Source organism: Undibacterium sp. Di27W, from assembly GCF_049340345.1.
Lineage (GTDB): Bacteria > Pseudomonadota > Gammaproteobacteria > Burkholderiales > Burkholderiaceae_D > Undibacterium.
This window is the reverse complement of the sequence record NZ_JBMPOS010000001.1, coordinates 519,042-576,712: the sequence shown is the minus strand read 5'-3', so window position 1 is coordinate 576,712 and position 57,671 is coordinate 519,042. Positions and strand designations below refer to the sequence as shown.

The 57,671-nt window shown below is 49.8% G+C and carries 51 protein-coding genes, 3 tRNA genes and 1 riboswitch (1 of these 55 only partly in view); of the genes, 26 read left to right on the top strand and 28 right to left on the bottom strand.

Annotated elements, in window-relative coordinates; translation table 11 throughout:
- The 5 genes from infB to scpB form a co-directional block, all read right to left on the bottom strand.
- Window positions 1-997: the beginning of a translation initiation factor IF-2 gene (gene infB, locus ACO0LF_RS02595; RefSeq protein ID WP_423011611.1), read on the bottom strand. It extends 1,892 nt beyond the left edge of the window; only the first 997 of its 2,889 coding nucleotides appear in the window; the start codon lies at window positions 995-997; its stop codon lies beyond the left edge, outside the window.
- 47 nt (window positions 998-1,044) lie between these two features.
- The gene (gene nusA, locus ACO0LF_RS02590; RefSeq protein WP_423011609.1) at window positions 1,045-2,604 is read right to left on the bottom strand and encodes a transcription termination factor NusA; all 1,560 of its coding nucleotides are present in this window, start codon (window positions 2,602-2,604) and stop codon (window positions 1,045-1,047) included.
- Window positions 2,601-3,086 (bottom strand): ribosome maturation factor RimP, encoded by a 486-nt coding sequence (rimP, locus tag ACO0LF_RS02585; RefSeq protein WP_422953239.1) that lies wholly within the window; start codon window positions 3,084-3,086, stop codon window positions 2,601-2,603. Before rimP ends, nusA begins: the two co-directional genes overlap by 4 nt.
- Window positions 3,087-3,382: 296 nt before the next feature.
- Window positions 3,383-5,347, bottom strand: coding sequence for a pseudouridine synthase (locus tag ACO0LF_RS02580; protein ID WP_423012437.1), 1,965 nt, complete (start codon window positions 5,345-5,347; stop codon window positions 3,383-3,385).
- Entirely contained in the window at window positions 5,337-6,422 is a 1,086-nt protein-coding gene (gene scpB, locus ACO0LF_RS02575) for an SMC-Scp complex subunit ScpB (RefSeq protein ID WP_423011607.1), read from the bottom strand. The genes ACO0LF_RS02580 and scpB overlap by 11 nt, the downstream gene beginning before the upstream one ends.
- Window positions 6,423-7,001: 579 nt before the next feature.
- On the opposite strand from scpB, the gene ACO0LF_RS02570 reads away from it, so the two are divergent.
- Window positions 7,002-7,436: a hypothetical protein gene (locus tag ACO0LF_RS02570; RefSeq protein ID WP_423011605.1), complete on the top strand. Its 435-nt coding sequence runs from the start codon at window positions 7,002-7,004 to the stop codon at window positions 7,434-7,436.
- Here ACO0LF_RS02570 and ACO0LF_RS02565 read toward each other — a convergent pair.
- Window positions 7,433-7,822, bottom strand: coding sequence for a VOC family protein (locus tag ACO0LF_RS02565; protein WP_423011603.1), 390 nt, complete (start codon window positions 7,820-7,822; stop codon window positions 7,433-7,435). The two genes, ACO0LF_RS02570 and ACO0LF_RS02565, sit on opposite strands and share 4 nt — an antisense overlap.
- Before the next feature lie 334 nt (window positions 7,823-8,156).
- On the opposite strand from ACO0LF_RS02565, the gene ACO0LF_RS02560 reads away from it, so the two are divergent.
- A complete protein-coding gene (locus tag ACO0LF_RS02560; RefSeq protein ID WP_423011601.1) occupies window positions 8,157-9,818 on the top strand; it encodes a methyl-accepting chemotaxis protein in 1,662 nt (553 codons plus the stop codon).
- 76 nt (window positions 9,819-9,894) lie between these two features.
- Here ACO0LF_RS02560 and ACO0LF_RS02555 read toward each other — a convergent pair whose 3' ends face one another.
- From ACO0LF_RS02555 to ACO0LF_RS02545, 3 genes are all read right to left on the bottom strand, one after another.
- The gene (locus tag ACO0LF_RS02555) at window positions 9,895-11,139 is read right to left on the bottom strand and encodes an acyltransferase family protein (protein ID WP_423011599.1); all 1,245 of its coding nucleotides are present in this window, start codon (window positions 11,137-11,139) and stop codon (window positions 9,895-9,897) included.
- A 136-nt stretch (window positions 11,140-11,275) separates the two neighbouring features.
- Complete coding sequence (gene aac(6'), locus ACO0LF_RS02550) at window positions 11,276-11,731, bottom strand: aminoglycoside 6'-N-acetyltransferase (RefSeq protein ID WP_423012435.1); 456 nt, start codon at window positions 11,729-11,731, stop codon at window positions 11,276-11,278.
- A gap of 251 nt (window positions 11,732-11,982) precedes the next feature.
- Window positions 11,983-12,059: transfer RNA gene (locus ACO0LF_RS02545), tRNA-Met, on the bottom strand.
- A gap of 127 nt (window positions 12,060-12,186) precedes the next feature.
- Here ACO0LF_RS02545 and ACO0LF_RS02540 point away from each other — a divergent pair.
- Window positions 12,187-12,756 carry an NUDIX hydrolase gene (locus ACO0LF_RS02540; RefSeq protein WP_423011597.1) on the top strand — a complete coding sequence of 190 codons (570 nt, stop codon included), beginning with the start codon at window positions 12,187-12,189 and terminating at the stop codon, window positions 12,754-12,756.
- Window positions 12,757-13,178: 422 nt separating this feature from the next.
- Window positions 13,179-13,550 (top strand): DMP19 family protein, encoded by a 372-nt coding sequence (locus ACO0LF_RS02535; protein WP_423011595.1) that lies wholly within the window; start codon window positions 13,179-13,181, stop codon window positions 13,548-13,550.
- A gap of 8 nt (window positions 13,551-13,558) precedes the next feature.
- On the opposite strand, the gene ACO0LF_RS02530 is transcribed toward ACO0LF_RS02535, so the two are convergent.
- Window positions 13,559-14,761: an ammonium transporter gene (locus tag ACO0LF_RS02530; protein WP_423011593.1), complete on the bottom strand. Its 1,203-nt coding sequence runs from the start codon at window positions 14,759-14,761 to the stop codon at window positions 13,559-13,561.
- A gap of 187 nt (window positions 14,762-14,948) precedes the next feature.
- On the opposite strand from ACO0LF_RS02530, the gene aat reads away from it, so the two are divergent.
- Genes aat through ACO0LF_RS02510 form a run of 4 tightly spaced genes read left to right on the top strand, consistent with a single transcriptional unit; the run spans window position 14,949 to window position 18,554 of the window.
- Window positions 14,949-15,665, top strand: a complete 717-nt coding sequence (aat, locus tag ACO0LF_RS02525; RefSeq protein ID WP_423011591.1) for a leucyl/phenylalanyl-tRNA--protein transferase — start codon at window positions 14,949-14,951, stop codon at window positions 15,663-15,665.
- Window positions 15,662-16,393, top strand: coding sequence for an arginyltransferase (locus ACO0LF_RS02520; RefSeq protein WP_423011589.1), 732 nt, complete (start codon window positions 15,662-15,664; stop codon window positions 16,391-16,393). The genes aat and ACO0LF_RS02520 overlap by 4 nt, the downstream gene beginning before the upstream one ends.
- Window positions 16,394-16,451: 58 nt before the next feature.
- Window positions 16,452-17,498: a quinone-dependent dihydroorotate dehydrogenase gene (locus ACO0LF_RS02515; protein ID WP_423011587.1), complete on the top strand. Its 1,047-nt coding sequence runs from the start codon at window positions 16,452-16,454 to the stop codon at window positions 17,496-17,498.
- A 12-nt stretch (window positions 17,499-17,510) separates the two neighbouring features.
- Window positions 17,511-18,554, top strand: a complete 1,044-nt coding sequence (locus ACO0LF_RS02510) for an aldo/keto reductase (protein ID WP_423011585.1) — start codon at window positions 17,511-17,513, stop codon at window positions 18,552-18,554.
- A gap of 71 nt (window positions 18,555-18,625) precedes the next feature.
- On the opposite strand, the gene ACO0LF_RS02505 is transcribed toward ACO0LF_RS02510, so the two are convergent.
- The gene (locus ACO0LF_RS02505) at window positions 18,626-19,582 is read right to left on the bottom strand and encodes a peptidylprolyl isomerase (RefSeq protein ID WP_423011583.1); all 957 of its coding nucleotides are present in this window, start codon (window positions 19,580-19,582) and stop codon (window positions 18,626-18,628) included.
- Window positions 19,583-19,817: 235 nt separating this feature from the next.
- Here ACO0LF_RS02505 and yiaA point away from each other — a divergent pair, with 235 nt between their 5' ends.
- The gene (gene yiaA, locus ACO0LF_RS02500; RefSeq protein ID WP_423011581.1) at window positions 19,818-20,258 is read left to right on the top strand and encodes an inner membrane protein YiaA; all 441 of its coding nucleotides are present in this window, start codon (window positions 19,818-19,820) and stop codon (window positions 20,256-20,258) included.
- Between the two features lie 31 nt (window positions 20,259-20,289).
- On the top strand, window positions 20,290-20,724 hold the full coding sequence (locus tag ACO0LF_RS02495; protein WP_423011579.1) for a hypothetical protein: 435 nt from the start codon (window positions 20,290-20,292) through the stop codon (window positions 20,722-20,724).
- Between the two features lie 70 nt (window positions 20,725-20,794).
- On the opposite strand, the gene ACO0LF_RS02490 is transcribed toward ACO0LF_RS02495, so the two are convergent.
- The 3 genes from ACO0LF_RS02490 to ribB all read right to left on the bottom strand — a co-directional run bounded on the left by ACO0LF_RS02490 (window position 20,795) and on the right by ribB (window position 22,950).
- Window positions 20,795-21,718 carry a methyltransferase domain-containing protein gene (locus ACO0LF_RS02490; RefSeq protein ID WP_423011577.1) on the bottom strand — a complete coding sequence of 308 codons (924 nt, stop codon included), beginning with the start codon at window positions 21,716-21,718 and terminating at the stop codon, window positions 20,795-20,797.
- 316 nt (window positions 21,719-22,034) lie between these two features.
- Window positions 22,035-22,235: a hypothetical protein gene (locus ACO0LF_RS02485; RefSeq protein ID WP_423011576.1), complete on the bottom strand. Its 201-nt coding sequence runs from the start codon at window positions 22,233-22,235 to the stop codon at window positions 22,035-22,037.
- A 31-nt stretch (window positions 22,236-22,266) separates the two neighbouring features.
- A complete protein-coding gene (gene ribB / locus ACO0LF_RS02480) occupies window positions 22,267-22,950 on the bottom strand; it encodes a 3,4-dihydroxy-2-butanone-4-phosphate synthase (protein ID WP_423011574.1) in 684 nt (227 codons plus the stop codon).
- A gap of 108 nt (window positions 22,951-23,058) precedes the next feature.
- Window positions 23,059-23,249: riboswitch (FMN riboswitch) on the bottom strand.
- Between the two features lie 458 nt (window positions 23,250-23,707).
- Between ribB and ACO0LF_RS02475 the strand changes: the two genes are divergently transcribed.
- Genes ACO0LF_RS02475 through cobA form a run of 7 tightly spaced genes read left to right on the top strand, consistent with a single transcriptional unit; the run spans window position 23,708 to window position 30,476 of the window.
- Window positions 23,708-24,481, top strand: coding sequence for a sulfite exporter TauE/SafE family protein (locus ACO0LF_RS02475; RefSeq protein WP_423011572.1), 774 nt, complete (start codon window positions 23,708-23,710; stop codon window positions 24,479-24,481).
- Between the two features lie 49 nt (window positions 24,482-24,530).
- Window positions 24,531-26,237, top strand: a complete 1,707-nt coding sequence (locus ACO0LF_RS02470; protein WP_423011570.1) for a nitrite/sulfite reductase — start codon at window positions 24,531-24,533, stop codon at window positions 26,235-26,237.
- A gap of 17 nt (window positions 26,238-26,254) precedes the next feature.
- Window positions 26,255-26,776: a DUF934 domain-containing protein gene (locus tag ACO0LF_RS02465; RefSeq protein ID WP_423011568.1), complete on the top strand. Its 522-nt coding sequence runs from the start codon at window positions 26,255-26,257 to the stop codon at window positions 26,774-26,776.
- Window positions 26,773-27,486, top strand: a complete 714-nt coding sequence (locus ACO0LF_RS02460; protein WP_423011566.1) for a phosphoadenylyl-sulfate reductase — start codon at window positions 26,773-26,775, stop codon at window positions 27,484-27,486. Before ACO0LF_RS02465 ends, ACO0LF_RS02460 begins: the two co-directional genes overlap by 4 nt.
- A gap of 12 nt (window positions 27,487-27,498) precedes the next feature.
- Complete coding sequence (cysD, locus tag ACO0LF_RS02455; RefSeq protein ID WP_423011564.1) at window positions 27,499-28,434, top strand: sulfate adenylyltransferase subunit CysD; 936 nt, start codon at window positions 27,499-27,501, stop codon at window positions 28,432-28,434.
- Window positions 28,434-29,750 carry a sulfate adenylyltransferase subunit 1 gene (locus tag ACO0LF_RS02450; protein ID WP_423011562.1) on the top strand — a complete coding sequence of 439 codons (1,317 nt, stop codon included), beginning with the start codon at window positions 28,434-28,436 and terminating at the stop codon, window positions 29,748-29,750. The genes cysD and ACO0LF_RS02450 overlap by 1 nt, the downstream gene beginning before the upstream one ends.
- Window positions 29,751-29,753: 3 nt before the next feature.
- The gene (gene cobA / locus ACO0LF_RS02445) at window positions 29,754-30,476 is read left to right on the top strand and encodes a uroporphyrinogen-III C-methyltransferase (protein ID WP_423011560.1); all 723 of its coding nucleotides are present in this window, start codon (window positions 29,754-29,756) and stop codon (window positions 30,474-30,476) included.
- Window positions 30,477-30,495: 19 nt separating this feature from the next.
- On the opposite strand, the gene ACO0LF_RS02440 is transcribed toward cobA, so the two are convergent.
- The 4 genes from ACO0LF_RS02440 to lptF form a co-directional block, all read right to left on the bottom strand.
- A complete protein-coding gene (locus ACO0LF_RS02440) occupies window positions 30,496-31,260 on the bottom strand; it encodes a substrate-binding periplasmic protein (RefSeq protein WP_423011558.1) in 765 nt (254 codons plus the stop codon).
- A gap of 77 nt (window positions 31,261-31,337) precedes the next feature.
- Complete coding sequence (locus tag ACO0LF_RS02435; protein WP_423011556.1) at window positions 31,338-31,709, bottom strand: sirohydrochlorin chelatase; 372 nt, start codon at window positions 31,707-31,709, stop codon at window positions 31,338-31,340.
- Window positions 31,709-32,842, bottom strand: a complete 1,134-nt coding sequence (gene lptG / locus ACO0LF_RS02430; protein WP_423011554.1) for an LPS export ABC transporter permease LptG — start codon at window positions 32,840-32,842, stop codon at window positions 31,709-31,711. Before lptG ends, ACO0LF_RS02435 begins: the two co-directional genes overlap by 1 nt.
- The gene (gene lptF, locus ACO0LF_RS02425; RefSeq protein WP_423011552.1) at window positions 32,839-33,972 is read right to left on the bottom strand and encodes an LPS export ABC transporter permease LptF; all 1,134 of its coding nucleotides are present in this window, start codon (window positions 33,970-33,972) and stop codon (window positions 32,839-32,841) included. Before lptF ends, lptG begins: the two co-directional genes overlap by 4 nt.
- Before the next feature lie 50 nt (window positions 33,973-34,022).
- Between lptF and ACO0LF_RS02420 the strand changes: the two genes are divergently transcribed.
- Window positions 34,023-35,531, top strand: coding sequence for a leucyl aminopeptidase (locus ACO0LF_RS02420; RefSeq protein ID WP_423011550.1), 1,509 nt, complete (start codon window positions 34,023-34,025; stop codon window positions 35,529-35,531).
- 74 nt (window positions 35,532-35,605) lie between these two features.
- Here the strand turns inward: ACO0LF_RS02420 and ACO0LF_RS02415 are convergent, their stop codons facing one another.
- Complete coding sequence (locus tag ACO0LF_RS02415; protein ID WP_423011548.1) at window positions 35,606-36,466, bottom strand: hypothetical protein; 861 nt, start codon at window positions 36,464-36,466, stop codon at window positions 35,606-35,608.
- Window positions 36,467-36,724: 258 nt separating this feature from the next.
- Between ACO0LF_RS02415 and xth the strand changes: the two genes are divergently transcribed.
- Window positions 36,725-37,495 carry an exodeoxyribonuclease III gene (gene xth, locus ACO0LF_RS02410; RefSeq protein ID WP_423011546.1) on the top strand — a complete coding sequence of 257 codons (771 nt, stop codon included), beginning with the start codon at window positions 36,725-36,727 and terminating at the stop codon, window positions 37,493-37,495.
- Between the two features lie 23 nt (window positions 37,496-37,518).
- Here xth and ACO0LF_RS02405 read toward each other — a convergent pair whose 3' ends face one another.
- A complete protein-coding gene (locus ACO0LF_RS02405; RefSeq protein ID WP_423011544.1) occupies window positions 37,519-39,399 on the bottom strand; it encodes a methyl-accepting chemotaxis protein in 1,881 nt (626 codons plus the stop codon).
- Window positions 39,400-39,751: 352 nt separating this feature from the next.
- Here ACO0LF_RS02405 and ACO0LF_RS02400 point away from each other — a divergent pair, with 352 nt between their 5' ends.
- Window positions 39,752-40,264, top strand: coding sequence for a GNAT family N-acetyltransferase (locus tag ACO0LF_RS02400; protein ID WP_423011542.1), 513 nt, complete (start codon window positions 39,752-39,754; stop codon window positions 40,262-40,264).
- A 28-nt stretch (window positions 40,265-40,292) separates the two neighbouring features.
- On the opposite strand, the gene ACO0LF_RS02395 is transcribed toward ACO0LF_RS02400, so the two are convergent.
- Together ACO0LF_RS02395 and ACO0LF_RS02390 are read right to left on the bottom strand one after the other, a co-directional pair.
- The gene (locus ACO0LF_RS02395) at window positions 40,293-40,763 is read right to left on the bottom strand and encodes a DUF1854 domain-containing protein (protein ID WP_423011540.1); all 471 of its coding nucleotides are present in this window, start codon (window positions 40,761-40,763) and stop codon (window positions 40,293-40,295) included.
- Window positions 40,764-40,769: 6 nt separating this feature from the next.
- Complete coding sequence (locus ACO0LF_RS02390; protein WP_423011538.1) at window positions 40,770-43,025, bottom strand: ABC transporter ATP-binding protein; 2,256 nt, start codon at window positions 43,023-43,025, stop codon at window positions 40,770-40,772.
- Between the two features lie 398 nt (window positions 43,026-43,423).
- On the opposite strand from ACO0LF_RS02390, the gene cphA (ACO0LF_RS02385) reads away from it, so the two are divergent.
- Window positions 43,424-45,601 (top strand): cyanophycin synthetase, encoded by a 2,178-nt coding sequence (gene cphA / locus ACO0LF_RS02385; protein WP_423011536.1) that lies wholly within the window; start codon window positions 43,424-43,426, stop codon window positions 45,599-45,601.
- 188 nt (window positions 45,602-45,789) lie between these two features.
- A complete protein-coding gene (gene cphA / locus ACO0LF_RS02380) occupies window positions 45,790-48,360 on the top strand; it encodes a cyanophycin synthetase (protein ID WP_423011534.1) in 2,571 nt (856 codons plus the stop codon).
- An 85-nt stretch (window positions 48,361-48,445) separates the two neighbouring features.
- Here the strand turns inward: cphA (ACO0LF_RS02380) and ACO0LF_RS02375 are convergent, their stop codons facing one another.
- From ACO0LF_RS02375 to ACO0LF_RS02355, 5 genes are all read right to left on the bottom strand, one after another.
- Window positions 48,446-49,222 carry an SDR family NAD(P)-dependent oxidoreductase gene (locus ACO0LF_RS02375; RefSeq protein ID WP_423011532.1) on the bottom strand — a complete coding sequence of 259 codons (777 nt, stop codon included), beginning with the start codon at window positions 49,220-49,222 and terminating at the stop codon, window positions 48,446-48,448.
- 63 nt (window positions 49,223-49,285) lie between these two features.
- A complete protein-coding gene (locus tag ACO0LF_RS02370; protein ID WP_423011530.1) occupies window positions 49,286-49,843 on the bottom strand; it encodes a TetR/AcrR family transcriptional regulator in 558 nt (185 codons plus the stop codon).
- A 34-nt stretch (window positions 49,844-49,877) separates the two neighbouring features.
- On the bottom strand, window positions 49,878-50,546 hold the full coding sequence (locus ACO0LF_RS02365) for a cupin domain-containing protein (protein WP_423011528.1): 669 nt from the start codon (window positions 50,544-50,546) through the stop codon (window positions 49,878-49,880).
- A 144-nt stretch (window positions 50,547-50,690) separates the two neighbouring features.
- Complete coding sequence (locus tag ACO0LF_RS02360; protein ID WP_423011526.1) at window positions 50,691-51,035, bottom strand: ribbon-helix-helix domain-containing protein; 345 nt, start codon at window positions 51,033-51,035, stop codon at window positions 50,691-50,693.
- 84 nt (window positions 51,036-51,119) lie between these two features.
- Window positions 51,120-51,701 carry a DJ-1/PfpI family protein gene (locus ACO0LF_RS02355; protein ID WP_423011524.1) on the bottom strand — a complete coding sequence of 194 codons (582 nt, stop codon included), beginning with the start codon at window positions 51,699-51,701 and terminating at the stop codon, window positions 51,120-51,122.
- Between the two features lie 240 nt (window positions 51,702-51,941).
- Here ACO0LF_RS02355 and ACO0LF_RS02350 point away from each other — a divergent pair, with 240 nt between their 5' ends.
- Complete coding sequence (locus ACO0LF_RS02350) at window positions 51,942-53,255, top strand: diguanylate cyclase (RefSeq protein WP_423011522.1); 1,314 nt, start codon at window positions 51,942-51,944, stop codon at window positions 53,253-53,255.
- A gap of 605 nt (window positions 53,256-53,860) precedes the next feature.
- Here the strand turns inward: ACO0LF_RS02350 and uvrB are convergent.
- Window positions 53,861-55,951, bottom strand: coding sequence for an excinuclease ABC subunit UvrB (gene uvrB / locus ACO0LF_RS02345; RefSeq protein WP_423011520.1), 2,091 nt, complete (start codon window positions 55,949-55,951; stop codon window positions 53,861-53,863).
- Between the two features lie 98 nt (window positions 55,952-56,049).
- Between uvrB and ACO0LF_RS02340 the strand changes: the two genes are divergently transcribed.
- From ACO0LF_RS02340 to ACO0LF_RS02330, 3 genes are all read left to right on the top strand, one after another.
- Window positions 56,050-57,264 carry an aromatic amino acid transaminase gene (locus ACO0LF_RS02340; protein ID WP_423011518.1) on the top strand — a complete coding sequence of 405 codons (1,215 nt, stop codon included), beginning with the start codon at window positions 56,050-56,052 and terminating at the stop codon, window positions 57,262-57,264.
- Window positions 57,265-57,323: 59 nt separating this feature from the next.
- Window positions 57,324-57,399, top strand: a tRNA-Asn gene (locus ACO0LF_RS02335).
- 105 nt (window positions 57,400-57,504) lie between these two features.
- A tRNA-Asn gene (locus ACO0LF_RS02330) sits at window positions 57,505-57,580 on the top strand.
- The last annotated feature ends 91 nt before the right edge of the window (window positions 57,581-57,671 follow it).

The window sequence follows — 57,671 nt, the reverse complement described above, 5'->3', positions numbered from 1 at the left end:
TGGCTGCGTCTTCTTGCCATGTTGAGGACACATTGGCAGATTTGATCGCCTTCTTGTCGCCAACAGCTGGCTTTTTCTCGTCTTTTTTCTCTACAGCTGCGCCAGGCTTTTTCTCAGCTACTTTTTTATCAGCAGGCTTGTGCAAAGTACCTTCAGCAACTTTAGGTGCCACCACCGGAGCTGGCTCAGGTGCTTTAGCCGGGCGACGTGCCGCGTTCATCATTTCTTTGATTTGCGCAACTTCATCAGCTACAGCTTTTCTGGCTTTTTCAGTAGCAGCAGCACGGTCAGCGGCTTCTTTTGCATCCGTTGCAGCTTTTTTCTTCGCATCTTCTGCGTCGATACGTTTTTTATCTTCGTCAGCAGCAACTTGCACAGGTTTGACCTCTGCAGGTTTTACATCAGGAGATTTGGCGTTGGCAGCACTTGCCGCTTTGGCAGCAACAGCGGCTTGCTCAGCCTTGACGCGCTCAGCTTCTGCTTTGGCAGCTTCTGCCAATTCAGCTTCACGCATGGCTTGCGCCTGAGCTTCTTTTTCAGCTTCCAGCTTGGCCAGACGCTCTTGCTTCTCAAGCAATTCAGCTTCCTGACGGGCGATCAACTCGGCTTCGCGATGCGCTTCTTCATCGAGACGTGCCTGCTCAGCCGCATCTACTACTGGCGCTGCTGCCTGCGTTTCATCTGCAGGAGCATCATCACGTTTGACGAAAGTGCGTTTTTTACGAACTTCTACCTGAATGGTACGAGACTTCCCAGTCGCATCGGCTTGCTTGATCTCGGTCGTTTCCTTACGAGTCAAGGTAATTTTTTTCTTTTCGGTGTCCGCAGAGACGCCGTGGGAACGACGCAGATGTTCCAACAACTTATCTTTGTCTTCCTTCGTCAGCGAATCTGACGTTGAGCTCTTACTGACGCCCGCTGCACGTAATTGCGTGAGCAGCAAATCTGCTGACATCGTTAGCTCGGTGGCAAATTGGGCTACATTGTTACTCGCCATTCAGTCCTCTTTTTCTATGTGCGCGTTATGAGATTGAAACCCGTGAATTACTTAGCTTCTACGAGTTTCCAGGCTTTGGCTAACAGCGCCTTGGCCTGATCATCATATTTAGCGTCGATGAGTTTCATCTCATCATCGGTCACATCTTCAAATGCATCTTTAATTAATTGACGTGCGCGGTCGGCAGACAATGCCAAAATCGCGCCAAACTCGTCATAAGCCAATCCAGCGAAAGTCGCCAGGGTCTTGATACCAGCCAAACCCAGCTTACCTGCCGTCACGCGGGTCATACCTTCGAGATTGACTAATTCATCTTCCATACCTTCGAGGCCTTCTTCAGAAGCAATTGCCTCTGTCAACAAAGCATCACGAGCGCGGTTACGCAACTCATTGACGGTATCTTCGTCGAAAGCTTCGATTTCCAGCATTTCGCTGATAGGTACGTAAGCGATTTCTTCCAGACTGGAGAAACCTTCGTCCACCAGGATGTCAGCGACTTCCTGGTCAACGTCGAGTTTTTCCATGAACAGGCTGCGGATGCCGGCAGTTTCTTGCTCAGCTTTATTCGCAGACTCTTCCGCAGTCATGATATTGATTTGCCAGCCGGTCAACTCAGCAGCCAGGCGAACGTTTTGTCCGCTGCGGCCGATAGCGATTGCCAGGTTTTCTTCATCAACTACTACGTCCATGCCGTGTTTTTCTTCATCCACCATGATGGATGAAACATTAGCTGGTGCCAGTGCGCCGATCACGAATTGCGCCGGATCTTCAGACCACAAGACGATATCAACACGTTCGCCACCCAGCTCGCCAGTTACAGCCTGTACGCGCGAACCGCGCATACCAACGCAAGTGCCGATAGGATCAATACGCTTGTCGGCAGTAAACACAGCAATTTTTGCACGTACACCAGGGTCACGCGCTGCAGACTTGATGACCAATGAACCTTGTTCGATTTCCGGCACTTCCAGCTCGAACAATTTCATGATGAATTCTGGCGCAGTACGCGACAGGATAACTTGCGGGCCACGGGCATTGCGATCTATGCGCAGGATGTAGGCACGGACACGGTCACCAACACGCAGATTTTCTTTAGGAATCATCTGGTCACGTGGCAAACGCGCTTCAATCTTGCCTGACTCAACCACGGCTTCGCCGCGCTCCATACGCTTGATGGTACCTGTTACCAGGGAATCACCACGCTCCAGGAAATCAGCCAGGATTTGTTCACGTTCCGCATCACGGATACGCTGCAAGACAACTTGCTTGGTATCCTGTGCAAAACGGCGGCCGAAATCGACCGATTCAATTTCTTCTTCGATGTAATCATCGACCTGAATTTCAGGGTCGTCTTCTACTGCTTCAAAATGCAGAATTTCCTGATCTGGCAATTGCAGACCTGCTTCGTCCGGCACCACGTGCCAGCGGCGGAAAGACCTGAATTCACCAGTATCACGATCGATTTCTACGCGAATATCGACTTCACCGGGAAAACGTTTTTTTGTCGCTTGCGCCAAAGCATGCTCCAGCGATCCGAAAACAACCTCTTCATCGACGTTCTTTTCACGCGCCAGCACATCCACCAATAACAACAAATCACGACTCATGCTTTGCGACTCCTAAAATCCACTTGCGGCACGAGACGTGCCTTATCCACATCGGCGAGCGTAAACTCCAGCATGGCCGACCCATCTTTTACTTCAAATTCCAGCTTCAGATTTTCGCCTTCAGGCTCGTGCAAGACGCCTTCGAAAGTTTTGCGATTTGGCGTGCCCGGCATGGGCATACGCAATTTCACATTGGCTTTCTCGCCAGCAAAACGCACATAGTCAGCGATTTTTTTGAGTGGCCTGTCAAGACCAGGAGAAGAAGTCTCCAGGCGACTGTAATTGACGTTTTCCACCGTCAGCACATGCGATAACTGGTGACTGACTTTTTCGCAGTCTTCCACCGTAATATTGCCGCGCTCCAGATCTTCCGGCAAATAATCAATATAAACCCTGAACAAGCCGCGTTCGGCCTGCTCAAAGTCCACCAGATCATATCCGGTACCGTTGACGGTCTTTTCTATCAAATCCAACAAAGCCAAACTTATTCTCCGAAAAACACACTGACAATTTGCAAACCGGGCAAAACCCGCCACAAGCCTTAGGATTCGGACTATTGAGCGCCGCACCGCAGCTATCCCAACACGATATCAATCGCTAAAACCAAAAAAAAATGGGCAACTGCCCATCTTTTTTGTAGCGCCCCGATTTAAATTCAAATAAAGGCTAAATCTGCTAACTACAAGATTATAAACGATAAATTACCTCGTCGCAATGGAAAACGAGGTAATTTCAACACGTCCAGCTACCACAAAACGCTTAAAACGACCGAAAAACATTATGCGCCACGTGAGCGTCTGCGCGCTGCAATTCCCTGACCTATGGCCTGACCGCTACCGCGGGATGTAGGGCCACGACGCTGCCCCGCATCCGGGAAACCCAGCGCAGTTTGCAGCGGATCTGGCTGGCGGCTACGTTTTTTGCCGTTAGCGTTGTTGGCATTGTTGCCAGCACCGCTACCTTGCCCATTACCCGCTCCATTACGCGGATTACCTGCATTACCGCCTGTTTTGTTGCCATATGCATTATTGCCGTTGGCATTACCACTACGACCCGCACCATATTCAGCGCGCTCACTACGCCCACTGGACATAGGAAAACCGACTTGCTTCTGGCTAAATGGACCAGTACCAAAACCAGGCGCTTTATTGCCAAATGGTTTACCGCCCTTGGTTGGCGTGGCAGGCTTGTCACCACCAGCTTTTTCCAGGCCGCTCAATTTCAACAAGGCACGAACTGCATCTTCTTCCAACTCTTCCCAGCGACCGCGCTTGAGATTGGCAGGCAGGGTCATGGCGCCGTAACGGGTACGTATCAGACGCGACACCGTCAGACCAACAGCCTCGAACATACGACGCACTTCACGGTTGCGACCCTCACCAATGATGACGCGATACCATTTATTGACACCTTCACCACCACCATCAGTGATTTTAGAGAATTGCGCCATGCCATCTTCCAGCTCAACACCTGCCAGCAAACGCTGACGCATACCCTCTTCCAGCTCACCCAGGGTACGCACGGCGTATTCACGCTCAATACCATAACGTGGATGCATCAGACGGTTTGCGAGATCACCAGAGGTGGTGAACAGCAACAAACCCTCAGTGTTATAATCCAGACGCCCTACTGCCAGCCATTTACCAACTTTCATGGTTGGCAAGCTTTCAAATACGGATGCGCGACCTTCAGGATCATTGGTGCTGACGATTTCGCCAGCAGGTTTATGATAAATCAATACGCGCGGCGGTTTTTTACTGACTTTGCGCATGATGGGCTTGCCATTGATACGCACCTGGTCAGTCGGCAGAATTCTTTGACCTATATGGGCTGGCTCACCATTCACGGAAACACGACCAGCAACAATCAGCTCTTCCATGTCACGGCGCGAACCCAGACCAGCTTCGGCCAATACTTTATGCAATTTAGGCGCATCGTCATCCGCAGTCAGATCACGGCGCACTGGTTTGCCACGGCCTTTGCCTTTAGCATCATCAGCGACACCCGAGTCAAATGCATCGGAAGTAACGAAGGAAAACACGTCATCGGCATTGTTGCCAGTGCCAGGGCGGCCACCACGAGTTTGCTGCTGTGGGCGCTTGGATTTATTAGCACTTGCCTGACCTGCATTTTGACGCGGGCCACGATCATTGCGGTCACCACGCTCAATACGTTCGCCGCGTTCACCACGATCCGGACGCTCTGCCCTATCGGTACGCTCAGCACGGTCAGCGCGGACTGGACGTTCAGTTTTTTCACCGCGCTCTGTTTTTTCGCCACGCTCTGCGCGATCAGCCCTGGGTGCACGCTCTGTGCGGGGTGGGCGTTCGCTACGTTCGCCACGCTCAATTTTTTCCATCTGCACAACTGGCTCAACTGCTACAGGCACCTCTTGCGCGACAACCACTTGATCCATAGCAACGTCTACAGCCTTGGCCTTGCTGCGGCTGGCGCGTGGCGCTGTACCAGGCTCCTTAGGAGTGCGCGGCGCGCGCGGGGCACGTGCTTTTTTTACTGGTGCATCTGCAGCATCAGTCGCTGATGCTGTCACTGCTACAGTTACCTCTGTAGCCCCTGCTGATTGCTCTGCATTCTCTGGCTTGGACTTGGATCGGCTTACGCTACTACGCGGGCTACGCACAGCGCGCTTTGCCGGCTTTGCGTCATCACCACCAGCAGGGCCATTATCATTTGCGCCCGCACCACCATCTGCTTGGTCAGCATTCACATCTTCAGGATTCATTGGATTCATTCTTCAGTTCTATTGGAGGCAACTGACTCGCTGCAGCGCCCGGTACACTATCCGGCGCTGCGCTATCAGCCGCCTGATCACTCAATTGCGTGATATGTTGAGAATCTCCCCCAACCTCACTTATTTCTTCTGTAATTTCTTCTACTACCTGCTCTGGCACTTCTTCAGTTTTTACTTCACTTGCGGCCTCAATCACCTCATCAAGCACCTGCGTCTCCAGCCCATCCTCGGTTACAGCACTGCTAGATACATCAAGTTGGGACTCGACATCAGCTCGCTCTACCGACTCTTGCTCAGACTCAATTTCGGTATCTTGCGGGATATCCACTTGCTGTTGCGCATCATGAATTACCAGCTCTACAGCAGATGCGTCAAGCTCAGATAAACTTACATCCCTTGCTTGCTCAGGAGTAGATTCAGAAGCAGATTCCACATCAGCTACAGGCTCCACTGCCAGAGCATCCGCCTCTACTGCAGCAAACATGCCGCCATCCAGGGCCGCCAACTCTGGCACGACCTCTTCCTCGGCATCCCTCTTCACTTGCTGCAAAGGAGGCAACTGATCCAGCGATGACAAGCCCAAATCATCCAAAAACTGTTTGGTCGTGGCAAATAGCGACGGCCTTCCTGGCACATCCCTGTGGCCTATACTCTCTATCCAGCCACGATCTTCCAAGGTCTTGATCATCTGCGATGCCACGGTCACACCACGAATTTCTTCTATATCCCCACGCGTCACTGGCTGGCGATAGGCAATAATTGCCAGTGTTTCCAGGGTAGCCCTGGAATATTTTGGTGGCTTCTCAGGATTCAACCTGTCTATATAGGCGCGCATTTCTGGCTTGCTTTGAAAACGCCAGCCCGTCGATAAAGCTACCAGCTCTATACCCTTGTCAGACCAGTCAGTACGCAAGCCTTCCAGCATCAACTTGATGGTGTCAGCGCCAACTACATCACCTTGATCATCCGCCTCCTGAAACAGCTTTTTCATCGTATTGACGGTCAGCGGCTCGGGCGCGCATAACAAGGCTGTTTCGAGGACTCGTTTTGCCTCAGCAGTATTCATGCAAATCTTAAGTACACGGGTTTATTTAGTTGATGTCATGCAGCACAGCAACTGATACCTTACGCCATCAGTTACCATTACTCACACCAGTTTTGTATTAAATTTGTTGCCACCAACCTGGCAGCAACGCCCTTTATGCGGGCGGCTGGGACTGCATGGAGCGCGCAAAGAACTTAGCAGCGCACAATCCCTAAAATTAGTAGACACTGGATTGTAGTCCAGAAATTCGCAGACAATCAAAAATATCGTCAACAAACAATAAAAAAGCCACGCTAAGACGTGGCTTTTTCCATCAATTCTGTCTGCACTGAACAAGTAGAGAGCAATATTTGCTTTCACTCACTCTTCTGCACTCAATCCGAAAAGCCAACCACAAGCTCTCCAACAACACTTTTTGCATATGACTGCAATATCGTGAGATTAACACGCATTCAGAAAGTCTGCACGCGAAAATCTGAGCAAGCTCACTTAAAAATACATACCAGGGAAGCATAAATTGCAATTTACGCAACATTAAGGCGCGATTCTGTGAAACAATGCGCCTTAAACATCGAGACAACCAAGCACGCCATGTGTTTCATGACCATACTAAGTACCTCATCAGATGATGACTTATCACTCGCCAATAGTGATCTTGTTCAGTTCATCAGAAATCCAGATATCCCCGAAAAAAAATATTTGCAGTTCAAGAATAAATGGTTTCTGGCCTCTGATGCCGGGTGCAGTTGCCACTTCAGGCATTTGTCAGGTGGCAGCATAGAACTCGGTTTTGGGGAACCTGAAGCATGGTTTCATGAAGAAAATAATGCGATCGAAGCAAGTCGTCAAATTGCAGCCCGTATCCGCGCATTGATACAGCAAGGTGCAAGCGTAGATTGCGTAGACGCCTGGGCGCATGGACAAGGAGAAGCCGCAACACTAATTGACGACATACAAGTCAATCTTTCCGAAGTCAGCGACACCGCCTTCCGTTTTTTTGAAGATTACCGCTTCTCTTTTATACAAAAACCTTAAATCGCCTGTCGCGCATAACTTACTGTCAGCATCTCCCACTGGTGTCCATCAGGCTCATTCCAGTAAATCATCTTTCCGCCATAGTCGAGATTGACCTGCATATCCACAGGGCCACGCACAGAGCTGCGATAGGCAATGCCAGCGCCCCTGATACGACCCAGTATTTCATCAAAGCACTGTTGACTGACACGAAAACAGAAATGATAAATGGGAAAGTCTTCATCTGTATCCATGAAATCCAGAGTCAAGCCCTCATTGACAAATACCGGCGCAAACGGCCCAGGAGCAGTTGGCGCCCATGGAACACCCAGCAAATCTGCCAACAACCTGGCCGAAGCCAATTTGTGACGAGAAGGAACTATCGTGTGATCCAGCTCTATAGGCATAACACCTCCCCTCGCATGAGCAGTTCAATTCGACATTCAGATTTCCAAACCGCTACCATCAGATCCAGACTACCAATAGTAAAGCTTAAACCAAGGATAAGTTTTCACGGAAATTATCTTTTTTGCATAAAACATACAGTTGATCATTTTGCATGGACTTTACGCACCGCCGATGTGTAAAATACAATTTACATTGCAAAAAGATAATTTTCGAAATTCCCCACCGCAAGACACGCAAAGTATAGACGCAGCATCCAGGCCCGCCCTGCATCAATTCACAGTGGCGTCACTGCAAATTCGGACTAAGCACGCAGTTCTTCAGAGGATATCTAAAATGAATATCGTCAATCTCAAAATTGGTCAACGTCTGTATTTAGGTTTTTCTGTGATCATCTGCCTGCTTTTAGTCGTCGTCGCCATAGGCATATCTCGCCTCACCTTACTCAATAGTGAGATTGACCTCACAGTAAACGACCGCTACAAAAAGATTTATCTTCTGAATCAAGCCATCAACAATGTGAATTTACAAGCCCGTAATTTGCGAAATATTTTGTTGATGAGCGATTTTGCAGATATTAAAAAAGAGATGGATAGCATACAAAAATCATCGGCAGAAATCAGCTTGGAAATTGATAAGCTATCCACCTCCATTCACAACCCGAAAGCCAAAGAGCTTTTAAAATTGATGCTGGAGCAGCGCGCACTGTACATACCATCCAGAGATAAAATGGTACAACTAGTGGCATCAGGCAATAAGGAAGCAGCCCACGACCTGCTTTTCAAGGAAGTCAGGCCGCGGCAACTTGCCTATCAGGATGCGATGGAGGCACTCATCAAATTCCAGGAAGAGTTGATGGCAGAATCCGCCAAAGAAACAAAAACAACGGCTGAATCTGCAAATCAATTAATGATAATCGTAGGCATATTTGCGACGCTGGTCAGCGCCTTTATTGCCTGGGCTATCACCAGGCGCATCATCACTCCGATTAACACGGCAGTAAAAATTGCAAAAACTGTGGCCAGTGGCGACTTGACCAGCACCATAGACATCACGGGCAAAGATGAAATGGGCTCACTCTTTCGTGCCTTGTCCCATATGAATAATAATTTGATCGATATCGTTGCCCAGGTGCGCAATGGTACAGATACCATTGCCACCGCCTCAGTACAGATCGCCTCCGGCAACCAGGACTTGTCAGCCCGCACCGAGCAACAGGCTGGCGCACTGGAAGAAACCGCATCTTCGATGGAAGAACTGACCAGCACGGTCAAACAAAATTCAGACAATGCTCGCGCCGCAAACCAGTTGGCGCAAAACGCTTCAGACATAGCCCTCAAAGGCGGCAATGCCGTTTCCCGCGTGGTTGACACTATGTCATCCATTGCTGAATCATCCAAAAAAATCGTCGACATTATCAGCGTCATTGATGGCATTGCTTTTCAAACCAATATCCTGGCATTAAATGCTGCAGTAGAAGCCGCGCGCGCAGGAGAACAAGGGCGCGGATTTGCCGTCGTCGCCACAGAAGTACGCAATCTGGCTCAACGCTCGGCCACTGCAGCAAAGGAAATCAAGCTATTGATCGACACATCAGCAACCAAGGTCGACTTGGGTAGTAAACTTGTGGATGAAGCTGGATTGACCATGGATGAAGTCGTCGACAGCGTTAAACGCGTGACCGATATCATGTCGCAAATCAGCTCCGCCAGCCTGGAGCAAACGGCAGGCATAGAGCAAATCAATCAGGCAATTGTTGAAATGGATAATGCCACGCAACAAAATTCCGCACTGGTGGAACAAGTTGCCGCGGCAGCAGAATCCATGCAAGATCAGGCAAAAAAACAAGCCGCCGTCGTCAGCATCTTTAAAACTGGCGCATCCGCCTTACAGGCTACCGGCAAGCTCATCAACATCGCGACACATACCAGGACCGTTAAGACAGTACTCAACCCACGCCCATTGTCATTACCAGCTGCTGCTGCCAGAGACAATTAAATGACAACTGCACTCCAGCTAAATCGCCAATGAGAGTAAATTAACATCCCGGCTACAGCAGACGGCAGACGCAGCATCATTGACTTCGCATCTGCAACAAGCCTCTCATTGGCACTTTGGATATCCACACCAATAAATCCAGCCATAAGCGCGTTTCAAAGATGCGGGCAAATCCCCAGGCAAATGCCAGTGAGGCGATCGTACCGGCAACACTGAGCAAGATGAAATGCAGATGCTGCAAATTCAACGACAAATGCATCTCCTCAATATGGTGATGGATGATCGCGAAAATAGGGATGTGCACAAGATAGAGTGAGTAGGAGAACTTGCCTATTTCTGTAAATATTCTCAACTCAAGAAATTTCCTTATCCAATTGCGCGATGAGCTCCTTGCCAGCCATGCCAGGAAAGCTGCAACCACTACAGCAAAAACAGTATCGATTATTTTCGCCCTATCAAAAAAAGCCCCTGCACTGCGCGCGTCATAAATAGAAAATTTTTGTATCAAATACAAAAAGTAAACGATAAATACCGCGCCGACCAAAGAAAAAATCAAGCCTCTTTTTCTCACTCTTTCTTGAGTTGCTTGCCCAAACACCAGCCACGCGGAAAACATTCCTATTCCAAATAGAAAACAGAAATAAGGTGGATGTAAAATACTGATCTGATTTTCAAAAAGAAAAGCAGGAGGATGATCAGCAAGCCAAACCAGGCCCCATGCCGCTGCCGTTGCCACAGACAGGAGCGCAAGAGCGCCAAAGCGACGCAAAATCAATATCAAGGCAGGGAAAAACATATACAGGTGCCATTCCGTCGCAATACTCCAGAATGGCCCGTTAATGGTATTAAATTGCGGAAAAAAATCTTGCATCAGACTAAAATTGACCGCAAAAACTTGCCACGAAATGCTGGGTGTCAGGCCCGATGAATTGCGCGCCCAGGTAGTGATAGGGGAAAAGTAATTAATAATTAAAATCAACACCAAGGTAGCAAAATAAGGTGGCAAAATCCTCATTGCCCTTGATTGAAAAAATTTCCCATAAGTCTGCCGCAAGACCAGCCCATTTCTCACCACTGGCAAGGCCAGGCAAAATCCTGACAGCACAAGAAATACCACGACAGCCAAGTGCAAATACAAAAAAACATTCCATGGCTTCATGAGCAAATTAGTATGACTCAACCAGCCATAGGCAAATAAATGTGCATGCCCCAACATGACCCACAATGCCGCAAGCGCACGCATACCGTCGAGAAATGGCAAATGAATTTTATGATCTGGAGTTAAAGGACTTGCAGTATCTATTGTTATTGTTGATGTCATGGTAGGTCAGTATTGTTTTTAGCTGTTAACTCTAATATGGCGCTCAACAAAAAATCGCGGCGTCACAAGCGCTAAACATGGAGACTATTTTTCATTCGCCCCACCGGCAGTTCAGAATAGGCATTGATTTTTCGCATCACGACTTTACATCGAGCAAGCTTTTTTTAAAATAAACTACTCTTTCAGTCTCAACAAAGCCAAGTGCGGCATGCATGTCATGACTAACCGTGTTTTCCAGCAGCGCATCTGAAGCAAATTCACTAGCCCCGATGCACTTGGCCCATAACTCCGCCTCAGCAACCAATATCCTGGAGATCCCTCTTTTTCTTGCCTGCGGTATGACAAACAAGCCCTCAAGAAAAGCCACCGGGGAAGAGTCTGCCCCATTGACATAATCGCCCCTGAGAGATACTTCGATCACGCCCAAAGCAAGGCCAGCTGCGTCGTATTCAATAAACTGTGCGAATCTATCTGGCGACTGCAAGAGCTCAGTCATTTCCAGCAAATGCGCCTCCCTGGTGTTTTCTGGCCATAATTGTTGACGCAATTCCAGCCAGGCAATTTGATCTATGTATTTGCAAGGAACTGCCATGGCCATTTACGCTTTCATCAAACAATGCCAGCTAAAAAATATCAGGACCTACAAAAGAAGTCCAGGTTGCCATTATTCACGCTTATAGACGGGCAAGCAATTGCTTTTATTGCACCAACAACACTCACCCTCAAATGTTGGGGCCAGCCATATCGCTCAATATCATCAATAGCAAAGGTCTATGCTTTAATGGACATTGTTAGAGCATAGCAAAAAGCCCTTGATTATTTCTAATCAAGGGCTTGAATACTTGGTTGCGGGGGCAGGATTTGAACCTACGACCTTCGGGTTATGAGCCCGACGAGCTGCCAGACTGCTCCACCCCGCGTCTGAAGAATGAAACTATACATGGTTTTGCTGCTCTGCGCAATCCTTTTCTAGGAAGAGGACTTTTGGCGTACTTGTGCGGACAGATGTTACACTCTGCAGATTCGCCAATTTTGACTCTTTTGCTCATGAAATTCTGTTCCGAATGCGCGTCCCCGGTGACCTTGCAAATCCCTGCCGATGATACCCGCGAACGCTTTGTTTGCACGGCTTGTGGCACGATCCACTATCAAAACCCCAAGATGGTGGTAGGCTCCATCCCGGTATGGGAAGAAGATGGCGTCACCAAGGTTTTGCTCTGCAAGCGTGCGATAGAACCACGCCTGGGTTTCTGGACGCTGCCTGCTGGCTTCATGGAAAACAAAGAGACCACGGCACAAGCCGCACAGCGCGAGACTGAAGAAGAAGCTGGCGCCAATATCAGATTACATGAACTGTTCTCTATATTGAATGTGCCGCATGTACACCAGGTACATCTATTTTATCGCGCCACTTTACTGGATTTGAATTACGCCGCAGGCGTCGAAAGCCTGGAAGTAGGCTTATTCTCCGAAGAACAGATCCCCTGGGACGATATTGCCTTCCCCACCATCAACCATACACTGAAATTTTTCTTCGAAGATCTGGCGAAGGTCAAAAGCGGTGGACGCTTCCAGATGCATGAGCATGATATTTTCAAACCCATGCGTGATGGTTAATGCAGATAAGATTTCCATAAAAAATGGGCGAAGATAATCGCCCATTTTTTTACCTGCGTCACTAACAAAGCCTCTGAGCGCTGTCCGCCAAGGAGCTCGGGTAGCTACTTTAGCATAGTACTTAAGCACCTACTTCCTGGTTATGCTTTCCCTTCAGATGGAATGGTGCATTGAGAACTCAATGTCAACCAAAATGACGGACTACCTGCATAGAAAAGAGATTGCCAATGACACTTCGCCTTTCAGAGCTGAATATAGATTGCGAGCATTGTGGCAGCGCCAGTCCTGCCAACAGTGAGGCATGCATAAAATGCAGCAATTCTTTTTTGTTTCTTGAGCAAGCGCCAAGCACATGGAAACCCTGGGATTTTTCGCAATGGTTATATGCCCGTCACTTTCAAATTGCAAAAATCGCAGAAGATGTGAATTACCTGACTTTCACACGCGATATACAACTTAATTACCTGATCGGCTATTTCTACTATCAATTGATGAATGGCGGCCTTTGGCAGTATCTGGCAAACCCTTGTGGCGTTGACGCACCACAATTAGTGGTAGCGCTTGAGGAAATAGGCGCAAAAGAAACCGCTAAAATCATCGCTGAGTCTCTGGCATTTTTTCCTGACGGTGAACCACAAGCAAATCATGAATTGAGATGGCAAGCACTCTCATCTATTCCTGATGAAATCAGGGAAAGGCTTGACGATCATCTGACCACTCTGGTCAATGATGCATCAAGCCCGGAAAATTTGCTATCACTGCTACAGAGTCAGTGTGCACATTACAAGACATAAAAGAGGGCCTACCAACTGGTTTCGCGTTCCGCAGTTGATGAGATTTTGTGTATCGCCAAATCTGCCCCTATAAATTCTTCTTCTGGTTCCAAACGTATGCCTATGAATTTTTTCAGGCTGGCGTAGATGACATAACCACCACCGAAGGCAATTGCAACGCCCATGGCCGTGCCCAGCAATTGGGACATGAAGCTGACACCACCCAGGCCACCCAAAGACTTCAAACCAAAGATGCCCGCGGCAATCCCACCCCAGGCGCCACACAGGCCATGCAGAGGCCAGACGCCCAGTACATCATCAACCTTCCATTTATTCTGGGTCCAGGTAAACATCCAGACAAAGATGGCACCAGCGATTCCACCAGTAAGCAGAGCCCCCAAGGGATGCATGAGATCAGAACCGGCACAAACTGCGACCAGACCAGCCAGTGGGCCGTTATAAACGAAGCCGGGATCATTCTTGCCGAGCATGAAAGCGACCAAAGTCCCACCTACCATGGCCATCAGTGAATTCATGGCCACCAGGCCATTCATCTTATCCATGGTTTGTGCGCTCATGACATTAAAGCCAAACCATCCTACCGTGAGTATCCATGCACCCAGCGCCAGGAAAGGGATGCTCGATGGCGGGTGAGCAGCAATCGCGCCATTCTTCATATAGCGCCCCCGGCGCGCACCCAACAGCAGCACGGCAGGCAAGGCCACCCAGCCGCCAAAAGCATGCACGACGACGGAACCGGCAAAATCATGGAACTCTTCAGAAAACATTGCCTTCAACCAGGTCTGTATGCCAAAACGCTGGTTCCAGGCTATACCTTCAAAAAAAGGATACAAAACACCGACCAGCAAGGCAGTAGCAATCAGTTGCGGATGAAATTTTGCCCTCTCGGCAATCCCGCCAGAGATAATGGCGGGAATGGCTGCAGCAAAGGTAAGCAAGAAAAAGAATTTAACCATTTCAAAGCCATTTTTAGCAACCAGCACTTCAGCACTGGAATAAAATTGCACGCCATATGCAATGGTGTAACCGACAAAGAAGTAGGCGATGGTCGATACTGCAAAGTCGACAAGTATCTTGACCAGGGCATTGACCTGGTTTTTCTTGCGCACAGTGCCTAATTCTAAAAATGCAAAGCCCGCATGCATTGCTAGTATCATGATTGCGCCAAGCAAGATAAACAAAGCGTCTGCGCTGCTATTTTGTGCATTCATACAAAATATCTCCCAATATAAGTGCGAATTTGAATTAAAGATGCACTGATAAAGCAAAATACATTCCAATTTGGTGCAATTGATAAGTGATTGATTTAATGCGATTTTTTGAAACTGATTATTTGATAAATAAGTTTGATGCACTGAAATATGGCGTTTTTTTGGTGCAGCCTCGATTGGAGGCCGCGTGATCCCCTGGCTGGAAACGGATAGCCCCTTTCCTCATCCCAGCACCGCTTTGACTGAAAAAGATGGTGCTGCAGGCTTGCTGGCAGCTGGTGCTGATTTGTCGGCAGAACGTCTGCTATATGCCTATAAAAATGGCATCTTCCCCTGGTTTTCTGATGGGCAACCCATTTTGTGGTGGTCTACCGATCCGCGCATGGTCTTGCAAGTGCAAGATTTCAAATTATCCCCCAGCCTGAAGAAGCGCCTGCGGCAAGTCAGTAAAGATCCGCGCTGGGAAGTGCGTTTTGATAGCGCCTTTGAAGATGTCATGCTGGCCTGTGCAGCACCACGCAAAGAAGGAAGCGGCACCTGGATTTCTGAAGAGATCGTCACTGGTTATGGTGAATTACACAAGCTGGGATATGCCCACTCCGTCGAGGTGTGGCTGGATGGCGAACTGGTAGGCGGCGCCTATGGCGTCTGCATAGGCCGCATGTTTTATGGTGAGTCGATGTTTGCCAGGGTCACGGATGCATCCAAAATAGCCTTGGCGCACCTGGTATTTTTCTTGCGTGAACATGGCGTGAAAATGTTAGACTGCCAGCAAGAGACAGCACATTTGGCGTCTCTGGGCGCAAAAGCGATCAGCAGGGCCGAGTTTTTGCGCTGGGTAGAACATGCCTGTGCCCTGCCAGCGATTAGCAATTGGACCATAGCCAACAAAATCAGCCCGTGACCCAGCTTAACGAACTCCCCTTCGCCAGCATACAGTTTTATGCGACCGCGCCCTACCCTTGCAGTTATCTGGAAGGTTTGCAGGCGCGTTCGCAAGTGGCGACACCTGCGCATCTGATTAATGCTGATGCGTATTCTGAACTGGTGAAGAGTGGTTTTCGGCGTAGCGGTATTTTTATTTACCGGCCGCATTGCGATAATTGCCAGGCTTGTACGCCGGTGCGCGTACGCGTCAATGAATTTGAAACCAACCGCAGCCAGCGTCGAGCCTGGAAAAAACATGGAAATCTGCAGGCTCGTGTCAGCAGTCTCAGTTATGTCCACGAACACTATGAGTTGTATCAGCGCTACCAGGGTGAGCGCCATTCTGGCGGCGGCATGGATAATGACAGTCGTGACCAATATGCGCAGTTCTTGCTGCAAAGCCGGGTAAATACTCGCCTGGTAGAATTCAGAGATGAGAAGGATGTCTTGCGCATGGTCAGTATCATCGATGTACTGACTGATGGCCTGTCATCGGTGTATACCTTTTATGACCCTGACGATGCAACAGCGTCATATGGCACTTACAATGTCTTGTGGCAGATAGAGCAAACGCGCTTATTGAAACTGCCCTATGTCTATCTGGGTTACTGGATCGCTGCCAGCCCCAAGATGGCTTACAAGACCAATTTCCGCCCCCTGGATGCTTTGATGCAGGGGCGCTGGCAGACTTTACGGGAACTGTGAAGTTCCCCGTCCATCTGCCTCTCAAATTTTATTTCAACCTTCTTCCTCACCTATTTACATGTCTGCAAAACTTCTTTACTCCCTGATCCGCCCTGCCCTGTTTGCCATGGATCCGGAAAATGCCCATCATCTGACTTTACCGGCACTGCAACGTGTCAATAAACTGGGACTGTCTGGTTTGTTGACCAACAAACCAGCAGAAGATGCGCGCCCTGTCATGGGCGTACGCTTTCCCAATCCGGTAGGCCTGGCCGCGGGTTTGGACAAGGATGGTGCGTATATTGATGGCCTGGCTGGAATCGGTTTTGGCTCCATAGAAATTGGTACTGTCACACCACGTGCACAAGCGGGCAACCCCAAGCCACGCATGTTTCGACTGCCGCAGGCGGATGCCATCATCAACCGCATGGGTTTCAATAATGGCGGTGTCGATGCCTTTGTTAAAAACGTCCAGGCCTCGCGCTTTTATCAGGACAAGCAAGGCGTATTGGGCCTGAACATAGGCAAGAATGCCGATACGCCTATAGAGCGTGCGGCAGAAGATTACCTGCATTGCCTGGCCAGGGTTTATCCTTATGCCAGTTATGTGACCGTGAATATCTCCTCCCCCAACACCAAGAACCTGCGCCAGTTACAAGGTGCGACTGAGCTGGACGCCTTGCTGTCGCAACTCAAAGAAGCGCAGCAAAAACTGGCCGATGAACATAAGCGCTATGTACCCATCGCCCTGAAGATCGCTCCGGATATTGATGCAGAACAGATCAAGACCATAGGTGAGGCCTTGTTGCGCCATAAGATAGATGGTGTGATTGCCACCAATACCACCATCACCCGTGACGCCGTCCAAGGCTTGCCGCATGCAGAAGAAACCGGTGGACTGTCTGGCAAACCCGTATTTGAATTATCCAACCGTGTTATTCGCGCCTTGAAGGCAGAACTGGGTAATGAGTTACCCATCATCGGTGTAGGCGGGATTTTCTCTGGTGCGGATGCAGCAGCTAAAATGCAGGCGGGTGCAGCGCTGGTGCAAGTCTATTCCGGCCTGATTTATCAAGGACCTGCCCTGGTAAAAGAATGTGCTGATGCCTTACGCCAACACAAATAAAACTCGCAGACCATGAAAAAAATCTTACTCGGCAATAGCCAGCTCAGCGTCTCCACGATTTGCCTGGGCACCATGACTTTTGGCGAACAAAACACCGAAGCAGAAGCGCATGAGCAACTGGATTATGCGCTGGAACGTGGCATTAATTTTATCGATACGGCAGAAATGTACCCTGTCATGCCGCGTGCGGCGACACAGGGCAAGACCGAGCAATACATAGGTAGCTGGATAAAAAAATCCGGCAAACGCAGTGAGATTGTGTTGGCAACCAAAGTTGCCGGTCCCTCGCGTGGCATGGGCTGGATACGCAATGGCGAAAATGATGTGAATGAAAAAAACATACGCTCTGCCATAGAAACCAGCTTACAACGCCTGCAAACGGATTACATCGACCTGTATCAATTGCACTGGCCCAGCCGCAATGCCCCCATATTTGGGCAAAAGCAGTTTGACCCGGCACTGGAAAGGCCTTGTACTGAGATCGCTGAGACCGTGGCAGTATTAAATGCCCTGGTTAAGGAAGGCAAGATACGCGCCTTTGGTGTATCGAATGAAACATCCTGGGGTGTCAGCGAATTTATCAAACAGGCAGAACTGCAAGGCGCAGTGAACATCGCAAGCATACAAAATGCTTATAGTCTGGTGAACCGCTCGTTTGAACAGGGGCTGGATGAAACCTGTTTCCGAGAAAATGTAGGCTTGCTGGCCTATAGCCCACTGGCATTCGGACAGCTCACGGGCAAGTACACTGACGATGCCAAAGCCCATGGTCGCCTGACGCTATTCCCACCGACCTGGAGCCCACGTTATATGCGCGCCAGCGTATTTGAAGCCAGCAAGCGTTATGCATCTCTGGCACGGGAACATGGATTGACGCCAGCGCAACTGGCCCTGGCATGGTGCTACTCGCGCAGTTTTGTTGCCAGCACCATCATAGGAGCAACCAATTTGACGCAGTTGCAAGAAAATATTGATGCACTGGATGTAAAGCTAAGTGATGAGCTTACAGCAGGTATCAACCGCATTCATGAAGAGCTGAACAATCCAGGGCAATAATATCAGACATGGCATTGAACAAAGTAGTAACGCCTGAGGCAAAGGCGTCACGCTTTCCTATACCTTCGTCATTATTTCTGCGGCCTGACTGGCAAGGGCACATTACATAAATCTATGTATCCCGCTGGCACCTTATACCAGTCACCTCCACGATTTCTTTGTGCTTCGACGATAGATTTGAAAGTGTTAGTATCAGTGCGTATGATTTCCAGTTTGCTACGTTCTGCCTCTGGCACATCGGCAGCGACCTTAATGGCTGTTATGGGCGTGCGCTCTTCTGCTTTTTCGTAAAAACCCAAAGGCCCGGTACCACGCGGCAGGGTCGTCAATAATTCCATCCCCTGCATGACGCGACCAACGACCGTGATATTTCTATCCAGCTGTCTTGGTGCATGGCCAGTAACGACGTACAGAGATGTGCCGTCACCACTATTCGATTCAGTGCCGCGAGCAACACCAACGCTGGCATAGCAATGGGCCAACCAGGCTGTACCCGCCTTGGGATCGCGTCCAGCAGCAAAACCATTTGCATGGCCTACCTGTGGCGCATAACCATCTACATCAGGCAAGCGGGTAAATGGCAGATTGGCCGCATACTTGACGGTAAACTCACCGGCAAGCTGGCGTTTGGCTGTCTTGACTTCGCGTTTTTCATCTGGATCAGCCCACTGAGCCACATAATTCTCTTGTGAGCGTACGATGGCCAGGCCATCAAAATAACCCTCCCTCACCAGGGCCTTGATATTTTGCGCATGATGAGGGGCAAAATCTGGTGCCAACTCAATCACGACCCGCCCTTTGGGTAATTCCAGGTACAAAGTATTTTCTGGATTAAGCGGTCGCCAGTCTGCCGCACTGGAATTCTTGATCAAGTCTGCCATAGCCAATTTGGATGCCTGCGCAGGCTTTGCAGTGGCGCTATCCACCTTGGTTTTTGTGGCATGCGCAGTCGCAGAAAAATACAGGCCTGCAATCAGGCAAGTCATCAAGGATTTTCCAGCAGGTAAGGCAGCAAAACGTAAAGACATTATTTGACTCCGGTAAAGGTGCACACAAAGTAGAACTCATTTGCCGCATAGGCAAGAAGGGGTGACCTTACGCGAATGACATCATTTTGTCCATATACCCATAATATATCAACCATTGGACTAACAACTTAGCCGTAACAGCAACTTTATTCCTTATTCTTTTAATTGTATTATTGCAAAAACCTGGCGAATCCGGTAAAACCTGATTTAGACTGTTAAATCAAGGAGTCCTTGTTTGAAACCTCAACTTCACGCACCTACCGGTGCATTTGTGGGCGCATCATGGGCCGCATTGTTTATAGGTGCAGCCACCTATTTCGCTGGCGTCTGGAATGCAGAGATGCAATTGAATGAGAAAGGCTATTACTTCACAGTATTAATGTATGGCCTGTTTTCTGCCGTTTCCCTGCAAAAATCTGTGCGTGACAAACTCGAAGGCATACCCGTTACCGGTATCTACTTTGGTTTGTGCTGGTTGTCACTGGGTTTATCCATCCTGTTACTGGCTGTAGGCCTGGTCAATGCTACCCTGGGATGGAGCGAAAAAGGCTTCTTTGCCATGGCATTTTTGCTGAGCCTGTTTGCTGCCGTTGCAGTACAAAAAAATGTGCGCGACATCAATCTGTTAAAACCTGATCACGACACTTTGCCCATGCAAGATGGGCATGAAAATTGAATCTTTTGCCTAAATCACTACGACTCAGCACATGATCAACAATAATGCCCCTAAAAATGGTGACTTTGCTGCCTATCTGGAAAATTTAAACAAACCTGGCAAGACGGCTTTGCCAGTCTTGCAAGATCCTCCTATTGAAGAAGTAAACCTGGAGCAACTACAAGAACTGACGGAACTACCACCAATATCTGACGATGAATTACTACAGCAAGCCCTGGCCACTGAGGGCGACAGTAATGAATATGATTTGGATGAATTGGTAGATGACATAGCGAATGAAGAAGTTGTCATGCAGGACGTTCCTGCGACGGGACAGGCTGTATTGGCATTTCTTGGTGAGCATGCCCTGGAATTGGCAGATCAGGCTCCCGCTGAAGACATGGATGAGCTGCCACTGCTTACGGACGAGGAATTGACGCAACAGGCTCTGGCACATCCAGACGCAGATAAGAATCTCCCGGAATAAACTCTCAGTCGATAAAAAAGCCTGCATTTGTTAAAAATGCAGGCTTTTTATCATACAGACACTACTTCACTCAACCATATGCCAATGACAAATGACCTGCGCGTACTGCTGTCGTGGACTTGACTTCGGCGCGCATGGAGTTTTGTAGCGAGGCAATGGAACCGCCTGCCCTATACTGGAAACTGACTTGCAGAATATCACCTTCCTTCACCATGACGGGCTGCTCCAAAGGCAGTGCCATATAGTGATTCAGCCAGTCTATGGTGGATGATGTCTCCATCAATACAGCCAGAATATTCTTGGTGACAAAGCGCAAGGCACTGACTGTGCCTGCTTTTTCTATCGTAAAACTGCCTTCCCATTTGATTTGCATCTCATTGGGCTGGTTGAAATCGATAATACTGTACAAAGCAGGCTGTGCCATTTCCACAGTATCAGCAGAGAAAATACCTGCCTGCTGGAATTGGATAATCGGCGCTTGATAGCCAGAAAAATCATAGGCTTGCTGCAAGGGTTGCACTGCCATGACAACCGCTTCTGGTATGAACAAAGGCAAAGGACCACCAAATTTGGCAGCATAACGCTTCTTGAAGTTTTCTATGACTTCCACCTGTTTTTCACGCAACATGGCAACGTGTATCATCTCACAGATAACGATATCGACAGGTTCTGGTGGCAGATATTCAAAGGCGTCAGCATGAATGACTTCGACTTTTTCACCGTAGCGATTCATGGCCAGCAAACGACGTGCCTCAGCCACCATGTCGGGATTAAACTCTACGCAATATACTTTGGACGCAGCCTGTGCAGCAAACCAGGATAAGACTCCCGTGCCACCACCTAATTCCAGCACTTTCGCCCCCTCGAACACCTGACGCCGTATCGCCGCCTTGAAATTGTCCATGCGGTTCAAGTCCATCAACATATTGTGATGGTATTGCAGGGGGATAAACTGTCCGAGATAGCAACTCTCTGCCTCACGTTCTATCAACATGTTCACTCCTTCGTTTCCTGGTTTCATCATGTGGCTGCCATCCGAAGAGTTCGACAGGACAGTCATTTTCTCGCCAACAATACGCAAAACCCGAAATACGCTTTGAGTAAGGGCCTAGATGATGATTATCCTTGGGTTGATAGAGAGTGCATCAAGGGAGTTGAACTGCGAAACTGCATCAATTCTTGCTTATGTCCAAGATTGCTGCATGCAATGTACTGGTGATTTCAACTTATACAATGAAATCAAGATGCGCAATGTCTGTTTAGAAAAACCAGCATTGATGGCCGGTATAAGGAGGAAATCAAAAGCAAATTCAATCTTTTCTGGGCCGCTCGCAGCGTGCATCAACAAAAGCCTGATGCATCTGCTCCCAGCCCTCGCCTGGCGAGGTTTGGGAACAAACTACATGTGCATTCAGCTTGCTGCGCCACTTATACCAGGGAGCTGCCTCTGCGTAAATCGAGGTGACGGCCAATAACATGTGCAATATCAACACTCTTTTGAATATGTGCATGGTCCGTCACTCCAGATATGAATTTAAAACACTATACGGCAGTTAAGGTCCTGTAGCTGGCAAGCTCATCTATCGTCAATATCACGATGTCATGCGTCACCGCATACTCTATGATTTGTTCGCCTTTGGCCATACTACCGTCAGGATTCATCAATTCACATAATACTGCAGCGGGTGATAAACCTGCCATGATGGCCAGATCGACCGAACCCTCAGTATGTCCGCGCCGAGTAAGCACGCCACCTGGCGCAGCACGCAAGGGAAAGACATGGCCAGGCCTGGCCAAATCCTCAGGTTTTGCCTCTTGTGCAATGGCAGTCAGGATAGTGGTGACACGGTCAGCAGCAGACACACCCGTAGTCACACCTTGTCTTGCCTCTATTGATACTGTGAAAGCCGTACCATAGCGACTTTCATTGTGGCTGACCATAGGTGGCAAATCGAGCTGCTGCAACTTGTCGTCGGTCAGGCACAGGCAGACGATGCCACTGCAGTCACGTATCAGTCTGACCATGGATTCAACCGTGATTTTTTCTGCGGCGACGATGAGGTCAGCCTCGTTTTCCCTGTCAAAGTCATCCATGAGCAACACGGGACGGCCATGACGCAGGTCTGCCAATGCCCTGGACAGGCGCTGATCAAATGGACTAAGGGATAATATTTCCGGCTGGGCGGAAGTAGAGGATGGGACAGTATTACTAATAGTATTCAACATAATGAAACGCTCCGGCAAAAGTAAATGTGCAAAAGACGTTTCAGGGAGCAAAAAACGAATAGCCATACGCAAGCGCCCATGGTCATGACCATAGGTGCTTTACATAAGGCGCATCTTCTCTCATCCGGACTATGACCGTCGGCCCTGGAATCACACCAGATCTGCTGACCTTGCACACTGCTGCAAATTGCTACAGCCGTTTTTACTGCAAGCGCTCGCGGGCTTGTTCACACGCATTACCATGGCAATGTTGTGAATTTACCGCCGGTGGGGAATTACACCCCGCCCTGAAGACGTACAACCTACCGAGATATTCGGCCATAGGATTATACGCAAAAATAAAATGCTTGCTTGGGCAGGCTTTACCCGGCGAAATCACTAAATACGAAAAACAGATATCAACATAAGAATTATTGAAAATATTGTTTGAATTGCCTCGCATTTCCACATGGCAACATCTATGCTTATTCTTAAAAGAAGTCTCCCAGCTTCCCATTTTTCCGCGTCGATATCATTTTAATCAGACGCACATGATTTTCTCAAACAGCACCGCTCCCAAAAAAACACATCAAAAGCGCGAGCTTTTTTGAATAAATTGCCTCTTAAGTAATTTATTTTATTTTTACGAATTAAACTAAAGGCAATATCAATCCAGCGACTTTGCATATATCAAATACGTATATAAGCAAATGAATACTAAGTAGTTTGGAATAAAGCCTAAATTCATTACGATGCACCTACTTTGCGCGAGGGCGAAATGACGTTGACCTATATATTTTCGGGATTTGCAGTGGGCACTCTGGTCGGTCTGACCGGCGTGGGTGGTGGCTCGTTGATGACTCCCCTGCTGACTCTGCTGTTCGGTGTGTCGCCAACAGTGGCGGTAGGCACCGACCTTGCCTTTGCTTCTATTACCAAGGCTGCAGGTACTTTTACTCATAGGCTACGCGGCACGGTTGAATGGCATGTAGTGCGCCTGCTGTGCTATGGCGCCTTGCCTGCTGCTGTTGTAGCAACTTTATTCCTCAAGCATTTTGGGGCGCTGGACAAGGAAATTGGCCAGCTCATACGCTATTCCATCGCTGTATCAGTCTTGCTGACTGTGGTTGCCTTGCTGTTTAAAGGCAAGATGCTGAACTGGTTGAACAAACATCCTGAAAAGCAATTGCAAGGAAAACAGCTCGCCATAGCGACTATCGTATCCGGTGCGGTACTCGGTACCCTGGTGACCATCTCATCTATCGGTGCTGGTGCGATAGGTGCAACTTTGCTGGTCATGTTGTATCCACGCATGTCTGCCGCCCATATCGCCGGTACGGATATCGCCTATGCTGTACCTCTGACAGCCATTGCCGCCTTCGGCCACTGGTGGCTGGGCTCAATAGACTGGGTCTTGCTGGGCAGTCTCTTGATAGGCTCTTTGCCAGGTATTACTTTGGGCTCGCTGGCAGCGCGCGCCGTACCAGAAAAATTTTTACGTGGCCTGTTGGCAACCACTCTGACTTTGGTTGCCGCCAAGCTTGTCCTTTGACTCTGTTTGCAATCGCGTACTTACAGACGCATTTTATGGGTAATTAAAGATGTATCGTTACGACCAGCACGATCACCAAATCATCAAGGAACGTATTGCACAATTCCGTGACCAGGTTAGCCGCCGGCTCTCGAATGAATTGAGCGAAGATGAATTCCGTATTTTGCGTCTGCAAAACGGCCTGTATATGCAGCGTCACGCTTATATGCTGCGGGTGGCAGTGCCTTACGGCATGCTGTCGTCGAACCAGGTACGTAAGTTTGCCCATATTGCGCGCAAATATGACCGTGGCTATGGCCACTTTACGACACGCCAGAATATCCAGTACAACTGGATCAATCTGGAAGACACACCAGACATCCTGGAAGAACTGGCATCAGTAGAAATGCATGCCATCCAGACTTCTGGCAATTGCATGCGCAATATCACCTCGGATGAATTTGCCGGTGTTGCTGCCGATGAAGTGATAGATCCGCGTGCCTATGCTGAAATCCTGCGTCAATGGACTACCTTCCATCCAGAGTTTGCCTACCTGCCGCGCAAATTCAAGATTGCCATCAATGGCGCAAAAGAAGATCGCGCCGCAATTGCAGTGCATGATATAGGCCTGACTGTGGTACACAATGAAGCTGGTGAAGTCGGCTTCAAGGTCATGGTAGGCGGTGGCATGGGCCGTACGCCTATCCTGGGTAGCGTGATACGTGATTTCCTGCCATGGAAGCATGTCATGACTTACCTGGAAGCGATTTTACGTATCTATAACCAGTACGGTCGCCGCGACAATATCTATAAAGCCCGCATCAAGATTTTGGTGAAAGCCATAGGTGCTGAAGACTTCGCCCTTCAGGTAGAAGAAGAATGGCAAGACATCAAAGATGGCCCGGCTACCCTGACAGAAGCAGAATTGAAACGCGTGGCCAGCTATTTCACGACGCCAGACTATGAAACCCTGCCTGCGCAGGATGCTGGCTACGAACAACATCTGCAAGACAATAAATCCTTCGCCAACTGGGTCAAGCGCAATGTCAAACCCCATAAAGTGACAGGCTATGTCGCTGTGGTGCTGTCGCTGAAAAAACCGGGCGTGCCTCCAGGCGATGCCAGTTCTGAACAACTGGACTTTATTGCAAACCTGGCTGATCAATACAGCTTTGGTGAGTTGCGTGTCACGCATGAGCAAAACCTGGTGCTGGCAGATGTCAAAGTCGCTGACTTGTTCAACGTCTGGCAAGAAGCCAAGGCCCACGGCCTGGCGACACCGAATATCGGTTTGCTGACCGACATGATCTGCTGCCCTGGCGGTGACTTCTGCGCGCTGGCAAATGCCAAATCCATTCCTATCGCACTGGACATCACTGACCGTTTCAATGATCTTGATTACCTGCATGATATTGGCGACATAGAACTCAATATGTCAGGCTGTATCAATGCCTGCGGTCATCACCATGTCGGCAATATCGGCATTTTGGGTGTGGACAAAGATGGCAGCGAGTTTTACCAGGTGTCCATTGGTGGTGCGCAAGGCAATAGCTCAGCCATAGGCAAGATCATAGGTCCGTCTTTCGCTGCTGGCCAAATGCCGGAAGTGATAGACCGCATCATCCAGGTATATGTGCGTGACCGCCTCGAAAACGAGCGCTTCATCGACACAGCGCAACGCCTGGGTATCGCCCCATTCAAGGAATTTGTGTATGCAACGCCGATACGTACCAATGAGCATCATGGCGAAGATGCCGGTACTGCAGTCAGCTACTGAAATTAAGAAAGTGCATCATGCGAGAAATTATTAAAGATAAAGCCATCGTCAGCGACGACTGGACAGTACTGCGCCTGACCGAGAATGAGACACCGGATGCCGTCAATGTACCGACAGGCAAAGTCATCATCCCTTTAAAGGTATGGTTGTTGCAACGCGAAAGCCTGCTGAACCGTACTGATATTGCCGTCTGGTTCAGCAGTGATGAGCAGGCAAAAGAATTAAAAGAAGACATCAGTCGCTTTAGCCTGCTGGCAGTGGACTTTCCTAAATTTGCCGATGGCCGTGGTTATTCCATCGCCTACAACCTGCGCTCACGCCTTAATTTCACTGGCGAATTGCGCGCTATTGGCGATGTCTTGCGCGACCAGTTGTTTTACATGCAGCGTGTGGGCTTCAATGCTTTTGCTACACGGGAAGACAAAAACATCCATGACGCCATCAAGGGCCTGACGGATTTTTCTGAAAAATACCAGACTTCCTGGGATGAAAAAAACCCCTTGTTCCGTCGTGCGGAGCGCACTGGAGCAGAGGCATGAGTGATTTTTTGGAGCGCCTTGCCGCAACACAGGCTATATTGGAAAGAATCGCTGACGAATTTGAGCCAGCCGTGTTTGCTTCCAGCCTGGCGGCAGAAGATATGGTGTTGACTGACCTGATCTTGCGCAAGAAATTGAATATCACGATTTTCTCGCTGGAAACCGGACGCCTGCATGCAGAAACCCTGGGCATGCTCGATAAAGTCAAGGAAACCTATGGCACAGAAATCAAGCTGTTCAAGCCTGATGCTGCCGCCGTAGAAAATTATGTCAGTCAGCATGGCCGCAATGCGTTTTACGACAGCGTGGAAATGCGCAAGGAATGCTGCCGCATACGCAAGGTAGAACCGCTGAAACGTGCCCTGGCAGGCAACAAGGCCTGGATCACAGGCCAGCGCCGTGCGCAATCTGCAACACGTACTGAGCTGGCGATACAGGAAGATGATGCAACACATGGCCTGCAAAAATTTAATCCTTTGGCAGATTGGTCAGAAGATGATGTCTGGCACTATCTCAGAAGCAACAATGTGCCTTACAATCCTTTGCACGACAAAGGATATCCATCGATAGGCTGTGAACCCTGCACCCGCGCAATACAACCAGGTGAAGATGTCAGGGCCGGACGTTGGTGGTGGGAAAACCCCGATTCCAAGGAATGTGGCCTGCATGTCGTTGATGGCAAGATGATCCGAATTAAACAAGCTGTCTGAAGAAGAAAAATCATGAATACTGTCGTGGAAAACCATTTTATTGATGCTGCGAGCAATCGCCACCTGGATTGGCTGGAATCCGAAGCCATCCATATCATGCGCGAAGTCGCGGCTGAATGCAGCAACCCTGCCCTGCTGTTTTCTGGTGGCAAAGACTCCATCGTCTTGCTGCGCCTGGCAGAAAAGGCTTTCCGCCCGGGTAAATTCCCTTTCCCACTGGTGCATATTGACACCGGCCATAACTTTCCTGAAGTCATCGCCTTTCGCGACAAGCGTGTGGCCCAGCTCGGTGAACGCCTGATCGTCGGTTCGGTAGAAGAATCGATACGCCGTGGCACGGTACGCCTGCGCAACCCGGCAACCGATTCACGCAATGCCGCACAAGCTGTCACCTTGCTGGAAACCATTGCCGAGCATAAGTTTGATGCCTGCATAGGCGGCGCCCGTCGCGATGAAGAAAAAGCCCGTGCCAAGGAAAGGATATTCTCTTTCCGTGATGAATTTGGTCAATGGAATCCAAAAGCACAACGCCCGGAATTATGGGATTTGTATAACACCCGCGTACACGCTGGTGAAAACATGCGCGTCTTCCCTATATCGAACTGGACTGAACTCGACGTTTGGCAATACATCGCCCGCGAAAAACTGGAATTACCACAGATTTACTTTGCCCATGAACGCCAGGTCATACCACGCAATGGCTTGCTGGTACCACTGACAGATTTGACGCCACCACGTGATGGTGAAACGGTAGAAACACAAATAGTGCGCTTCCGTACTGTGGGTGATATCTCCTGCACCTGCCCGGTGTCTTCTGACGCAGCAACGGTAGAAGCCATCATCGCCGAAACCGCCATTACCCAAATTACAGAACGTGGCGCCACACGCATGGATGACCAGACATCAGAAGCATCGATGGAAAAACGTAAAAAAGAAGGATATTTCTAATGAACGCCGTAGAACAATTGACTGCAGCCGTTGGTAGAGAACGTGGCCTGTTGCGCTTCATCACGGCGGGTTCTGTCGATGATGGCAAGAGCACTTTGATCGGGCGCCTGCTGTTTGACAGCAAGGGTATTTTTGCTGACCAGCTTGACGCCATCTCGCGCGCCAAGCATAAGCGTACCGTTGGCGACACGATAGACTTGTCCCTGCTGACGGATGGTCTGGAAGCAGAACGCGAACAAGGTATCACCATTGACGTGGCCTATCGCTATTTCGCCACGCCCAAGCGTAAATTCATCATTGCCGACACGCCTGGCCATGAACAATACACCCGCAATATGGTGACTGGTGCATCGACTGCCGATGCGGTGATTATTTTGATCGACGTTTCCAAGGTCAAACTCAATGATGATGGCAGCGTCGATTTGCTAACGCAAACCAAACGCCATTCTACCATTGCTCACTTGCTGCAGATTGAGCATGTCATCGTTGCCGTCAACAAGATGGACCTGATCGACTATGACCAGACCGTGTATGACCGCATCGTTGCTACTTATCAGGCATTTGCAGATCAACTGGGTTTGAAAAACATCCGCCCCATCCCCTTATCTGCCCTTGCAGGTGATAACGTAGTCACTGCAAGCGAAAAACTGGCATGGTACAAAGGGCCGACACTGATTGAACTGCTAGAGTCATTAAGCGTGTATGACGCCTGCCATGACGAACCTTTCCGCTTCCCAGTACAACTGGTGGCCCGTCACAATGGCCATGAAGCAAATGACTTCCGTGGCTATATGGGGCGCATCGAAGCTGGCAAAGTCAGCAAGGGCGATAAGCTGCTGGTGCAACCAGGTGGCCAGACTGCGACGGTCAAGGACATTCTGACGCTGGATACTTCGCTTGACACTGCCGTTGTTGGTCAGTCAGTGACGATCTTGCTGGATGAGTATGTCGATATTTCACGCGGCGATATGCTGGTTGGCGCTGACCGCCCGGCGACCCTGTTGAAAACCGTCAAGGCTGATTTGTGCTGGTTGTCGGAAGATACACTGGATACCCGCCGTAAATACTGGCTCAAGCACACCACCAGGCAAGTCGCTGCCCGAGTCACTGGGATTGATACCCTGCTCGATATCAATACCCAAGAACGCCGTCCCGCCGACAGCCTGAAACTCAATGATATCGCCACTGTTACCTTGAACGTGGCGCAGGCACTGGCAGTCGATGACTATCAGGACTTGCGCTCTACTGGTGCGTTCATCCTCATTGATGAAGTCACGCACCAGACCGTTGCTGCAGGCATGATACATCTGGCCTGAGTTATGAAGCAAACTCAGGGCAAAGTTTATCTGATCGGTGCAGGCCCCGGCGCTGCGGACCTGATTACGGTGCGCGGTGCCCGTCTGCTAGCGCAGGCAGACGTGGTGCTGTATGACGCACTGGTCACTACTGAAATGCTGGACCTGTGCCCGCAAGCAGTCAAAATCTCGGTAGGCAAACGCAGCGGACAACGCTCTGCTGCGCAAGAGCACATCAATCAGCAAATGCTGGAATGCGCGGCGCAATATGCCCTCGTCGTTCGCCTCAAGGGCGGTGACCCCATGCTGTTTGGCCGTGCTGATGAAGAACTGACTGCGCTGGAAGCTGCAGGCATAGACTATGAAATCGTCCCTGGCATCACGACGGCACTTGCAGCGGCAGCCAGTGTCAGACAACCACTGACCAAGCGTGGCGTGGCTCGTAGCGTGGCTTTGTTCACTTCCAGCACAGCCCCTGGCGAAAGCGCAGATACCCGCATACCTGAATGCGACACCCTGGTGCAATACATGGGTGGCAGAGAAGCCACGCTGACAGCACAACGTATGCTGGCCGCCAATTTCCCCGCTGATTTACCTGTGGTCATCATAGAGAATTGTAGCCGCCCCAATGAATGTAGTCAGGCTTTAAGCCTGGATGAATTATCCAGGGGCTTGCCTCTCAGCACAGGGCCAGTACTGGTCATGATGGGAGAGGCAATGCGTGCACGTAGCAGTAAATCATCCTGAAGAAAATCTGACCAGGAGATTATGGCGGCAACCTGACACCCAGCTTGCGCGCCATTAATTGCAGTACTCCGCCATCCCTTAATTGTTCATACAATTCATCATAGCGCGAACGTAGCTGTTCACAGGCAGCACTCTTGCAATAAGCCAGGTAACCGTCCTGCATATCCATAAAGGGCTCTATCATCTGCATCTCATTGCTGATACCCATGGTTTTCATGCTTGCTTCGGTATTGCGCATATTGGTCGCCAGATAATCCACTCGTTTTGCCACCAGCATATTCAAGCCATTGGTCAGGGTATTGGCAATCACGGGCTTGATAGTAGAACGCAGACTTTCAAATTGTGCTCCATATACCCAGCCATTGATGACACCCAGGCGCGAGCCGGGCAAGTTCGCATAATTACCATCCCAGCTCATCTCTGAACCTTTGCGTATATATAGCGCCATGACATCACGATAAAAAGCACGTTTGGCAAAACCGTATTTTGCTTCTCTCTCTGCTGTCTTGTAAGGGCCTATGAGTATGTGGGCCTGCTCATGCTCCACCATCCACTGCGCCCGTGCCCAGGGGTAGATTTCAAATTTGACTTCATCGCCATTTTGTTTGGCAAGCATACGAATAATATCTGCCCCCAGGCCGATGAACTCACCACTGGCGCTGCGTTCAAAGACGTTGGCAAACTCAGTACCAACAGCTAATACCTGGCCTGCATGAGCAGGCGCAGCCGCGCATATTGCCAGCATCAGCAAGACAAGTGAAGCTAACTTTTTTAGTTGGGGCATACTTTTCAGGTGCTTTAAAACTGCCATATTGATGAGTGTAATCTTTAAATCACGCACCATCCGTACTCATGTGAGTATTACAACAGCTTCAAACAATAATCACGTATCGCCTGCAAGACCGTCTCGTCTTCCCCCACGGCATTGGCTATCTTGAATTGCAAGCCCGGATGCCTGGTACGAATCTCTTCTGCCAGCACAGGCAAATCCCGCAAGACATGGCCGCCCTGCCCCAGAAACACTGGCGCCAGGCTGATACTGTCGCAACCATCAGCGACCAGTTGCGCTGCCAGTTCCGGCAAGGAAGGTGTCATGAACTCCAGAAAAGCCAGTGCCACGGTTACCTCGGGCAAGCTGGCTTGCGTCATTGCCTGCAAGCGCTGGAAAGGCGCAGCCCAGCGTGGGTCACGGGCACCGTGGGCAAACAGAATCAGAGCAGATTTGTTTGTCATCAGTTTCTTTCTACATAACGCAAGCCCAGCGAAGCAATAATCAGGAACAGCACACTAGGCACCAGCGCCGTCACCGGAGCAGGCCAGGTATTGAGTAAGCCTACGTGAGAAAACAAGGCATTGATCAGGTAAAAAGTCATCCCTAACATGATGCCGCTAAAAATCTTGAGACTGACACTACCGCTGCGTACATGCAAATAGGCGAACGGCAAGGCCAGTGCCATCATCACCAGCACGGCAAAGGGGTAAGTGATTTTTTTCCACAAGGCGATTTCATAGCGTTCAGCATCTTGTTTATTGTCAGCCAAATGCTTGGTGAATGCTGCCAGGTCCGTTGCCGACATGCGATCAGGGTCAGCAAACAAGACCGACAGGATATCCGGTGTCACTTCTGAAATCACTTCGCGACTTGCGAGTTTTTGACTTTTGACAGCGGCAATATCTTCACTGGTTAAGGTCTTGGGGAAAGAAGTTTCTATAACATCCGACAGCCGCCAGGTGTTTTTAGCCACATACTCGGCGTCTGTTGCAGTCATTTCTCGTGACAGATGAAAGTTTTTATCAAATTCAAATATCTTGACACCTTTCAAATGGCGATTTGGCAAAATTTCTTTGACGTTCAAGAAACGCGAGCCTATGACATCACCAGTCAAACCATGTTCACGCACCAGGTCCTTGGTCCACAAGCCAGTACGAAACTCTTGCGCCAGCGACTCACCAATCGCGCTGAGTTTCATTTTCTCCGCCAGTTTGCTGGACACGGGGGAAATGATTTCACCAAACAAAAAGGTCAAGACTACGAATATCATGCCTATCTTCAATAGTATCGTACCGGCCATCATGGTCGACATACTCGATGCACGCATGATAGTGAATTCAGAATTGGAGGCAAATTGCGCCAATACGTAAATCGTCCCTATCAAGACCGCGATAGGCATGAATTCATAAATGTAACCAGGCCAGCCCAGCAGCACATACAGCACCGCATGCTTGAGTTGATAGCCCCCCTTGTTCACTGAGGATTGCAGTTCATTGACGAGGTCAAAGAAAGAGAACAGTGCCAGCAAAGCCAGCATGACGAACAAGACCGCGCGTAAGATTTCACCGCCAAAATATTTTTGTAAAATTTTCATGCTGGACACTTTTCCTTGCCGCGGAAACCAGATTTGCAACGCGACCACAAAATCACGGGATGCCAGCGACTATTGACTTTCAAACGCCATAAAAACATGCTGAGGGTCATCAGGACAACAAACAGATGATGTGGCCACCATGCCATACCAAAGCTGCTGCGTCCCTGCACCACGAGCGCTTGCAAGATATTTGTAATCGATAAATAAACCACTACAAGAAGCAAGGCGATAATCAAATTGGCAGAGCGCCCTACACGTGGGTTGACATAACCTAAAGGAATCGCCAGCAGCAGCAGTACAGCACACATCACTGGCAGGGATATGCGCCATAACAATTCACCCAGCTTGGTATTATCGAGATTTTCCACCAAAGTCATCAAAGGCATGGATTTGGCGGATTTATCACCAGTTATGCTGGCATTCTGGCTGGAAACCAGCACACCATACTTCTCAAACTGCATCATCTGGAAATCGGGAGCAGTAGGCAAGCCGTCATAACGCCTCCCCTTGCTCATGACCAGGAATTTATCGCCGGCCTTGTCAATTTCTATCATGCCTTCGCGGGCAACGACGATACTGGAGCGCCCGTCTTTATAGGTATTGATGAAAACATTTTGTACTTTACTGAGGTCACCAGCCACCTCTTCCACAAAGAAAATACGGTCAGACGAAGCGGACTCCTGGAATTTCCCTGGTGACACCTTGGCAATATCCGAGCGTTTTTCAAAACGTTCGCGGAATTCCACGTTTTGCTGATTAGCCCAGGGCGTGACGATGAAACTCAATAAACCTGTGAGAATGATGAGAGGACCACCAAAACGCAAGACTGGCCCTATCCACTGGGTCAGACTCAGGCCAGAGGCAAACCAGACCACCATTTCAGAATCCTGGTAACTGCGGGTAACCACCAGCAAGACTGAAATAAAGCCTGTCAGCAGCAGCAAGATATGCATATTCATCAAGGCAGTAAAGCCTATCAGTGCTACCACATCAGCAGACGCAACTTTGCCTCCTGCTGCTTTGCCAAGGATGTTAATAAGCATCACGGAGATCGTGATGGTGAACAGAGTTGTGAAGACTGCGCCTGCGGCACTGTTTAATTCACGTCGAAGCGCGCGCTGAAAAATCATGAGTAGGATTATAATGTCTGTTTTACGAGACTTACAAAGAGGAGTAATACGTGGACTTTAGCATAAAAACAATCGACGCAAAAAGTGCCTCGACTGCCCATAAAGCAATTAAGACAGGCTGTATCGTAGTTGGCGTCTATGAAAACAAGAAACTTTCCGCCGCTGCAGCAGGTCTGGACAAGTCCGGCGACATCGCCGCCGCGCTGAAATCTGGCGATATCACGGGCAAAATAGGCACATCTTTATTGTTGCGCAAACTGGCTGATGTCGCTGCAGAGCGCGTATTGCTGGTAGGTTTGGGTGAAGAAGCCGCTGCAGTCAGCGAAAAATCCTTTAACCAGGCAGTACAGGCTGCTGCCCGTGTTTTGGCTGGCCTGGGTGCCAATGACGCCGTTGTCGCCTTGCCAGAAGTCAAAGACCGCGATCTGGGCTGGTCCATACGCAGCACTGTTGTAGCTTTCCGTGAAAGTATCTTCCGTGCTGATGGCTTGAAGAGCAAGAAAGACACATCAACCTCTGGCGTCAAAAAAGTCGCTATTGCTGTTGCCGCTGCAGATGCAACGGCTGCAAAAAATGCCTTGGCACAAAGCGTAGCTCTGGCCAATGGCATGGATTTGACCAAGGAACTGGGTAATCTGCCACCTAATTTCTGCACACCTACCCATTTGGCCAATACTGCCAAGAAAATCGCTACCGATTACAAAATGGTCGCAGAGGTACTGGATCGCAAACAGATACAAGCCCTCAAAATGGGTAGTTTCCTGTCTGTCACCAATGGCACAGTAGAACCACCGAAGTTCATCGTGCTCAAGCACAATGGCGGCAAAGTCAAAGACGCGCCTGTTGTTCTGGTCGGCAAAGGCATTACTTTTGACTCCGGCGGTATCTCGCTGAAAGCCGGCGCAGGCATGGATGAAATGAAATACGACATGGGTGGTGCAGCTTCTGTACTGGGTACCATGCGTGCCATCGGCGAAATGAAACTCAAGCTGAATGTCATCGCGGTTATCCCGACTTGCGAAAACATGCCTTCAGGCAGCGCCACTCGCCCTGGCGACATCGTCACTTCCATGTCTGGCCAAACCATCGAAATCCTGAATACGGATGCCGAAGGCCGTCTGATCCTGTGTGACGCACTGACTTATGCGGAACGCTTCAAGCCTGCAGCCGTGGTAGACGTCGCAACACTGACCGGTGCTTGCGTGACTTCCCTGGGTCATCATAACTCCGGTCTGTTCACTCGCCATGATGAAGCGCATGATCAACTGGCAGCAGAATTGCTGGCAGCAGGCAAGCAAACGGGTGATACCGCATGGCGCATGCCTATAGAAGAAGCTTATAACGAGCAACTGAAATCCAATTTTGCGGATATGGCAAACATTGGCGGCCCAGCTGGCGGCAGTATCACTGCAGCCTGCTTCCTTGAGCGTTATACCAAGAAATATACCTGGGCGCATCTGGATATCGCTGGTACAGCCTGGAAATCTGGTGCAGCCAAAGGCTCCACTGGCCGTCCAGTACCTTTGCTGACGACTTTCCTGATCAATCGCGCAGGCTAAATCAAGGCTATATAAGTGAACAGTGAGGCCGGCATCTGATTTATTCAGATTCCGGCTTTATTTTTGTATGGTCACTAAGGCTTGAACCAAAGTTCACTTCTGCCCAGGGGCATATTCGCCGGGTTCAGGAAGGGATTTTGCAACTCCAGCACGATTCTGTGTTTAAGCCCGGCTTTTTGTATTGAGCTTTGATGGTATTTCAGGAAGAGTTTTTCGAATTGACCATTGTGTATCAATATCTCCAGGCCATTCGTCAGGTCTAATGCGAACTGACGCTTGTTGGGGGCAACAAAGAAATAATAAGCCGCAGGATAATGCAGGGCAATATCCTGGCTGATAATGAGGTTTTTACCAGCATGGAGCTCTTGTTCTTTCCAGATTTCCATGATGGACCTGGGAAAATAATCAAAACGCCCCGCTTCCAGCATGCTGAATAAGGCTTCATAGGAATTCGCTGTACTCACTTTGAGTCCATTGCTTTCCAGAATTTTGACATCTGGCCAATCCAGCTCTTGCCCGGCAGAGTAATTCTCCATATCGTGCAAGGTCCTGATGGTTTTGAACATTTGCCGGTTTTCACTAATCACGAATGGGATGCGCCAACCCAGTAAACCCTTATCTATAGGGATTTTGATGGCAATCAGGCTTTTTTCTCTTTCATCAGTGGACATGCTCCACAAAAGATCGACTTCACCAGTGCCATTTTTCATTTCATGCACTGCCCTCCCCTGCTGCATGGTGGCCTTGCTGGGTAATAGCTTATATTTATTGGGAGAAGCAGCCAGGGCTTCAGTCAGCAATTCCTGGATATAATCAAAATGGCTGTCGGTCTTGGCTGCGGGTCGCGGATAACGTATGACAGTCGACTCTGCATGCGCAAACTGGCTGCCAAAGATGAATATGGCAATAATCAGAATAAAGAAATACTTGGGCATGGTGTGTCTGAAAAGAAAACCTGTCACTTTATTTTAATCTCTTTCCAGATAGGAATAAGTTGCAAACATACTTGAAAAGTCAACAATTGAAAAGCCTGGTCATCTCAATGAACCTGGATTGCTGCCTCGCCGAGACAGACTAATTTCCGAACTCGCAACATCGTATAATATGTGACGCATACACGCTCGCCCAGGCCAGCAGCATTTTTCATTTGCTGGCAAAGCTTATCGTCATTTATCACCCTCAAAAATATTCTCATGAAACTAGTTACCTGGAACGTCAACTCCCTGAAAGTCAGGCTCCCGCAAGTCTTGCAGTGGCTGGAAAGCAATCCTGTCGATGTCCTGTGCATACAGGAAACCAAACTCACCGATGACAAGTTTCCGCAAGCTGAGATAGAAGCGGCAGGCTACCATGTTGCCTTTACCGGACAAAAAACTTATAACGGTGTGGCGATTTTATCGAAACACACGATGACGGATATTCAAAAAAATAATCCGCATTTTGAAGATGAACAGCAACGACTGATTGCCGCGACCATTGCAGGCGTGCGTATCATTTGCGCTTATGTGCCGAATGGCCAGGCACCAGATTCCGATAAATTCCAGTACAAATTGAAATGGTTTGCAGCACTGGAAAACTGGGTCAGGGAAGAAATGGCGCGCCATTCCAAATTTGCCATACTAGGTGATTACAATATCGCCCCGGAAGACAGGGATGTCCACGACCCGGCTGCCTGGGTGGGCATGAACCTGGTGTCGCCAGAAGAAAGAGCCGCCCTTAAAAACCTGATAGCACTGGGGCTGAGCGACAGTTTCCGCCAGTTTGAACAAGCAGAAAAATCCTTTAGCTGGTGGGATTACCGCGCACTGGGCTTCCGTCTCAATAAGGGCGTACGCATCGACCATATCCTGCTGTCAGCAGAACTGGCCAAGCTATGCACCTCTTGCGTCATTGACCGCGTGCCTCGCAAGTGGGAGCAACCATCGGATCATGCGCCGGTGATTGCCACACTTGAGGGCATCTAAATACTACACCTTACTAGTCCTTACTATTCGTCATAACCCAGGCTAGGGGCAGAAGCTTTATTCTTTGCCCAGCTTGATTTGGCCGGTGCTATGCGTGGGCCTGCGCCTGAGTCTTCCATGCGGAAGGCTGACATCGCGGTTTTCAGCAAATTGGCCTGTTCTTCCAGCGAACCAGCAGCGGCAGCGGCTTCTTCTACCAAAGCTGCATTTTGCTGGGTTGCCTCATCCATGTGCGCCAGAGCCACATTGACTTGCTGAATACCGTCGCTTTGCTCTACAGAGGCGGTAGTGATTTCATTGATAATTGCCGCCACCTGGTCTACTGCCGAGACGATGCGGGTCATGGCGGCCCCCGCCTTATCAACCAGTTCAGAGCCTTCACTGACTTTGTTGACCGAGTCTTCAATCAGGTTCTTGATCTCTTGTGCAGCAGCAGCACTGCGTTGCGCCAGGGTACGCACTTCACTGGCAACCACTGCAAAGCCACGTCCCTGCTCACCTGCCCTGGCTGCCTCGACCGCTGCATTCAAGGCCAGGATATTGGTCTGGAAGGCAATACCCTCAATCACACTGATGATGTCGACAATCTTGCGTGAGCTATCACTGATACCCTGCATGGTAGTGACTACCTTGCCTACCACTTCACCACCCTGGGTTGCCACATCAGATGCATTGACTGCCATCTTATTGGCTTCACGGGCGTTGTCGGCATTATTGCGCACGGCTTCGGTCAATTCCTCCATACTCGCCGCAGTCTCTTCCAATGAAGATGCCTGCTGCTCGGTACGGCCAGATAAATCCATATTGCCGGTGGCAATTTCGGTCGCACCTACCGTAATAGAGTCAGTTGCCTTGCGCACATCCACCACCATGACGCGCAATTGTTCAAGAAAGCTATTAAAAGCGGAAGCAGTCTGGGCCACTTCATCATCCCCTTCTACATCGATTTTACGACTGAGGTCACCGCCACCAGCAGCGATATCCGACATGGCATCGCGCACACGCTGCAAACCAGACAGCATGCGACCTACCAGCAAGGTCGTCAAAGGCATAATTACGCCCAGCAAGATCAGCAGGACAACCGCAGAAATGATGAGCAACTGGTCCAGCGCTTCCAGGGCTTTTTTCTTGTCGATGACCAGAGCCAGGTAAATGTCAGAGCCTGTGATTTGCTGCAAGAGCATGAAGTGTGGCTTGCCGCCAATTTCAGTCAGGATAGGATCTTTTTGCTTGGACAGATTAGCCAGGTTATCCAGTGCCAGGTCAGGCGTGATTTCCTTGGCCATTTTCGTGACCCTGGCCTGATCAGGGTGAGCCAGGACCTGACCACTTTTATCCAGCAAGAAGGCATAACCACCACCCGCCAGTTTGATAGTCAGAATTTGATCCACTATCTTGGTCAGGAATACGTCTGCACCAACCACACCGCCCTCACCACCTTTAACAGGGGCAGCAAAGGTAATCATCAACCCTGGAGGGGCAACCCCCATGTAAGGCGAAGTCACGATGGATTTTTTGGCTTCCATGGCTGCTTTATACCAGGGACGCACAGTGGGATCGAAACCTGCGGGAGGAGGATCGGCTGGGATATTGGTGAATTGCTTGTCTGGTTGCCCCTGATAGACGCTGAGGAAGTTACCACCGGCACGCATCATCGTCAGACTGGATTGCAAATCAGCCCCATTACCCAGACCTTGTGCCAGGCTTTCCATCATGGACAGATTGGTCTGTATCCAGTTACTTAATACGGCGTTATAACCGGCAGCGACACCCCGAATTTCATTATTCAGGTCATTTTCTATCTGGGATTTCATCCTCAAATAACTACCTACGGTCAATACGATGGTGCAAATAGCAACCAATAATCCAATTACAACGATGAGTCTGGCTTTGAGAGATTTCATAGCTTCCCCTGAGTACGAACATGGATAAGTAACAAGACTTGCTTAAGCTAATCAGCAGTGTACCCCAGTGATAGTTGTGCAAATATCACACATAAAACACTATCGTTACGAGCAAATACAGAGAAAAGCTTAATGCTATACAACAATATTACGCCGCAGACCATGGAATGTGAAAAAAAGTTTATTCAATTCACCACTTTGTATAACAAGTTAACAAGTCTGTCGGTTGGCAACATCAGTTTAGTTCAAAAAACCTATCTTATTGTGCTGACAAGAATGCATTGTATTAATAAAAAACCGTTAGCATTTCTAGAGCAAGCAATTTAGACTGAATATTTCCCCGGGGGCAAGAATGACCATCATCATCACCACAGACAGACTGCAACTGCGCACCATCAGCACCGACGATGCTGCTTTTTACCTGGCGCTGGTGAATGACCCTGCATTCATAGTAAACATCCGCGACAAGGGCATACGTACCCTGGAACAGGCGCGCACTGATATTGTCAATGGCCCCATGGCAAATCAGGAAAAAATAGGTTTCAGCCTGTATGTGGTAGAGCGCAAGGAAGATGGCCAGGCCATGGGTTTGTGCGGACTGGTCAAGCGGGAGAGCTTGAAGAATATAGACCTGGGCTATGCGTTTTTACCGCAATTCCTGGGGCAGGGATATGCCAGGGAAGCCGCCAGAGCAACACTAACCTATGCCAACACACATTTGCGCATCGCCAAACTGGCCGCTATTACCTCGCCGAATAATCTCGCTTCTAATAAATTATTGCAAGACCTGGGGTTTCAACTGGAAGCTGTTGTCGTACTGGCTGGTGAAAGCAGAGATACCAATTTATATGGGTACGAATTTTAAATTGGTATCTACGTCATTCGTAAAAGATTTATAGGAAACGGTCGAGTATCCTGCGGCTATGTTTGTCTATCTCATACATATCACGTATCAGGAATTGTATGCCGTGATTATCGGTAATCAATAAAGATGTTTTGCCTATGCGGCGTATATCTTCGTCGCCCTTGAGGACGAAATCGGTCTCGCCACGGTCTGTTGCTACTGTCCAGGTACAAGGCAAAGCAAAGCTGGTGACACTGATGATGCTGCTGATTTCAGGCATGAATTCACGCCCTTCCAGCTCTTCCATGACCAGTTCACGCGCGTCTGCTGCCAGATCATCGAGCTGATCTATCCATGCGACTTCGCGTCCGTCGGTCATGACCAGGGATATGCCTGTCAAGGGTGATTGGATAGGAAATGCCCGTACCGGACTGACACCTTCAAACACTTCACCAGCTTCATTGCTGAGTATCAGTTTGCCGAAAGAATTGCGGCTCAGGGTAAATTTTGTTGTTATCATCTTCTTTTACTCCTCAACCAGTTCTGCATTACGGGCTTGCGCCTGGTACAGATTATAGTAAGCACCTTCTTTGGCCATCAATTCATCATGGCTACCCACTTCGACTACCTGGCCCCTGTCCAGCACCACCAGACGGTCGGCTTTGTGCAGGGTAGACAGTCTATGTGCAATCGCAATCGTAGTACGGCCTTGCACCAGGTTATCCAGGGCTTTCTGGATTTCTTTCTCGGTTTGCGAATCAACGGAAGAAGTGGCTTCATCCATGATCAAAATGCGCGGGTCTATCAACAAAGCACGCGCAATCGAGATACGCTGACGCTCACCGCCAGACAAGCCCTGACCACGCTCCCCCACCATGGAGTCATAGCCTTGCGGCAGACGCAAGATGAATTCATGAGCATGGGCAGCACGCGCCGCCGCGATGATTTCATCCCTTGTGGCTTCTGGCTTACCATAGGCGATATTCTCGGCGATGGTGCCAAAGAACAGGAAAGGCTCTTGCAAGACCAGGCCGATATTTTGGCGATAATCCGACACAGCAAATGAGCGTATATCGACACCGTCCAGCAAGATCGCACCTTCCGAGACATCATAGAAACGGCAGATCAGGTTCACCAGCGTACTCTTGCCTGAACCACTATGCCCAACCAGGCCTATCATTTCGCCAGGTTTGATGTTGAGGTTGATACCACGGTTGACAGCGCGGTTACCATAACGGAAGCCGACTTCGCGCAATTCTATCTGGCCTTTGACTTCTTTTACCTTCACCGGATTTTGCGGATCAGGCACGCTCGATACATGATCAAGAATATCAAAAATACGCTTGGCAGCCGAAGCAGATTTCTGCGTCACGGAGACGATACGGCTCATGGAATCAATACGGCCATAGAAGTTACTGATGAAAGCCACAGCAGCTACCAGAGAACCGACAGTAATATCGCCCTTGGAAATCTGCCAGATACCAAAGCCCCAGACCACCAGGATGCCAAGATCAGTCAGGAATGACACCGTAGGTGAAAACAGCGACCAGACCTTGTTGAGCTTGTCATTGACGGCAAGATTATGTTTATTGGCTTCGCGGAAGCGCCCTGCTTCGCGTTTTTCCTGCGCAAAGGCTTTGACTACGCGTATGCCTGGAATAGTATCGGCCAGGACATTGGTCACCTCACCCCATACCCTGTCTATCTTTTCAAAGCCGGTACGCAATTTGTCACGTACCAGGTGGATCATCCAGGCAATGAATGGCAATGGCAGCAAGGTCACCAGGGCCAGCTTGGTATTGATTTGCAACAGAAAACCAGCCGTCATGATGAACATCAGCACGTCCGTTGCAAAGTCCAGCAGATGCAGCGACAGGTAAACGCAAATACGGTCACTCTCACTACCTATGCGCGACATCAGGTCGCCAGTGCGCTTGCCACCAAAATATTCCAGCGATAATTTCAACAGATGCTCATAGGTCGCAGTACGCAAATCCGCACCTATGCGCTCTGACACCAGGGCCAGTATATACGTCTTGCCCCAGCTCAGCAGCCAGGCAACAACTGCGGAACCAAGCAAACCACCGATGTAGAACACCACCAGTTTGGGATCGACGTGTGCGCCGTTTTGATACGGAATCAGCACCTCATCCGTCAGCGGCTTGGTCAGGTAGCGCGGAATCATGTGCGCAGCAGTGCCCAGCAACATCAGCGTGAAACCGAGCAGCAATTGCAGGCGATAAGGATGGGCAAATCGCCACAGACGCAATAAAGTCCATGTAGATGGCGGTGTATAGATGACCTTGGTACAGACAGGACACTCTTCCTGATCTGGTTCCAGTACGGCTTTGCAACTAGGACAAATATTTTGTTCTGCGCGGACTACCGGCATGCCAGTGACATGGCTATGCAATTGCTCCTTGAACTGATCCAGCAGGCGTATGGCATGCAAATTCTGGCCCAGGGTGAAGCGCCAGCTAGCCTGCAAGCCCTGCTCATCAACGAGTTCCAGATGGCCGACACCGGCATGGTCATGATGACTTAATTGCAAACCCTGACGAAAACGCCATTCTTTCCAGTCAGCCTCACCTGGTGATTTGGCCAGCAAGCGCTGATCTGTCACCACCAGCAGGCCCTTGCGGAAGCGAAGTTTATTGTCGAGGTCAACCTCCAGGGCAGTTAAAACGTTCTCGCCCTTGACGATCTGACTGTTGAGGTCAGACTGCCAGGATACTGGAAGTGAGGTAACAGGCTGTTCAGGGTTGAATTGTGTTGTAGTCATCGTCAAACAAACTCCTGCTCAAGAGCTGGTCCCAAAGCAAATCAGGACATTAATTTTAGTAAAAGAGATCACTTGGTTCCCGTTTCCGGCATAAGCCATGTCACGGGAGCAGCAATTTACGGTATTCTATCGGAAGAAAAATAATCAGATAAATCTGATCAAGAGGATGAACTGCTTTTGCGCTGGCGCGCAAGTATATCAGCAAGCGTGCCTTTCTCAGCCGCTTTCAAAATGATATACAAAGTAATATTGTGGCTATGGCAAGATTTTCAAGATACCAGAAAATCTCTCCTGGTCCGGCCAGCCCAAGATGTTGCGCATTCAGGGAAAACGAAGAAACGCTCTAAAAAATGACAAGACCTGGTCTGCATAAACCCGGCTTATAAAAGTTTATATACATGACAACAAACAAGAAAGACATCCGCATTCTCAGCGCAACGCACTTGCGTGGCCCGAATATCTGGACTTACCGCCCTGTCATTGAAGCAGTGCTGGATATTGGTGCGCTGGAAGAATTTCCATCGAATAAAATCCCCGGCCTGTATGAACGCCTGACGGCCTGGTTACCTGGAATCATAGAGCATCGCTGTGGTGTCGGTGAGCGTGGCGGATTTCTGGAGCGCCTGCGTGAAGGCACCTGGTCTGGTCATATCCTTGAACATGTCGTCCTTGAATTGCAAAACCTGGCAGGTATGCGCACCGGTTTTGGTCAGACCCGTTCTACCAATGTAGTCGGCGTTTACAAAATGGCTTTCCGCACCCGTGAAGAGCAGGTCGGCCGCGCTGCCCTGCAAATTGGCCGTGACTTGCTGATGGCGGCAATTGAAGACCAGGCTTTTGATCTGCAAACCAGGGTCACAGAATTGCGTGAACTGGTAGATGACCGCTGCCTGGGCCCAAGTACTGCCAGCATTGTTGATGCCGCCACTGAGCGCCGCATCCCTTCCATACGTTTAACAGATGGCAATCTGGTGCAACTCGGCCATGGCGCTGCCCAGCGCCGTATCTGGACCGCAGAAACTGACCGCACCAGCGCCATTGCTGAAAGCATCGCCAGCGATAAGGACTTGACCAAAACCCTGCTGCAATCTTGCGGCGTGCCTGTCCCTGAAGGCTCCCTGGTGCGCAGTGCTGAAGAAGCCTGGGAAGAAGCACAGGATATTGGCCTGCCCGTGGTCATCAAACCCTATGACGGCAATCATGGCCGCGGCGTTTCGCTAAACCTGATGAGCAAGGAAGACGTGATAGCTGCCTATGAACTGGCATCACGCAAGGGCGATAGCAAGAGCGTCATCGTCGAACGTTTTGTCACGGGTGATGAACATCGCGTCCTGGTCGTCGGCAATCAGGTGGTCGCCGTTGGTAAAGGCGAGTCGCTATGGGTAACTGGCAATGGCAAATCGAATGTCACTGAACTGGTTGATGACCAGATCAATACTGACCCACGCCGTGGTACGACAGAAGACTGTCCGTTAAATGCCCTGGACCCGGGTGCAGGTGCAGAAATCATTCTCGAATTAAAACGCCAGGGAATGGATGCCAATTCCATCCCGCTGGCGGGGCAAAAAGTATTGATACAGCCTAACGGCAATGTCGCTCTTGATGTCACCGATAAAATCCATCCTGATATCGCCTATGCCGCGACACTGGCCGCACGTATCGTCGGCCTGGATATCGCTGGCGTGGACCTGGTGGCAGAAGACATTTCCCGCCCCATGGCAGAACAGGGCGCAGCGATTATTGAAGTCAATGCCAGCCCAGGCTTGCTGGCCCACATCAAGCCAGCCAATGGCGAAGGCCGCCCTGTTGGCAAAGCCATCATCAATCATTTGTTTGCACCGGATGAAAGTGGCCGTATCAGCATCGTCGGCGTTGCTGGCACCAAGGGTTGCAGCCTGATTGCCCGCCTGATCGGTGCCCTGATCAATATCAGTGGCAAGGAAACCGGTGTCGCTTGCGCTCAGGGCCTGTTCCTGAACAAGCGCATGGTCACCGATGGCGATTGCGCCAACTGGGAAGCTGGCCAGAGATTGTTGATTAACCGCTCGGTCGAAGCCGCTGTCTTTGAAACCAATGCCAGGGCCCTGCTTAGCGATGGCCTGGCTTATGACAAATGTGCTGTGGGCGTAGTCACCGATCTGGATGGTCATGCCGACCTGGGCGCTTATTACATAGACAGCTCGGACCAGATGCGCAAAGTCTTGCGTACCCAGGTGGATGTGATTTTACCTGACGGCGTAGCTGTATTAAATGCAGCCGATCCAGCCGTGGCTGATCTGGCTGAGCTCTGTGATGGCAAGGTCATTTTTTATGGCAAGGATCCATCACTCGAAGCCATCATTAATCACCGCGCCCTCGGTGAGCGCGTGGTATTTTTGCGTGATGACAATATCGTACTGGCAGATGGCGAAACTGAAACAGCTCTGTTACCCCTGAGCGCCTTGAAACCTGCAAAAGTCGCACAGGCTGAAAGTGTGCTGGCAGCGGTTGCAGCAGCATGGGCTTTGAACATCACGCCAGAGCTGATAGGCGCTGGCCTCAGGACATTTGACTCCAGCAAGAAAGCTCCTTACTGACTGTATTGACCATTGCGCGGATACCCGATCTGGTATCCGCAAAAATACAAGATATATTGTTTAAGTATTTTCTTAGAATTTGCTATTTATCTGATGGTGTGATTTCTGATATTTCTGAGGTTTAATGTTCAGATTGCATACATGAAGCGCACCATCGTTTGACGCCTTTTTCAACAGGATTAAGTTTTATGGAAGTATCACGCATCCGTGCCCTGCGCGGTCCCAATCTCTGGAGCCACCATACGGCCGTAGAAGCGATTGTTGCCTGCACAAATGAAGAGATGTCAATTGCTGGCCTGAAGGGCTTTGAAGACCGTTTGCGCGCCCTTTTCCCGCAACTCAGCATATTGCAACCCACCGGTCATGACGATGCCATCCCCATGGCCCATGTGTTTGAATTGCTGACCCTGGGCCTGCAGGCAGAAGCCGGTTGCCCGGTCACTTTCAGCCGCACTACGCAAACCCTGGAAGCAGGTATTTCCCAGGTCGTGGTTGAATATTCTGAAGAAGCCGTAGGCCGCCTGGCGGTAGAACTGGCTGAGCAAATCATTAATGCAGCACTGAATGACCAGGCTTTTGACCTGGCTGCTGCACTTGAACAATTGCGTGACCTGGATGAAGACGTACGCCTGGGACCATCTACCGGTTCCATCGTGAATGCCGCCGTTGCCCGCAATATCCCTTACCGCCGCCTGACAGATGGCAGCCTGGTTGCCTTTGGCTGGGGTAGCCGCCAGCGCAAGATACAGGCAGCAGAAATGGATGGCACCAGCGCCATTGCCGAAGCCATTGCACAAGACAAGGAATTGACCAAGAAACTCTTGCATGCCGCCGGTGTGCCTGTGCCTTTGGGGCGGTCTGTATCCGATCCGGATGATGCCTGGGCAGCCGCCCTTGAAATCGGCCTGCCTGTGGTGGTCAAACCCAAAGATGGCAATCAGGGCAAAGGCGTGACTGTCAACGTCACGACGCGCGAACAACTGGATGCCGGCTTCCATGCTGCCAGCGAATTCCGCGACGACATCCTGGTAGAGCGCTTCCTGCCTGGCAATGATTTCCGCCTGCTGGTGGTCGGCAACAAGCTGGTCGCCGCTGCCCGTCGTGACCCGCCGCAAGTGGTGGGTGATGGCAAGCAAAGCGTGCGTGAACTGGTTGAACAAGTTAATAAAGATCCGCGTCGTGGCAGTGGTCATTCCACTTCCCTGACCAAGATACGTTTTGATGATATCGCCCTGGCCAGCCTGGCCAAGCAGGGTTTTGTGGCGGATTCCATCCCACCTAAAGGTCAGCGCGTAGTCTTGCGCAATAACGCCAATCTCTCTACTGGTGGTGCAGCGACCGATGTGACAGATGATGTGCACCCGGAAGTCGCTGCCCGCGCAGTAGCTGCCGCACAAATGGTGGGTCTCGATATTTGTGGTGTTGACCTGGTTTGCGACAGCGTCTTGAAACCCATAGAGCAGCAAAACGGCGGCATCGTCGAAGTCAATGCTGCACCAGGTTTGCGCATGCATCTCTCCCCTTCTTTTGGCAAGGGTCGCCAGGTCGGTGAAGCAATTATAGCCTCCATGTTTGATGAGCATGACGATGGCCGCATCCCTATTATTGCTGTCACCGGCACCAATGGCAAAACCACGACCGTACGCCTGATTGCCCATCTGCTGACCGCCAGCGGCTTGCGCACAGGCATGACGAATACAGATGGTGTCTATATTGCTGGCCGCCAGATCGATAGCGGCGACTGCAGTGGCCCACGCAGCGCCCGCAATGTCTTGTCCCACCCTGATGTCGATGCCGCTGTGTTTGAAACAGCACGTGGCGGCGTCTTGCGTGAAGGCCTGGCCTATGACCGTTGCCAGGTGGCCGTCGTCACCAATATCGGTTCTGGCGATCACCTTGGCTTGAATTACATCACCACGGTAGAAGACCTGGCTGTATTGAAACGCGTCATCGTACAAAACGTTGCTGATAACGGCTATGCTGTGCTGAATGCGGCTGACCCTATCGTCGCTGCCATGGCCAGCAATTGCCCATCTGCCGTGATCTTCTTTGCTGCAGACCATCAACACCCTGTCATGGCTACCCACAGGGCCCAGGGTAAGCGTGTTGTCTATATAGAAAACGGTCATCTGATCGCTGCAGAAGGCAAGACACGTCATAGCGTGCCGCTGGCTGATATCCCTATCACCCGTAATGGCAGCATAGGCTTCCAGGTCGAGAACGTCATGGCATCCGTAGCCGCTGCCTGGGCTATCAATACTGACTGGGACAGCATACGCGCAGGCTTGAAGTCTTTTGCCAATGAAGCTGACAATGCGCCTGGCCGCTTCAATGTCTTCAACTTCCGTGGTGCGACTTTGATTGCTGATTACGGCCACAACCCGGATGCGATACTGGCGCTGGTGCGCGCAGTCGAAACCATGCCTGCCAAACGCCGCTCTGTCGTCATCAGCGGTGCTGGTGACAGACGTGACCAGGACATACGCCAGCAGACAGAAATCCTCGGTGAATCCTTTGATGACGTGGTGCTGTACCAGGATCAATGCCAGCGTGGCCGTGCCGATGGTGAAGTTGTTGCGCTCCTGCGTGAAGGCTTGAAACAGGCAACAAAAACCACGCGTATCGATGAAATCAACGGTGAATTCATCGCTATTGATCTGGCCATGGACAGACTGGAAGCAGGCGATCTGTGCCTGATCCTGATTGACCAGGTAGAAGAAGCACTGGCACATATCGCCAAACGTGTTGCAGCGGGCTAAACTCACTTAGCTAAGCTTAGCAAAACAAAATGCCAGGTCAGTCCAATTACAAGACTGACCCGGCATTTTTTTATTTCCGATTTCTTCAGGTATTACGCCCTGCCATCACACCGCCATCCACATCCCAGATTGCGCCTGTGACCCAGGCTGCTTTATCTGACAGCAGGAAAGTAATCGCTTCCGCCACATCCTGTGGTGTACCTATACGACCTATAGGATGAAAACCATTGAAACCCTGCAAGGCAGCAGGAATATCCGCCTTGGGAATAAAGCTCTCATAGACCGGGGTTTCCACTACGGCTGGTGATACCGCATTCACACGGATATTGCTGGAGGCGAGTTCCATGGCCAGATGCTGGGTCAGGGAATGCAAGCCTGCTTTTGCCATGGAATAAGCTGATGACGGTGTCGCAGCAATCGCCTGCTTCGCCCACATGGAGCCTATATTCACGATAGCTCCAGCACGACCACCAGCGATCATATTCGCGGCAATCTTTTGCGTAATGAAGAACAGAGCCTTATTCAAGGCCTGATACTGGTCATAGTCGCTTTCACTGTGTTCAAGAAAGGCCTTGGGAGCAAATATGCCTGCGGCATTGACCAAGAGATTAATGTCCTTGTGCGCTTCATCGATTTTTTTCAGGAGCTGTTGCACTTCTGCGGTCTTGGATAAATCTGCAGTCAGCACAGCGACCGATCCCAGAGCAGACAACTGCGCCTGTGCCTCCTCTGCCTTGTTCTTGCGATTGCCAACTATCACCACCTTGCCACCGCGGGCCAGGACCAGGCGCGCAGTCTCCAGGCCCATGCCACTAGTGCCACCGACAACCAACAGTTTTTTACCTTCAAAATCAGTATTCATTGTATACCCTTTCATTTATCTACCTACCAGTTGGTAGTTTACATTTGCAAAAAAATGCCGGCCTCAGGCCGACACAGTGGAAAGAAAAGTGTGCGCGATCCCCGCTGGTCCGTGCACGGTACGCATGCCGCGCCCGAGTACCATCGCCCCCTCCAGCGCACTCAAATAAGCTTGTGCCAGTGACTCTGCAGCACAACTCTTTTTAATCATCCCCGCACTTTGGGCATCACTGATGATCTGTGTCAGCCAATCCAGATTCACCTTAAAGAAACGCGCAACTTCATCGGCGGCAGATTCTGGCAAAGAATCGGATTCCGCACCCAGCATGCCGCAGACACAAAGACGGCGGTCGCGGTTAAAGGTTTGTTCAAACACTGCTGCATAGGCTGCCAGCCTTTCCATAGGGCTGGCATGCTGCCCTTCTATGGCCAGCAATTCACTGCGAAATCTATGCGTATAACGCTGCACCAGCACCGTCACCAATTCTTCTTTCTTGGCGAAATGATGGTGAATACTGGGCTTTTTGATGCCAACCAGTTTGGCCACATCATCATAAGAAAAACCATTGTAGCCCTGCTGCTGTATCAAAGCCTGGGCAGTGTCAAGGATACGTTCCGCCATAGGCGATATTTCTGAAAAATGCTTCATGCAAGGCCTAGTAAGAATGAAGAGCAGGCAAATGCCCCGTCTTGACCAGGATGGTACAGCCTTCTGCACTGAAAGGACAATGTTTGCTCAAATGCGGGCTGCGTATCCAGGTGCCCGCCGGGTAGCGCCCAAACTCATCTTCAAAGACACCCTCAAGTACATAGATTTCTTCACCGCCATAATGATGATGGGGATTAAAGTAAGTCCCAGCGGCCCATTTGACCAAAGCGGTATGCTGAGTAGCAAACTCTGACAAAGGCAACACCGATAAACCTGCAACCATACCAGGAAACCAGGCAGCCTTTTGCGTATCAATGACGACACGCTCATTGTCGGCCAAATCAAGGTGACGCAATTTCACGAACAGCAAACAACCCGTTTCTGAACCTGGCGCATGTGCCGAGCCCGGTGGATTCTTGATATAGGTGCCAGGACCATAATCGCCTGTTTCATCCGTAAAGATGCCTTCAAGTACAAAAATTTCTTCGCCCAGGGTATGCACATGATGGTCAAATTTACTTCCTGGCGCATAGCGCACCAATGAAGTCGCGCGGGCCTGCTCCTCCCCGTCACGCTCCAATAATTGCCGCTGGATGCCAGCAGCCGGGGAATCTGTCCACGGCAAACTATTGCTATCGATGACAGCACGTCGTGAAAAATCTGCATTGAGTTTCATGTTGCACCTTATTTACCTACTAGTTGGTAGACATCATATGAATTAGAAGCTGATGTGTCAAGCAGCTTTTGCAAGGTATTTTTCAGGCGAAGGGAGTGGATTCAAAAAACTGGACTGCCGTTTGGCAAAATACGCTAGTAAAAATTAAATCAAAAAACCAGGCGCTTCCGTTTTTACCTTGTGCAGACCGGCAAGTGGCAGATGCTTATCATGGGCAATATCACCATCAAGCATCAGGGAGGTATAGCGCAAACAGCAAACCCGCAGGAAAGAGGAGAAATTATCGATATGGCCGCGATAGGCAATCAACTCATCATGGAGCTTGGTGATAAGTTGATTGGTATTCATGCCATCACGTGCAGCGATCTCTTCAAGCACATTCCAGAATATCTTTTCCAGCCTGATCGATGTCACGACACCATGCAGGCGCAGGGAACGCGCCTTGGTTTCATACAAGCCCGGATCGGCTTTCACAAAAATCTCGCACATTTTTGCTCCCGCATCTCGTCAAGAAAATGATTTGATGACGATTATACGGTACTTGCCTGATTTGCAAGCAAAGCTTCAACATGACTATAACTTGATTTCAGTCCCCAGCAATTGCAGGAATTGCCCTATCCAGGCAGGATGTGCCGGCCATGCCGGTGCGGTCACAAAATTCTTGTCAGTGACCGCGTCGGTCACCGCGATATTTGCATAATGCCCACCTGCCGCCTCGACTTCAGGCTGGCAAGCCGGGTAAGCTGAACACTTGATACCCTCCAGCACTTTGGCTGCCGCCAGAATCTGCGCGCCATGGCAAACCGCTGCAATCGGTTTGTTTGCCTGTGCGAAATGCTGCACGATAGCAATCACTTGTGGATTCAGGCGCAAATATTCAGGTGCGCGTCCGCCAGGTATCAGCAAGGCATCATAATCTTGCGCCTTGATGCTGGCAAAATCATGCGTGATGCTAAAGCGGTGGCCCGGTTTTTCTGTGTACGTCTGCTGGCCTTCAAAGTCATGAATCGCAGTGACGACATAGTCCCCCGGCTTTTTGTCAGGGCAAACTGCGTGTACTGCATGCCCAACTGCCAGCAGGCTTTGGAAAGGCACCATGGCCTCATAATCTTCTACAAAATCACCCACCAGCATAAGAATTTTTTTGGCTGCCATGATGTCTCCTGAATCTAGGTTGGAAAGAGACCCATTGTTGAACAAATTGAACAATTGCAGGTAATGACAGGTTACTACATCCGCATAAGCTTGATAGCGGTAGTAATTCGCCACATTTTTTTAAATATGACCAATATTTTGCTTCTCATTAATCAAGCAGTCACAGGAACTCGTATAAAATCAAAACATGCACAGCAATTTGATAACATAGTGCAAACTCGCCGGGTTCCTGGAGACAAAATGGCAGAAGCAGGACAGTTATACAAAAATCGGGTCTTACTGCTTACGCAGACGTTTTTCATCATCGATAACAAGAAAGAGTTATTGATAGGTGCGCATAAGTACGACTTTGACATCCTGTTCTTTGACCAGATGAGCGGTTTTGTGAAGGCAGTACAGTCTTCCGAAGGCAATGATTTATTCGTCATCGATCTCGATGTCTTATATAACATGCAAGACGATATGCAGCACACCCGCCGCCAAACCATGTTTCTCAGCGACTTGCTGCAGCGTTTGCCAGATGATCAAAGCTATATTTATCTGCAAACCGTGCGCCAGGGCGAGCGCTTCTTATTGCAGCAAAAGCTGGTTGATAGCAACTGCATGGCTTATGCAGAAAAACCCATCACCAATGAAGTGCTGGTCGACAAGCTGTTTAATATCTTTGCCCGCCAAAAACGCGGAGAGACGAATACCATCGTTCACTGTGGTGAACTTTCTTCCCTGGATACGGCCCTGCTGGCAGAAAACCACATAGAACTATTACACAATCCAGATGCCCGCTCCTTGCATGTACGCGTCAAGGAAGCCCAGCCAGATATCGTCCTCATCGATGAAGCTCAGTACCTTCAAACCGAAGCCCTGGTGCGGGTATTGAAAAAGAATATAGAGTTCGACCCCAGTCGCGAAATCATTTTGCTGCAAAGCCGCCCTGACCCTGACATGGCCAGGCGCGCCCTCGATAGCGGCTTTGATGAAATACTGACCCCCAGCGATGCCGATGTGCTGACACGTCAATTGCTCAATCGCATCAATAAAATCCGTACCAGCAAAGACCTGATCAGCCGCGACAGGGCCACTGGCTTGCTCAATAAAGTTGGCTTGCAAAAGAAAGCCCAGGAATGGATACGCCGCGCCAATACTGAAGGCAAGCCCCTGGCATATGGCATCATTGATATCGACAAATTCAAGAACATCAACGACACCTGGGGCCATTATTTTGGCGACATCGTCATCAAGCGGCTGTCTCTGGTCTTGTCAGCGCAACTCGGTGAACGCGACTTGCTGAGCCGCTTCGGTGGCGAAGAATTCGTCGTGGTATTCTGGGATTGCACACCAGAGCAAGGTAAGCAAAAACTCGACGCCATGCGCGAAGCTTTTGGCAAAATCGTGTTTGAAGTCAAGCCAGGTGAAAATAAAAACTTCAGCTTCAGCGGCGGCATAGCCGACTTCCCCACCTGGAACACCGAAAACGCCATGTTCCTGCAGGCAGATGCCATGCTGTACCAGGCCAAGCAAGGCGGGCGGAATCAGGTCTGTGTTAGTGGGAAATAATATAACTTAAAGCCCTCAAAGTTATTACCAGAATCGTAGCTTGGATTAACCTCGTAGGTTGGGCTACGCTTCATCAGCCCAACACTTGGCGTCTAAATGACGTATACGTTTGCAGAGGCCCCGTGCCACGTTAGTAAACAGTAGCCTGGCGAGGCACGACACAACCTACAAACTGACCAATTAATCTTCATCATACTCAATGAAATCCCATGGGATTTTTTGTTTGAAAATTTGTATGCTTTCTTCCATAAGTTCGAGTGATATATTTTCCTTGAAAGTGGTAATGGTCCGCGTCCTCTCCGTATCATCTCAGAAAATTTCAATTACGAGCTCGTCGTCACGATAAATCTCAACACCAATACCGTCTCTTAAATGAACATCGCTAGCGACCTCCACTCTATCTTTTGAAAGTTTCATCAACACTCCATCATGCAGCCTCATAAGTTGGGCCGGGCATCGCCAGGCTACGCTTCACCATCCCAGCACTGTACCCCAACAAACGCATACCTTATTTAACCGCCGAGTGTTGGGCTGATAAAACGTAGCCCAACCTACAAGCCATTCCAGTTCATGCGAAAACTGGTTCTTTCCAAAGAGAGGCTGTCTCAAAGCACAGAATCATGCCCACCCGCCCCAAACAATTGCTCCTTGACATGCGCTAACTGATCCCTGACCTGGGCGGCTTTTTCAAACTCCAGGTTCTTCGCATGATCCAGCATGAGTTTTTCCAGGCGCTTGATTTCGCGACTGATCTGTTTCTCGCTCATGACTTCATAGCGCGCCTGCTCTTGCGCTACTGCCAGCTCTTCTTTCGCTTCTTGCGGATTGTAGACGCCATCGATGATGTCCTTGATCTGCTTGCGTATGCCTACTGGCGTAATATTATTGGCCAGGTTAAAGGCGAGCTGCTTATTGCGACGGCGCTCGGTTTCTCCCATGGCGCGGCGCATGGAATCAGTCACTTTATCTGCATACAAGATGGCCTTGCCATGCAGGTTACGCGCAGCACGGCCTATGGTTTGGATAAGGCTGCGTTCAGAACGCAGGAAACCTTCTTTGTCTGCATCGAGAATAGCCACCAGTGACACTTCAGGGATATCCAGACCTTCGCGCAGCAAGTTAATGCCGACCAGTACGTCAAAAGTACCGAGGCGCAGATCGCGGATAATTTCTACCCGCTCTACCGTATCGATATCGCTATGCAGGTAGCGCACCTTGATGCCGTTTTCGTTGAGGAATTCGGTCAACTGCTCTGACATGCGTTTGGTCAAAGTGGTGACCAGCACACGCTCGTGTTTTTTGACGCGCTCGATAATCTGGTTCATCAAGTCATCAACCTGCGTCAGCGCCGGGCGCACTTCAATTTCCGGGTCAACCAGGCCGGTAGGCCTGACCAGTTGCTCTACCGTCTGGTCAGAATGCTGATCTTCATAATCACCTGGCGTGGCCGAGACAAACACGGTCTGGCGCAATTTGCTTTCAAACTCAGCGAACTTCAGCGGACGATTATCCAGTGCTGATGGCAGGCGGAAGCCATAATCCACCAAATTGGTTTTGCGCGCCCTGTCGCCGTTATACATGCCATTCAACTGCCCTGTCAGCACATGTGATTCATCGAGAAACATCAAGGCATCTGCAGGCAGGTAGTCGACCAGGGTCGGCGGCGGTTCACCGGCTTTAGCACCACTGAGATGACGCGAGTAATTTTCAATACCTTTGGTAAAGCCGATCTCAGCCATCATTTCCAGATCAAAACGTGTGCGCTGCTCTATGCGCTGCTCTTCGATGAGTTTGTTTTCGCGCCGGAAGAAATCCAGACGCTCACGCAATTCTTCTTTGATGGTATCGATGGCACGCAAGACAGTTTCGCGCGGTGTCACATAGTGCGAACTAGGATAAACCGTGAAACGCGGTATCTTTTGCTTGATGCGTCCGGTCAGCGGATCAAACAATTGCAGGTTTTCGATTTCATCATCGAACATTTCGACGCGCACAGCCATCTCGGCATGCTCTGCCGGGAATATATCAATGGTGTCGCCACGCACACGGAAAGTACCGCGTCCAAAATCAACTTCGTTGCGCTTGTACTGCATCTGTATGAGACGGGCAATGACATCGCGCTGGCTGACTTTGTCCTTGGCTCGCAAGGTCAAAATCATCTTATGGTATTCGCTAGGGTTACCGATACCATAGATGGCTGAGACGGTTGCCACGATGATGACATCCCGTCTTTCCATCAACGATTTAGTACAGGACAAACGCATCTGTTCTATATGTTCATTGATGGCAGAATCTTTCTCAATGAACAAGTCGCGCTGCGGCACATACGCTTCTGGTTGATAGTAATCGTAATAACTGACAAAATACTCCACCGCATTGCGTGGAAAGAATTCCCTGAACTCACTGTACAACTGTGCTGCCAGGGTTTTATTAGGTGCAAAAATGATGGCCGGCCTACCTGTCCTGGCGATCACGTTTGCCATCGTGTAAGTCTTACCCGACCCCGTCACTCCCAGCAGTGTCTGAAAAAATAAACCGTCACTGATACCCTCGACCAATTGTGCAATTGCCGCTGGCTGATCACCCGCTGGCTTGAACATTTGATACAACTGATAAGGTGAATCAGGGAAACTGATAAATTTCGATTCGTCCAGCTGTTCTGACAAAGCTGTTGAATTAACTGGTGCTACGGCCATGATGCGATTACCTTTGCTAAAATAGGTGGCTGTACTATGCAATCTGCCTCATTCCAACCTTTATTGTCGGCAACGACAAATATTTCAATATTATCACGATGACTGCTCCCGCTTCTTCCCCCCTGTTTTCCGCCATAGAAATGGCCCCCCGCGACCCTATCCTGGGTATCACTGAAGCCTTCAATGCCGACCAGAATCCTACCAAGGTCAATCTGGGTGTAGGCGTTTATTATGATGACAATGGCAAAGTGCCATTGCTGGAATGCGTCAAAAAAGCAGAAGCTATTTTGATGGAAAAATTCTCCCCACGCACCTACCTGCCTATCGAAGGCCTGGCGGCTTATGATAAAGCAGTGCAGGAACTGGTATTTGGTGCCGATAGCGATGTCGTCAAGGAAAAACGTGCGATTACTGCCCAGGCGATCGGCGGTACTGGTGCACTGAAGCTGGGTGCAGATTTCTTGCAACGCTTTACACCGAATTCTGAAGTCTGGATCAGCGACCCTAGCTGGGAAAACCACCGCGCCCTGTTTGAATCGGCTGGCTTTAAAGTCAACTCATACCCTTACTATGATGCAGCAACACGCGGTGTTAATTTCGCTGGCATGCTGGATGCATTGAAATCCATGCCTGAAGGCTCCATCGTCTTGCTGCACGCCTGCTGCCACAATCCTACCGGTGCTGATCTGACAGATGAGCAGTGGACAGAAGTGATTGCTGTGGTTGCCCAGCGCAATCTGATCCCTTTCCTGGATATGGCTTACCAGGGTTTTGGCGATGGCATTGAGGCCGATGGCAAAGTCGTACGTCGCTTCGCGGAAGCTGGCGGCGCCCTGTTTGTTTCCAATTCTTTCTCCAAATCCTTCTCCCTGTATGGCGAACGCGTCGGTGCATTGAGTATTGCCGCCTCCAGTGCAGAAGAAGCAGCGCGCATCATGTCGCAACTGAAACGCGTGATCCGCACCAACTACTCCAACCCACCGACGCACGGCGGCCAGGTAGTGGCAACCGTGCTGGCAACGCCTGAGCTGCGCCAGTTGTGGGAAGAAGAACTGGCAGGCATGCGTGTACGCATACGCGAAATGCGCACAGCCTTCGTCAGCAAACTCAAAGAAAAAGCCCCAGGCCACGACTTTGATTTCGTGATCCAGCAGCGCGGCATGTTTTCGTATTCCGGCCTGACGAAAGAACAAGTCGGCACATTGCGTGATAACAATTCCATCTACGCTGTTGATACAGGTCGCATCTGCGTTGCCGCCCTCAATAACAAGAATATTAACAACGTTATTGAGGCAATTACCCAGGTTCTGTAATTCGATAAGGCCTGCGTATTGACAAAGTTGGGTCGAGAGAATATAATTTTTGTCTCTGTTCCCTGATAGCTCAGTTGGTAGAGCGACGGACTGTTAATCCGCAGGTCCCTGGTTCGAGTCCAGGTCGGGGAGCCACAGAATTCGAAGTAAGTAGTGAACTTAGCAAAAAATCACTGCAGACGAGTAGATAAGTATAAGTAGTAGATGTAAAAGTTTAATGAAGACCATCATATCTTCTATTCCCTGATAGCTCAGTTGGTAGAGCGACGGACTGTTAATCCGCAGGTCCCTGGTTCGAGTCCAGGTCGGGGAGCCAAAATTCGAGAAAGCAGAGTTACCTGCTAAAGCTGGTAACTCTTTTTTTTCCGCCAGATTAGACTGGCAATGAATGAATAAAGCAGTTTGCA

Excerpts from the sequence above, each read along its gene's own strand:
- nusA (WP_423011609.1), bottom strand. The coding sequence starts at position 2,604 with ATGAGTCGTGATTTGTTGTTATTGGTGGATGTGCTGGCGCGTGAAAAG.
- ACO0LF_RS02580 (WP_423012437.1), bottom strand. The coding sequence starts at position 5,347 with ATGAATCCTGAAGATGTGAATGCTGACCAAGCAGATGGTGGTGCGGGC.
- scpB (WP_423011607.1), bottom strand. The coding sequence starts at position 6,422 with ATGAATACTGCTGAGGCAAAACGAGTCCTCGAAACAGCCTTGTTATGC.
- ACO0LF_RS02570 (WP_423011605.1), top strand. The coding sequence starts at position 7,002 with ATGACCATACTAAGTACCTCATCAGATGATGACTTATCACTCGCCAAT.
- ACO0LF_RS02565 (WP_423011603.1), bottom strand. The coding sequence starts at position 7,822 with ATGCCTATAGAGCTGGATCACACGATAGTTCCTTCTCGTCACAAATTG.
- ACO0LF_RS02560 (WP_423011601.1), top strand. The coding sequence starts at position 8,157 with ATGAATATCGTCAATCTCAAAATTGGTCAACGTCTGTATTTAGGTTTT.
- ACO0LF_RS02555 (WP_423011599.1), bottom strand. The coding sequence starts at position 11,139 with ATGACATCAACAATAACAATAGATACTGCAAGTCCTTTAACTCCAGAT.
- ACO0LF_RS02540 (WP_423011597.1), top strand. The coding sequence starts at position 12,187 with ATGAAATTCTGTTCCGAATGCGCGTCCCCGGTGACCTTGCAAATCCCT.
- ACO0LF_RS02530 (WP_423011593.1), bottom strand. The coding sequence starts at position 14,761 with ATGAATGCACAAAATAGCAGCGCAGACGCTTTGTTTATCTTGCTTGGC.
- ACO0LF_RS02515 (WP_423011587.1), top strand. The coding sequence starts at position 16,452 with ATGTCTGCAAAACTTCTTTACTCCCTGATCCGCCCTGCCCTGTTTGCC.
- ACO0LF_RS02510 (WP_423011585.1), top strand. The coding sequence starts at position 17,511 with ATGAAAAAAATCTTACTCGGCAATAGCCAGCTCAGCGTCTCCACGATT.
- ACO0LF_RS02505 (WP_423011583.1), bottom strand. The coding sequence starts at position 19,582 with ATGTCTTTACGTTTTGCTGCCTTACCTGCTGGAAAATCCTTGATGACT.
- ACO0LF_RS02495 (WP_423011579.1), top strand. The coding sequence starts at position 20,290 with ATGATCAACAATAATGCCCCTAAAAATGGTGACTTTGCTGCCTATCTG.
- ACO0LF_RS02490 (WP_423011577.1), bottom strand. The coding sequence starts at position 21,718 with ATGTTGATAGAACGTGAGGCAGAGAGTTGCTATCTCGGACAGTTTATC.
- ACO0LF_RS02485 (WP_423011576.1), bottom strand. The coding sequence starts at position 22,235 with ATGCACATATTCAAAAGAGTGTTGATATTGCACATGTTATTGGCCGTC.
- ribB (WP_423011574.1), bottom strand. The coding sequence starts at position 22,950 with ATGTTGAATACTATTAGTAATACTGTCCCATCCTCTACTTCCGCCCAG.
- ACO0LF_RS02475 (WP_423011572.1), top strand. The coding sequence starts at position 23,708 with ATGACGTTGACCTATATATTTTCGGGATTTGCAGTGGGCACTCTGGTC.
- ACO0LF_RS02470 (WP_423011570.1), top strand. The coding sequence starts at position 24,531 with ATGTATCGTTACGACCAGCACGATCACCAAATCATCAAGGAACGTATT.
- ACO0LF_RS02465 (WP_423011568.1), top strand. The coding sequence starts at position 26,255 with ATGCGAGAAATTATTAAAGATAAAGCCATCGTCAGCGACGACTGGACA.
- ACO0LF_RS02460 (WP_423011566.1), top strand. The coding sequence starts at position 26,773 with ATGAGTGATTTTTTGGAGCGCCTTGCCGCAACACAGGCTATATTGGAA.
- cysD (WP_423011564.1), top strand. The coding sequence starts at position 27,499 with ATGAATACTGTCGTGGAAAACCATTTTATTGATGCTGCGAGCAATCGC.
- ACO0LF_RS02450 (WP_423011562.1), top strand. The coding sequence starts at position 28,434 with ATGAACGCCGTAGAACAATTGACTGCAGCCGTTGGTAGAGAACGTGGC.
- cobA (WP_423011560.1), top strand. The coding sequence starts at position 29,754 with ATGAAGCAAACTCAGGGCAAAGTTTATCTGATCGGTGCAGGCCCCGGC.
- ACO0LF_RS02440 (WP_423011558.1), bottom strand. The coding sequence starts at position 31,260 with ATGCCCCAACTAAAAAAGTTAGCTTCACTTGTCTTGCTGATGCTGGCA.
- ACO0LF_RS02435 (WP_423011556.1), bottom strand. The coding sequence starts at position 31,709 with ATGACAAACAAATCTGCTCTGATTCTGTTTGCCCACGGTGCCCGTGAC.
- lptG (WP_423011554.1), bottom strand. The coding sequence starts at position 32,842 with ATGAAAATTTTACAAAAATATTTTGGCGGTGAAATCTTACGCGCGGTC.
- lptF (WP_423011552.1), bottom strand. The coding sequence starts at position 33,972 with ATGATTTTTCAGCGCGCGCTTCGACGTGAATTAAACAGTGCCGCAGGC.
- ACO0LF_RS02415 (WP_423011548.1), bottom strand. The coding sequence starts at position 36,466 with ATGCCCAAGTATTTCTTTATTCTGATTATTGCCATATTCATCTTTGGC.
- xth (WP_423011546.1), top strand. The coding sequence starts at position 36,725 with ATGAAACTAGTTACCTGGAACGTCAACTCCCTGAAAGTCAGGCTCCCG.
- ACO0LF_RS02405 (WP_423011544.1), bottom strand. The coding sequence starts at position 39,399 with ATGAAATCTCTCAAAGCCAGACTCATCGTTGTAATTGGATTATTGGTT.
- ACO0LF_RS02400 (WP_423011542.1), top strand. The coding sequence starts at position 39,752 with ATGACCATCATCATCACCACAGACAGACTGCAACTGCGCACCATCAGC.
- ACO0LF_RS02395 (WP_423011540.1), bottom strand. The coding sequence starts at position 40,763 with ATGATAACAACAAAATTTACCCTGAGCCGCAATTCTTTCGGCAAACTG.
- ACO0LF_RS02390 (WP_423011538.1), bottom strand. The coding sequence starts at position 43,025 with ATGACTACAACACAATTCAACCCTGAACAGCCTGTTACCTCACTTCCA.
- cphA (WP_423011536.1), top strand. The coding sequence starts at position 43,424 with ATGACAACAAACAAGAAAGACATCCGCATTCTCAGCGCAACGCACTTG.
- cphA (WP_423011534.1), top strand. The coding sequence starts at position 45,790 with ATGGAAGTATCACGCATCCGTGCCCTGCGCGGTCCCAATCTCTGGAGC.
- ACO0LF_RS02375 (WP_423011532.1), bottom strand. The coding sequence starts at position 49,222 with ATGAATACTGATTTTGAAGGTAAAAAACTGTTGGTTGTCGGTGGCACT.
- ACO0LF_RS02370 (WP_423011530.1), bottom strand. The coding sequence starts at position 49,843 with ATGGCGGAACGTATCCTTGACACTGCCCAGGCTTTGATACAGCAGCAG.
- ACO0LF_RS02365 (WP_423011528.1), bottom strand. The coding sequence starts at position 50,546 with ATGAAACTCAATGCAGATTTTTCACGACGTGCTGTCATCGATAGCAAT.
- ACO0LF_RS02360 (WP_423011526.1), bottom strand. The coding sequence starts at position 51,035 with ATGTGCGAGATTTTTGTGAAAGCCGATCCGGGCTTGTATGAAACCAAG.
- ACO0LF_RS02355 (WP_423011524.1), bottom strand. The coding sequence starts at position 51,701 with ATGGCAGCCAAAAAAATTCTTATGCTGGTGGGTGATTTTGTAGAAGAT.
- ACO0LF_RS02350 (WP_423011522.1), top strand. The coding sequence starts at position 51,942 with ATGGCAGAAGCAGGACAGTTATACAAAAATCGGGTCTTACTGCTTACG.
- uvrB (WP_423011520.1), bottom strand. The coding sequence starts at position 55,951 with ATGGCCGTAGCACCAGTTAATTCAACAGCTTTGTCAGAACAGCTGGAC.
- ACO0LF_RS02340 (WP_423011518.1), top strand. The coding sequence starts at position 56,050 with ATGACTGCTCCCGCTTCTTCCCCCCTGTTTTCCGCCATAGAAATGGCC.